The following is a 55,601-nucleotide window of genomic DNA, read 5'->3' as shown; positions in this document are numbered from 1 at the left end:
CTCGGGAGACAGTGCTGTGGACAAACTGTGAGGCGGCTACCGAGATTGCCCGCCAATTGAGGCTGCGCAACATTGCCGGTGTGATTGTGGTGGACTTCATCGATATGGATTCCCGCCGCGACCAGTTGCTGGTTTTGGAGCATTTTAACAAGGCCCTCTCCAGCGACAAAGCTCGCCCACAGGTGGTCCAACTGTCGGAATTGGGGCTGGTGGAGCTCACCCGCAAACGGCAGGGGCAAAGCCTTTACGAGATCTTCGGCTATTCTTGCCCCACCTGTGAGGGGCTGGGGATCCTAGCCCGCTTGCCGGGGGCCGAGCCAGGGCATCTGTTAACAATAGAAAGCGGCCTGACGGTAACGCTACCCACCGAGGCGGAAGGAGGGGATGAGGAAGAGGCCGGCCCGATCCTGCCCCGCGATGGCAACCCCCAACGGGCACGCCTGCGAGTGGGGAGCGATGGGCTGTCTCGAGGCGATAGCCGTGCGCTGCTGCGGCGGTCGCGATCTGCCCCCGGACAACGACGCCCCAGCCCGGATCCCTTTTCGCCCTTTGCCACCCCGGTCGATCTGGAAGAGGAGCCACGGGTTGAAACAGGACGCAAGCGTCCCCGCGAAGACTGGGGGGATCCCCGCACCGGCCAGCGCCTCGTTGCCCGGAGCCTGGATACTCCTGTAGAAGAGGAAGCCCCAGAGCCGATGCAACTGCCAGGGGGCGGAGCAGACCTAAAGCGTCAAGAACCCCGCCGTTCTGGCCGTGGGGAAGAGGCAGAATCCACCGCACGCAAAGACCACGCTCCCCCAGCCCGCACCGTTCGCGCCAGCGGGACGGAGTCCTCAGAAGGCCGTCCGGCCCCGGTACGGCAAACGGTCACCGTGGAGATGACCCCGCTGCAACAACGGGTCTACTCGGAGCTGGGGCTGTCGCCGCTGTTGCTCCTTGACCAGCCGCCGCCTTGGGGCCGAGACACGGCGGTTAGGGTGGTTCTGCCGGGAACTCTAGAGGCGGAAAGTCCGCCCAGGATGGAGACTGAGGCAACTTCTCAGACAGAGGAGTTTGCACCCGAACCGGATGCCTTGCAGGAGAAGGAGCCGCTGGATACCGTTTCTCCACCCGAACCCTCGGAACCCGAAATCTCCTCTGCTGAATCGTTCCCGTCAGCCGTGCAGAGCAGCTTGGCCGAGCCAGCGGCGGAACTGGGGATTAGCCCTGCCCAGCAATCTCCGGCAGCCTCTAGGCGACGGCGCTCCCGCAGCAGTTAGCCGCCGCTCCCAAGCCCAGGGGCAGGCATGGGAGTATGGTGGAGCGGGCAAGGCCGAGTTTGATCTGGGAGGGATCCCTTTGGCAGCAAGGGATCCTGCGAGTGGCGGGGGTGGATGAGGTGGGGCGGGGGGCCCTGGCCGGGCCGGTAGTGGCAGCGGCGGTGATTTTGCCCGCCCAGATGGATCCCAAAGCACTGGAGGGAGTGAGGGATTCCAAACAACTGCGTCCGCAGCAACGGGCTCAATGGGCGGAACGGATTCGGCAGGTGGCCCTGGCCGTGGGTATTGGCAGTGCCTCTGCTGCTGAGATCGACCGGCTCAACATTCGACGGGCCACGGTGCTGGCCATGCAGCGGGCTTTGGCCGAGTTAGATCCCATCGACCACATTTTGGTGGATGGATTGCCGCTGGCCGAGCTGGGATCCCGGCAAACGGCCCTGGTCAAGGGGGATCAAATCAGCCTCTCCATTGCCGCCGCTTCAGTTGTGGCCAAAGTCTGGCGAGATGCCTTGATGCAGAGCTGGGATCGGCAGTACCCCGGCTACGGCTGGCGCACCAACGCTGGCTATGGCACGCGGGAGCACCGACTGGCGTTGCAGAACTTGGGGCCCACCCCGCAGCACCGCCGCAGCTTTGCCCCCTTGGCAGAGCTGAAGATCAGCAGATATGATGGTTAATGCAGTTGCATTGCCCACGTAGCTCAGTGGACTAGAGCACTGGGTTCCGGTCCCAGGTGTCGGAGGTTCGAATCCTTTCGTGGGCGTCTTCAGGCATATAAGTTCAGCCATATAAGTGGGCAACATACTCTCCGTACCCGTTGTAGGGCAAGGTGGGAACGATTTGCCACTGGGAACGGGATCCGAAACCGATCAAGACTTCCTGCTCCTGTGACCAGCGGGGGTGGGGCACCCTAGGATCCACATTGGCCTCAAATCCATACTCCTCAGGGGCGAGGGTATTCCAAAACGTAGAGGGTTGATGATCCAAAAGCTCGATTTTGACGATGGATTTTCCCCCCTTAAAGCCATACTTCCAGGGAACTACCATGCGAATTGGCGCTCCGTGCTGTTTGGGCAACGGCTTGCCATAAACGCCGAGGGCAAAAAAGGCCAACTCGTTGGCCATTTCCTCGATCCGCAACCCTTCCGTGTAGGGCCAAGGCAAGTTGGGGGGCCAGATTGGGCCAGGCATAATTTCCGGATCGTAAAAGGAAGTGAAGCGGACAAATCGAGCCGTCGGCAAGGGATCCACCCGTTCCAGCAGCAGCCGCATCGGAAAGCCCAACCACGGCACCACCATCGCCCAGGCTTCCACACAGCGAAAGCGATAGATGCGCTCTTCGAGGGGGAAGTTAAACAGATCTTCCAGGCCCAACCGCTGAGGATGCCGCACCAGTCCGGTAATCTCGACAGTCCAGGGATCCGTGGGCAAAGCCTGTGCAGCCCGCCAGACGCGCTTTCCGGAGCCAAACTCGTAAAAGTTGTTGTAACGGGCAGCTACAATCTCCTCGGTGACGGGCCTGCCCACATCCGAAAAGTGGGGGTTGAGTGGGATCCCCCTCAGCTCTCGTTCTACCGAGGGAGCAGCTCCCCTGCTGCCAAACCCAAAAATAGAAAAACTGGCTCCCACCCCAACGGATCCCAGTTGCGCTAGAAATTGCCGCCGGCTGAAAAACATCTCTTCTGGAGTGACCTGTGCCTCTCGTTGCCAGGGGTGAGGAACTCGGATCCCGAACATCCATCAGCCATCCTTTGATTCAGAGTCAGGGAAAAAGTCTGCCGCCCGAACTACTACATCCTAAATGAATTACTACATCCTAAACAGATCTAAGCCGACATTCCCCGAGCTCGTTTCCAGCGCTGCCCCATGTGTAGTCATTTCAAATGTAGTCATTTCAAACAGCAATGAAACGATTTGTTATGTCTGTCCCTGGCTCCCCTCTCCTTTTGAGAGAGGGGTTGGGGGTGAGGGAAACCCTGCAGGCTGGGATGATCGGTGACGAAATCACGGTATAGTCGTGTTGGCTGAGTCCGTGCTGCTGGAAAAAAGTGTGGGGATCAGCTAAGGACTTGAGCTGGGCTCCGGCAAAACGTAGATGGACTCCACTTGCCGCCCTGCCGATGGCACTGCCTGGATGGTGCCCTTGTCGATGTGGTAAATGACTTTCTCCGCTTGCAACTGATTCTCCCCTTGGTTGATGATGACCTGGCCCTCCAGCTCAATGCGTTGCTCCTGGCTGTAATACACAGCTCTTTGGGCGCGGGCCGTAAGCCGCTCGGCAGGAAAACTGAGGGTGACATTGCCAATGGCCGTAAAAACCCCTGTGTTGGCGTTGGCCTCCTGCACATCGGCGCTGATGCTGATGGCACGGGGATTCTGACCCCAAGCCGGGATCCCAAGGGCCAGCACCACACCCACAGCCCAGCCCAGCGTCCCTAGCCGCTGCCAACCCTTCCGGTCAAACGCCAGCTCCAAAGCCATGCCCCATCACCCCGTCAAACCACCACAGCAGCCAGTCTAGCCCGTCAATCCAGGTCACAATGGCGGGGGGCAGCCTATGGGTCCGTTCCCTTTCCCCCCTGGGGCAGAGCTTGGGCAAGCTGTCTTTCCAATTCGGCAACGCGCTGCATGAGCTGTCGGTTGGCTTCCAGCAGCTCCCGCGCCTGGCTGTTGAGGTAAGGATCCGACTCCCACCAATTGATGCCGATCTCCTTGGCCTTATCCACCGAAGAAATCAGCAGGCGAATGCGCACATTCAGCAACTCCACATTGCCCACCGAAACGGTGATGTCTCCGGCGATCACAATGCCCTTGTCCAGCACCCGCTCCAGCACATCGGCCAGCGAGGAGCCGTGAGTAGCCGTGGTCAAGGGTTGAGAGCTAATCGGCACAGGGTTAATCGACCTCCAAAGTGTACCAACAGGCAAAAGACTCAGCCAGGCAGTTGGTCTAGCAGATAATTCAGCAGCTGGGATCCCTCTTCATAGCGCTTGCCAGCCCGGGGCAACAGCACATCCGCACACAAAGCGCGAAAATCGGCATTCTCTTTGCTAACTGCCAGCTCATGTTCCTTGACAATGCGCCCGATCATCAAACAACTGCGCAGGCTGGGGTGGCGCGTCAGATCCAACTTGCGGCGAAAAGCCCGCACAATGTGGACGATCTTGAGGGCGTCGGGGCCGGATAAGCCTATTCGCGAGGTGAGAATCTCCTTTTCGGTCTCGATGTCCGGCTCCCCCATATCGATGGTGATCATCCGATCCAGCAGCGCATCTTGGGCCCTGTGAACCCCGGTATATTCCTCCGGGTTAGAGGTAAAAATGGCCCGGAACTGGGGATGCACCCGCAGATATTCCGAGCGGTTGCTGTCCGGCGGCAACACCAGCAGCCTCTCCTCCAAGGCACTCAGGAGAGCATTGTTGGCCTCAGGGCGGGAGCGATTGAACTCGTCGTAGATGAGGGTAAACCCCTCTCGGCAAGCCAAGGTGAGGCGGGCATCCACCCAGCGCTGCTGCACATCCTCCTCCGTCTTCACCACCGAGTGAATGAAGTTGTCCACCACCCGCCGATGGGTAAAACCGGTGCGCCCCCCAATGAGGTCGGAAGAATCGAAGCGGTCATCCCCATAGATCAGCATGATGGGGCGGCCCAGCAGGCTGGCCAGATGCATCGCCAAAGTGGTTTTGCCCGTACCCGAAGGCCCCCGCAAATGCACCGCAAAGCCCGATTGCAAATAGCGCAAAGCGCGGCGGGTAATCCGCTCAATGTAGGGGGTGTTCACGAACTGGCGGGGACGCGCCTGCAGAACCGTGGCCATGGAGATACTCAACCTCTTTGCTGCCCTAGACTCCTTTGCCTTGACTATAGCCCGGATGTTCTTCCTGCGCTCGGCACAACTAAACTGCGACCGTCCCCGACACCATGCGCCGCAGCGTAGCCAAGATTTCCGAGGGATCCAACCCCAGATCCACCGCGCCGCGGGCCAACAAATCCCGCACCCGTTCCCGATCCCCAATTACCTGCAGCAGGGTCAGGTTGGGATCCTGTGCTTGTAGGGCACTCACATAGTTGTTGACGTAAGCGAGGATGGGATCCGCTTGTTCCTCAGCCCTAGGCGGAACTTCAGGGGGTTCAGGCGTTATTAAACCCTCCGAGGGCTGGGGCTGGGGAACAGAGACGGGAGCAGGCGGCTCCACCGGAGCTTGGTCTTCGGCTATGGGCGTTGAGTCAGAGGCAGATATTGGCGCCTCACCGGCAATCTCAACGGAACTGCCAGAACCTTCACCGGAAATGGAGACCTCAGGTTCTGGGGCGAGGACAGGGATCCCATTGCCCCACACCTGCTTATGCAACTCCGCCCGGAAAGTGGCCAGGGATCCCCGCAGGGCCTGGGCCTGGGCTTGCTGTTCCTGAGCCATCTGAGCCAGCTCCTGTCGAGCCATTTGCCGGAGAGCCTGCACCCACTGCCGCAAATCGGCGCAAAAAGACTGCCGCGCTTGCTGAGTTTCGCCGGCCATCGCCTGCCGAGCCTGCGTATAGGTGCTCAGCAAATGCTCCACAGCCGCAGTCAAGTTAGCCCGGAAAGCCTGCAATTGCTGCCGGCTGACTTCCAATTGAGCAGCTCGTTCCTGCTCCAGGCGAGCCAGACTCTCTGCCACCGACTTGGCCCGCTGAGCCGCCGCTTCCGAACGGGAGCATTCGTCCAGGGATCGCCTCACAGCCCGCTCCTGCCTCAGTTTCTGCAATTGGCTGCGGGTTTGCTCCGTCTGGTGCCGTATTGCTTCTTGTCGTTGCTGGCGGCGCTGCCCCAGCTCAACCATCAGGGCTTGGTGCTGCTCTAGGCGCTGCTGCCGGGATCGGCTTAACAAACTTCGATTCTGAGCCACCCGCTGGCTGCGAGCTATGGCCCATTGTTCCTGCAAACTCATGGTGTTCAATCCCTTACGTCGTGTTCAATGCTTGGGTGGATACAGCTTCTCTGCCCCTTCAAACTCGATATCCAGCTATCATGCCAGTCTGCAGCCCAACACGTCTGCAAGACTCGATCCCTGAACGAAACCCATGAGAGCAAGGCAGAGACCGGCGGTGGATCCCTGCCTCGCTTTCCGACGGCTAGCTTCCTACGCCTCCGCCCAGAGAGCATAACTCATCCAACCATTGCGATGCTCAAGGCGAGAGGGTTGTGGGCACTTTCCTTGGTTGAGTGATTTTGGTTAGGCAGATTTAGACGGCAGGAGCAGCAGCAGTAGCCGTCAGACCCACAGCCTCAGCGTACTTCAGGTAGGTTTCCACAGAAGCCACAACGACGCGGGCTTCAATGGCCAACAGCTCGATCCCAACCAAAGAAACCCGCACCCAGGCATCGACAACGATACCTTTGTCCAAGATGCGATCGATCACTTCGGCCAAGCTGGACGAGGAGTTCACTTTCTCAACTGCCATAACGATCTCTCCTGCACTGATACTGCTGATACTGATGAGGGTTGAAAAGGACAGACAACTCGGCGGCAAAATGGCATGTAGAAGGGATCCCAGCTGAGGATTCACCTTCCCTAGGGCGACAGCCGCACCCTCTATCACCCTAGCCCTATTGTGCTGGCTTTTTTCGGGGAGAACACCCGTAGATTCGCTTAAAAAAGACGGCGAACTCGAAAGGTTTACCGCTTTTCTAAGCGCCATCCCCCCTACATAGTACTCGCCAGCAGAAAAAATGGGCAAAGATGAGGGCGAGTTTTGAGCCCAAGTTGTGGAAGTGTGGTGGAGGGGCAGTGGGAAGCGGCAGGGATCCCCTATACTGGGGGCAGTGGGCTTGCTGACATACCGTTTCTCGCTGGCTGATAGGGCTGTCGTGACCGATTTCAACACCGGGATCCCGAGCGTGCGTCGCCTGCAGAAGGTCATCAAGGATCGGGAAACCCTCGAGGTCAAACTCAATACCGGAGATGTCTTCGTCGGCCAGTTGCGCTGGCAGGATCCCGATTGCCTCTGTTTAGCCGATGCCGAGGGGCGGGAGTCGCTGCTGTGGCGGTCTGCCATTGCTTTTGTCAAGGTCAGGCCCCGATCTCAGTAGTGCTCCAGATCCCTCTACGGCTCTTCTTCCCCATTCTTGAACAAATCTTTACAACTCTTTTCTTTATAACAACTCAAGACTTTTCTGCCTCGCTTTGAGGGTGGTCGTCTCTAGGTCTCTAGGTAAACATGCCAGTTAAGAAGGGTATGATAAGGAGTGTTAAAAAACGTGCTCTCTCCTCACCCAACCATGACGACCTCCCCCATTGAGATACCGCTTCAGCCCGCCGCCCAACGGCACAATCACTACAGCCGCGAAGACTTTTTCCGCTTTAATCTCTCCCAGGGATCCCTTGTGGACTGGACGGGTGCCCGCAATGTCTTGGTGAGCGAAGACTTTATTCTGGGCTTGCAGCAGGGCCTGGAAGAAGAAGTGGGAGATGCCTCAGCTTCTCTGATGTACACCATCGGTCAAGAGTGGGGACGCAACGATGCTGTCCATTTTTCCCGCTGGTTTGAGGAGGAATATCGGCGCCACCCCAAGCAGAGTAATCTCATGTTTCTCTTGGAAACCTGGTGGTGGCCTCTGACCTCCCAAGGATGGGGGCGCTGGGAGGTGGAGACCGAGAGTCGGCGGCAAGGGTTTATTTTCATCAACCTCTTTGACTCCGCCGTGGCCCGCACCCTGGGGGATGTGGGCAAACCTGTCTGTCATCTTTACGCCGGATTATTTGCCGGCTTTTTTAGCACCATGGTGGAACGGCAGCTCAACTGCATCGAGATCCAGTGCTATTCTATGGGGGAAAGCTACTGCAAGTTTTTGCTAGGCAGCAAAGATCGCATTGATGCGGCTGCCTTCTGGCTAAACGAAGGGGCCAGTGCCAGCGAAATTGCCCAAAAATTGCGTTCAGGCCAGGGAGTAGCCAAGGCATGACCTGGAAGATTACTTTAGAGGATTCGGTGCAGAGCTTTTTTGCCCGTCTAAATTGGGATAACCGCCCCCTACAGATGCGCTCTCTGCCGATGCCTTTTCTGCAAGTGCGGGAGCATTTTGGTTCCATCCCCTGGGCGGGGGATCCCCTGAGTTTGGCTACGCATTCTCTGGGATCCCTGTCGGCAGCACCAGAACCCGAGCCGGCAGAAGAACAGATCACCTTGGCAGATCTGTTCAGCTTGTTTTGAGTCTCCTAGCACCCACTGACATCCGGAAGAAGCGAGATGGTAAGCCCCTTGGAGCAGATGCTGATCGAGTCGGAAGCCCGCTACCTCAAGCCAGAGGAGCTGGAGCATCTGAAGGCCTATGTTCTCGGCTGGCCAAAACGACAACATGTGTACCGAGTTTTGCGGGAACGGGAGAGCCAGGTGGTGAGCCAAACCCTGAATGCCCTGCAAAAAGAGATGCCCGACCTTTCCCCCCAAGTGTTGGATCTGTGTCGGCGGCACCTGTTGTTGTTGCTGCGTCACAGCGCTATGGCCATGCTGCTGCAGGACGAAAACCTCCTGAAAGAGCGGCTGCTCGAGTGGATGGAGGAAGAGGTGCGCCTGTACGGGCTGCAGAGGGTTTATGAGGTTGCCTATCGGATTTTCCAGCAAGAGCTGAGAGACCATTTGGCTCCTGGAGAGTTGGAGTTTATCCGCCCTTTGATCACCCAGGTACAGGTGGCCTTGCTGTTTTAGAGCTAGATACTTTTTTGCTTTTTGCATTTTTCGGTGCTAGAGCGCTCTATCTCAACTAGCCGGAGACTTCAGTGTCGTTGGAGTTAATGTTAGCGTTGTAGTAAATCTGCCCAAGGGGTATTCAATTGCTGGAGGGATCGCCATAAGATTTGGAGCGTAAACAACCGTTCTCCCAGCTCAACAACCAACGAACTGTCAACTGCACCCTGCTCCTATTTGGATGCTTAAAGCTCAATAACGACTTGGATTGGATAACCAGGGGATCCCTTATGACCGGCACTAGCTCTATCTCCAATGGCTCAGTCACCTTTGATCCCTACACGCCCGTTTTGGCCAACTACTACACACCCAGCGCTTATCTGCGAAGCGATTTGGAATCGGGCTTACTGGAAAGTCGCCACGGTGAACGTCTCTTGGCCCTTCCAGAGGCATTGCTGCGGGGCATCTACACGGGCCTGGAATACGAGACTGGCCAGGCTGCTCGTTTGGTATTGCGCAACTGTGGTCGGATGTGGGGCAAGGAGTTTTTCCGCCGTTTTGCCCAAGAACTCTCCGACTACTACCAGAAGCCTTTGGCCGAGCTAGAGATGGGCCTTTTCCTGCAAAGTCTGAGACAAGCTTGGAAAACTCATGGCTGGGGATTGATCGAGATCGACTGGACTTACAAAGATCAAGGAGTGCTGGTGGTGTCGATTCGCAATTCCCCCTTCGCTGCTGTCACCCCTCCCCATTTCAAGCGGCCGATGGGCTTTCTGGAGGCAGGGCTGTTGGCCACCTGGTTTAGCCAGCTAACCGGCCAGGATTTGCTCTGCGTGCAAACTGCCAGCGAGGCTTTGGGAGCAGAGAGCAATTTGTTTGTCGTGACCGCTGCCGCCCGCCTCAAAGAAGGAGAAGCCTGGGTGGACTCCGGCCTCAGCCACGAGCAGATCCTGGAAAAGCTCCTGCAACCCAGATAGGTGACAGGAGCCGGTTTCCTCCAGAGGGATGGGATCCCAACAGGGATGAGTCTGTATAATTTTCTGGAAGCAAGGCGAGCTCAAGCGCGCGAGGGTGTGGCCATTGGGGTGGCGAGTCAGAGCAATTCGGGGAGCCATCACCGTACCTACAAACAGTGCCGAGGCCATTGGCGCGGCGGTGGCTGAGCTGCTGGATACGCTAGAGCACCGCAACGCCCTCGATCCGGCTGAACTAGTCAGCGTTATTTTTTCCGTTACCCCTGATTTAAATGCAGCTTTTCCCGCCCAGTTTGCTCGTCGTCGCCCCGGTTGGGAGTCGGTGCCTCTGTTGGATGTGCAACAGATGGAGGTGAGCGGCGACTTACCCCGTTGCATTCGGGTTTTGATCCAGTTGAATACTCCACTTGCTCAAGCGGACATGCAGCATGTTTATCTGCGAGGTGCCCGCGAGTTAAGGCCAGATCTCAGCACTGTTTGATCGATCCATACAGCACCAGCACAGGGTTGACACTCTCACCGACTAAAGTCGGGGGATTTCTACACTGGAGGTGGGACAGTCTGTTGCCATGGGCAACATGGGGCATGATGGATCCCGGATTTGCCCCGCTTATTCTGGGGGAAAAGAATGGCTTAACTCAAGTTGATCCGGGTCGTATCACTACTGATTTGGGAAGGCGCAGAACATCCAGATTCACTCATAGACTTACTTGGACTTACAGTCATTATTAAACAGGTATGAAACATTTCCATCCAGCTCCCCTTTCTTTTTGGGAGATGGGGTGATGGCAGCGGCACAGAGCACTTGGGGGGCTTCTCAATTAGCTTAAAATGACTCTACTTAAGATAAGAGTAGATCTGAGAGCTCAAGGAGACAGCTTTTCTCGCAGACGGTTTTCCCACTGTTGCAGTTGCTCTTGGCGAGCGGCCACCTCTGCTTCGCGACGGCTCAGCTCTTGGCTTTGCCGAGTCAAGGATTGCCGCCAGCTTTCAATCTCCGACAGATCCACCAGACTGTGGGTTCGGGATAGGTTGTGCAACATCTCCACCAGCTTCATGGCTGCCTCTTCCACCCGCCGTACCTGCCGCTCTTCCGAAAGCTCAACCAGCAGCAACACCCCAATGTTGTAAGGGCCAACCTCTTTGCAGGTGACCCCTTCTGGCTTGCGCAGCGGCATCCAAACCCCGTCCTCGGCCTGCCGGGCCAAGAGCTGCAGCTCCCCCTGGCCGAAGAGACTTTTTTTGTGTACCCGTGCCAGATACAGCATGGAACATGCAGGAAGATGCTGCCGATTTTAGCACCGATCCCTTTTATTGAAGAGGGATCCCGTCCCTACACCCAAACCTGGGTTTTGTTGTCCGTGCCACCAGGAGGATCAATGCTAGGATCGGCTGTGGAATGGATAAGGCTCAACGCTCTCCCGTCTTCATCGTTTAGGGATCCCTGGCATGTTTCTCACCCAAAGCCCCTACTTTTTGATGGCAGCGCTGGTGGCGATTGCCAGTGGAGCCATCTTCGCGGTTCGGTTCATCAAGCGCGAGGCCTCCGCTGAGTACGACGTGATTTTTGCCACGATGGGCCTGATCTATTCCGTCTGTTTGCTCTTGGAAGGTCAGCGGCTCATCCCGTTGCTGTTCTTTGCGCAGGTGTTGTTGGCGGTGATGGCCGGCTGGTTTGCCATCGAAACCTTCCGTTTGCGGATTCTCTTAAGCGAAAAAGCACGGCAGGTGGGCGGGGCTCGTCCGACCGTTCGGCGGCAAGGCTTCAGCCGCACCTATCCCCCGGATGGCTATGCCCAAGGACGCACGGTTTCCACTCGAGCCGAGGGATCCCGTATTCGCGACACCTCCTCCACCCGCTCCATTCCAGAAGGCAGCGCAGAGCCGAGCCGTCGCCCGCGGCCCCAACTGACCAGCGATACCCGTGTGCGTCCCCGCCGCCGACCCGAAGGGGATGAGTATTACGAGGAGCCAGGGGTCCGCTCGCGTCAGGATACGGACTACGATGAACCAGCACCGCCGCCAGAGGCCCGCCGCCCCCGTCGTCCTGCCACCGAAGAGTATCCAGAGGATGTGGATGTGCAGGAAGAGCGCAGCACAGGTACAGCTACTCGTCGCCGTCCCCCACGGTTGCCCCAAGACCAAGGGGAAAGCTACGCAGATGAACCCCCTCGCCGTCCTTCCCGCCGCGTTGTCGAAGTAGAGCCAGTAGAGGTGGAGCCAGAAGAGTATGATGACGATCTGTTCTGATAGGCTCTCAATGCCGATCTGAACTTGATAGAAGCAGCGCCAGGGTCAATTAGTCGGATCCCTCAGCCCGTGTTGCGCATCCCGGCGGCAATGCCGTTAATGGTAAGTAAAGCTCCACGCAGAAGTTCAGCTCGGTCGTAGCGTGTTCGTCCGGTGCGGGATCCCTGACGCTCCCGCAGGCGCTTGAGGAGAGAGACTTGAATAAAGCCCAAGGGCACAATAGAGCGGTTGCGCAACTGCACCGAGCGCTTCAAATAAGGGTCGTTCTCCAACAGTTCCCTGTGACCCGTAATCTGCAACACTATTGTGCGAGTACGGTGCATTTCTTGGGCAATACACTCAAACAGCTCCATCGCCCGCTCTAGACGCTCTGGAGAGCTCATCTCCCGCACGTAGTGACGCGCTATTTGCAAATCCACCTTGGCCAAGGTCATCTCCACTTTGGAGATCACCATGCGGAAGAAAGGCCATTCGCGATAGAGGTGCTGCAGGTGGTTGAGGTTGTGCTCGCCCCTGGCCACGTATTCTTGTAGGGCGGTGCCAACCCCATACCAGGCCGGCAAGAGAAAGCGGCTTTGCGTCCAACTGAATACCCAGGGAATGGCCCGCAGGGATCCGATGTCTTTTTGGCTACCGCTGCGGCGGGCGGGACGGGAGCTGATCTGCAGTTGGCTGATCTCTTCAATGGGGGTGACCTCGTGGAAAAACTCCACAAAGCCCTCCTGCTCGTAGACCAGGTTACGGTACACCTGCCGGGAGCGCTCCGCCAAGGATTCCATCAGGCGCGACCACTCGTGCAGATCGTTGGGGTAGGTGCGCAGTAGGCTGGCCTGGATCACGGCGCTGGTGACGGTTTCCAGGTTAAAAATGGCCAGATCCTGGAGGGAATACTTGGAGGCCAACACCTCTCCCTGTTCGGTAATTTTGATGCGGCCCCCCACACTGCGCCCTGGCTGAGCCAAGATGGCCTCGTAAGCCGGGCCCCCTCCACGGCCCACCGAACCGCCCCGGCCATGGAAGATCTGCAGCTTCACCCCGTAGGATTCGGCCACCGTCTGCAGGCGTTGTTGAGCCTTGTAAATCTCCCAGTTGCTGCTCAAAAAGCCGGAATCTTTGTTGCTATCGGAGTAGCCCAGCATCACCTCCTGTAGATTCCCCTGCTGAGCCAAGTACTGGCGATAGAAAGGGATCTCCAGCAACTGCCGCAAAACTTCCGGGGCCCGCTTCAGGTCTTCGACGGTCTCAAACAGCGGCACCACCGCCAGGGATCCGCGACCGCTAATGGGATCGTAGAGCCCCACCTCCTTGGCCATCAGCAGCACCTCCAACAGGTCGCTCAACTGGCGGCTCATGCTGATCACATAGGTTTGGCAAATGGCCAAGCCGAATTCCTGCTGCATGCGGCGCAGGGTGCGAAAGGTGGCGATCAGCTCTGCTGTCTTATCGGAAAAGGCAATCTCCAAAGGTATCAGAGGCCGACGGGTTTGCAGCTCCTGCAGGAGAAAGGCGGTTTTTTCCTCTTCCGTCATCTCGCTGTAGGGGCGCGGCAAAATGCGCAGGTACTCGAAAATCTCCGTGAGAGCGGCTTCGTGGTAGCTGCTGTCTTGGCGGATATCCAGATGGGCCAGGTGAAAGCCAAACACCTGTACCTGTTGAATGAGATGATCCAACTGACGGCAGGAAAGGCCGCTGTTTTTCAAGCTTTTCTGGATAAGCTGCAAGTCGGCCAGAAATTCTTCTGCGTTGGCATAGGCGTTGTCCACGGGGGGAGGGGTGGGCAAACAAGCGGAGTCGGCCAAGTTGCGATTGCGCTCCCGCGTTAACTCCAGCCGCCGCTGAATGTAGCTGAGCTTGAGGCGGTAGGGCTCTTGGCGGTATTGCAGCGAAAACGATTCGTAAACCTCAGGCATGAGGCGGTGATCCTGCTCAAGGGCATCCAGCAGTTGGCTGTCCACATCCCCCCAGTGCAGGGAAATGCTCAGGGTTTTGGTGAGAGCCTTCACCGATTCGATGTACTTGCCCAGGATGAGGTTGCGCTGATAGCGAGCCGTTTGCCAGGTAACATCGGCGGTGACGGAAGGGTTGCCATCCCGATCCCCGCCTACCCACGAGCCGAAGTTGCAAAATCCTGCCGGCGGTGGCTCGACGCTGGGAAAAGCTTTTTTCAGGCTGCGGCTGAGGTACTCGTGCAGCAGGGGGATGGCCTGAAACAACACCTCTTCAAAATAGTGCAAAGTGTAATCGACTTCGTTCAAAACAGTCGGCTTGGACTGATGCAACTCGTCGGTGCGCCACCAAAGCAAAACTTCTTCCGCCATCTGTTCTTTTATCATCTGGGCCTGCAAAGGCTGGGTTTGTTCTGCCCAATCCAGTTGGCCGAGCAGGCGAGAGAAAGCTCGTTGCTTCTCGCGGATGGTGTGGCGGACGATCTCGGTGGGGTGGGCGGTAAAGACCATGCGAATGTGCAACTGCTCCAGCAATCTGCGCAGTAGGCCCGGCGGCACCCCTTGGGCCCGCAGGTAAGGGAACAGGCGTTCAAATTTTTCGTTTTCTCGCACGGTACGTTGTTGGCTATCCACCATGCGCATGTCGGAGTCTTCTGCCCGTTCGTAGTGCTGTTCAACAATGTTGATCAACTGGAAGAAGAGGGCAAAGGCCCGTGCCGTTTGGATGGTGGCGTCGAGGCTGAGGTACTCGATAATTTGTAGTACCTCTGGGATCGGGTACTCCAGGGCTTGTCCTTCTGGGGAACACATGGAACGCAGTCGCTGCAACAGATCCACCAGAGACTGACCGCACTCCTGCAGGATCACCGATTCCCAGAGTTCTTCCACCAATTGCAGGCGACGGTTCAACAGGTTGTTCCTGCGGTTGAAGGCTTCGTTGACTTGAAGGGAATGGGCCAAGGGATCCCGTTCCCCAAACAGGGATGCCTCCTTCAGCCCGTTGGCAGAACCCGCTGCCCCCTCTGCAGCGGTCAGGTGGGGGGAAGAGGTCATGAAGGCAGCTCCTAGAATAACCATCCCAATATTAGAGCCTGTTTGTCGAAACGGCAGATGTAGCAGGTATCACGCTCAGATTGCGGTCTTCTCCGCGTCGGATTTTGTAGTTGAGCCTACAAATTGCAAGAAAAAAGTGTTTTACCTTGCCGCAATACCGGTCTAACGCCTTGTTGACAGGAGTTCTGGTGGCTGCCACCCTGTTTATCAACGCACATCTGCTGGATCCCGACCAGGGATTGGACAAAATCGGGCAACTGGGTTTTCACGTCGGTGGGGGATTTTTGTTTGCCTGCGGATGAGGCGGGGATCCGCTCAGGGGTGACCACGGTGGTGGAGGCGGGGATCACCTTCCCGGCGTTTTGTGCAACGGTGGTGTCAACTGCCCAGACGCGGGCTTATGCTTTCATCGATCCCTCTCTCCTCTACATCGCCACTGCGGATTTCATCGCCCACCGCCTCAGGCTGGCTGTGGATTGGAAAAATCAAGATCTGGATCGGGCCAGAGCAGTGATCGAGACCCATCGCCAGGTGGTGGTTGGCCGCAAGGCTCGTCCCACCCTCAAGCTGGGAGAGAGGGAATCACCCACGCTCACTTCCGCTCTGATTCTTGGCGAAGAATATGCCTGCCGATCATGATTCATCTGGGCCGCTTCCCGATGGATGAGGTGTTGGATCCCTTCGATTTGTTGGATCGCCTGCGTTCGGGAGAGATTGTCAGCAACGAACAAAAGGCCCGCGCCCGCGACTACGCATTGCAGGTGGCAGAGCTAGAATCCAAGGCAATTGCAGCTTTCAACCGCAAGTTGGCAGCCTTGTCACCGGCTTGAGCCGCTCTGGAGCGGATGCCCATTTTATGATTTCGGATCAGCAGTGGATGGAACGGTGTCTATCCCTGGCCCGTTCCACACCTCAGCGTCCCTCTCCCAATCCACGGGTGGGCTGCGTGATCGTGCAGGAGGATCGGGTGGTGGGAGAAGGCATTCATCCGGGGGCAGGGCAGCCTCATGCCGAGGTGTTGGCTCTGCAACAGGCGGGATCCCTGGCCAGAGGGGCAACGCTCTACGTCAACCTGGAGCCCTGCAACCACTATGGCCGTACCCCTCCCTGTACCGAGGCCATCCTAGCTGCCGGGATCCGGCGGGTGGTGGTGGGGATGCAGGATCCCAATCCCTTGGTGGCTGGCAAAGGGATCCGCCGCCTGCAGGAGGCAGGGATCGACGTGACGGTGGGAGTGCTGGAGCGGGAGTGCCAGGAGCTGAACGAGGGGTTTGCCTTCGCCATTGTGCGGCAACAGTGTTTCGGCCTGCTGAAATACGCCATGACCCTGGATGGCAAGAGCGCCGCCGCCACCGGCCACAGCCGCTGGATCAGCAACTCTCCGGCGCGGCAGTGGGTACACCAACAGCGGGCCTGGCATGATGCCGTCATCGTTGGATCCCGAACCGTTTGGCAGGATAACCCGCGCCTCACCTGTCGCCTGGCGGAGTTGCAGGGATCCCAGCCGTTGCGGGTTGTTCTCAGCCGTTCTCTGAACCTGCCCCCTTCTGCCCATCTGTGGCAGGTGGAAGAAGCGCCGACATTGGTGATCACGGAAGCCCCAAAGATCCATCCCCTCTGGGGATCCCTGGCCAAGCAGGGGGTGGAGCTGCTGCATCTGCCCCAAGTAACCCCCTCGCGGGCGGCACAGGTGCTCTTTCAGCGGGGGTGTCTGAGTGCCCTCTGGGAATGCGGGGGCACGCTGGCCTGGGCAGCCCTCAAAGATGGGGCGATCCAGAAAGTAGCTGCCTTCATCGCTCCCAAGATCCTAGGCGGAGCCGCTGCGCCAACCCCGGTAGCAGGGGAGGGGATCCCTGATATCAACCAAAGCTGGCAACTGGTGGAGCCGCGGCTGGAGACCTTGGGGGATAACTGGCTAATTACCGGAAAGATCTCCTCTTCAGTTGGCCGCAGTGACTTACTACAGTAACCAGCTTTCAATTGCCATGAGGTTTCTGAACGAACAGGCTGATATCTGTTCAATGTAAATGGATATACTCATCAGAAAAACACGGCATTTCTGCAAAGTGGGGTTCAGAATTGAGCTCAATTGTGCTAGGCTGGTCAATGTTTTGGGGGGGTCAATTGACGTTTTGGTAAGGTCAGCAAAATCAAGCTGTAGGGATCTATCGAGATTTTCCTGAGGTGAGCCTTGTAAACGGCAACGACGAAGACTCTAGCCTCTTTGTCCAGCCCTTCTTTGCTTGCCCAGTGAGCGGCTTGAAAGTCGTCCTATCTCATTTTCAAGTACAAATCCCAGGATAAGGAAGGGCATTGTGTTGAATCTTTTTGCCAGCCTGCTGTTTGCATCCGCTTTCATCAGCCCCTCGGGAAACGTCGTCATCGAGGGGGATCCAGGGGAGTGGGTTTTCGCCGATCATCAAGTCCTAGAAGGGGTTACTCTAACCCTTCTCACACGGCCCGGAGAGAGCTTGGCCTCTTGGAGAGAGATGCTCTCCGTCATGGACGTTCATGTCGAGGGATCGCCGCGCTTTCTCGCCAACCACATGCGGGACAACCTCCTGGCCAACTGTCCCCAAACGACTTGGGAGTTCCATCGGGAGAGCGAAGAAGATGTGCTCTACGAGTTTCGCAGTGCTGGCTGTCGTGGAACGGTGAGTGGAGTTGAGGAACATGAGATTGGCCGGATCACCCGAGGCCCAAGCGGCAGTGTGCGCATTGCCTATGCCGCAAAGCCAGAGATGACGTCCGAAGTGCGAAGCCGCTGGCTGAACTTACTGGGCAGCGAGGTGGGGACAGCTCAGGGTTTTCCCATTCGCAACCTCAGCGGGGCGATTGCACAGCCTTCTTCCCCGGTTTCGGAAGCCCCAACCGCAGAGCGGCAGATCGCCCGGTGGCTGCAGGAAGCAACCGATGCCCTGAAGCAGCAGGAAGATTTGCTGGCCGAGCTGGATCGCCTAGGTCAGGAAGCGCAGGCGGATGCCCGTGCCTACAGCCAAGGAACCCCCAAAGAGGCGGGGCTAAGGACAATCGGCCTGTACCGAGGTCGGGGGGACGGCAGCCCTGGCGAGGCCACAACCGAGTTCAAGACCACTGACACCTTGATCTGGGCCATCTTGCCGGTGGGCAACCTTCCTGCCAACGCCAAGGTGGAGATGCTCTGGTACTACGAGGGCGGAGAAGCTGGGGGCGAGCAACTGATCCGCAGGCTAGATGTTCCCTGGGATCCCGGCGACACGGTGCAAGGCTATTTGAGCTTCAGCCAGCCCTACACCGGCCGCTACCGCGTCGAGATTCATGTCAACGGCGAGAAGGTGGGAGTTGGCCGCTTCACAATCCAATAGTCTCCTGCAAGAAGTACCCCTCCTACGGGGTTACACAGGCTTGGGGGTGGACAATCTCCATCACCAACTCCGACGGGGTGAAGACTGTTGTGCTGGGATCCAGAGGGGGGCTTGCTATCCTCGACGAGTTCTGCATATGGGCCTGGCTTTGAGGTTGTAGATAAGGCTGGTGCGGTATTGCAACAGCAAATTGCGCAGATAAAGGGGCAAGTTGCGTCGGTAGAGGGAGCGGGTTTTGCGGTAGATAGACTTGCTGCGCCGGTTAATTGCTTGGCTGCGCCGCTGCAAAGAGGTTTGGAGTGGACGTTGGAGTGCCAGGGATCCGGGCACACGCATCAACCTTGGCCGTACCATATCCCCCCTCGAGAGCGGCGTTGAAAGTTGGATCCAGTGTAGGGGATCCTCAGGGGAGCAGCCGCCAGCGGGTCAGCCTATTGCGCAGGCGGTCTGCCCAGCTTGCCGAGATCCCGGCAAAAGCTTCATCCCTCTCCAGATCTTGCAGCAACTGCCGACCCAGAGGTGCCAGACGATACCGGTCGGTGATCCCCTGCCCATCCACTTCCCGTCGCAACAGCCCCACCTGAATCAGCCACATCAGCTCCTGATCCGCCCGCATTTCCGATAACGGGCGTCGGCTGTAGCCCGCTTGAACGCCGGCCCAACCTGCAATCTTCGCTGGTGGGATCCCTTTTGTGCTCATGGCCTGCAGCAAGGGCAACCGAAAAGGGCTGCAAATCCAGGCACGCCAAGCCCTTCTGTACACTGACTCAGAGTCATGGAGCATGAGGGACAAGGGGAGTCCTTATGTTCTTATTCAATTCTGTCAATGGCCGTTGAGCAGCAGACTTGTTACAATAAATTACGATATGTTGATCATCCTTGCTATTGTTGTCCTACTGGGATTCTGGGCACTGCGCCTGATGGAGCAGGCTTTTCAGAGTCAGGAGTTCTCGCGCATGTTGGCAGGGACACTGGTGGCTGTGGCTGCCGGCGGCGTTTTGACCTGTTACTTTCTGATGAGCGATACCCTTCAGATGTTGTTTCATCTGCAAGCGCAGTCCCCCTCTTCCTACTCTCAAGATCTGCTCTCCGATTTGAGCTGGCTTGATCAGTAAATGGGCGGTCATGAGCTACACCTGAGCTACACCAATGCAGTAGCTCCGCTAGCGAGGTTGTGACGCAGCTTTTCTAGTCGTTTTAAGCCGGAATGAAACATTTCCATCTAGCTCCCCTCTCTTGCTGGGGGTAGGGCGGCAGCGGAGAACGCTTAGGGAGTGTTTCAATCTAGTTTGAAATGGAAGGCCAAAGTATCTGGGGTTATGGCATCCTCCTGCATCCGCAAGGATGGAGTAGCAAGACCTGCCGCCCGCTTGCCAACAGTGAGCGGGAGAAATCCTGCAAGCTGTGAAAAAATCCGTTGACTTGAGCCGTGGGAAGAATGTCAATGGGCCAATTGGGTTGTCAGCCAGGCTCGGATGCTTCGGATCATTTGGTGGTTGGGGGCCAGTAGGTTCTGGTAGATCAACTGTCCAAAAGCATCGATGGGGCTGAACTCCTCCCCGACTTGGAAAGGATAGCTAAAACCCAGTGGAGTGAGGTGATCCCCCTCGAGATGCTGCCACTCGGTATAGCCTTGATACTTGCGGCAAAGCTGCTGGTAGAGCAGAGGAATGTCGTCAATATCATCCTGTCGAAATTCTACGAGCAGGTTGTTTCTAACCGGATACTGCTCCTCAATTAAGCGGTTGGTTTCTGCTGGGGAAGGCTCGAACTCTAACCACAGATTCACAGGTGGCGAGGAGGATCCCATCCACATCCGCCACAGATCGGCGAGCTGTTGTTGAGGCCAAGCTTGGGCCAACAGCCGCAGCAATGGCAAAGCCCGATCCAACCCAGCGTTGCTGTAGGCCAGAAAAATATTGCCTCGCCGACGGGATCCCAGAGAAGGAACGGCTAGACAAGAGAGGATCTGCAACTTACAGCCCAGGCTATGACCCAAACCAAACAGGGGCAACTCCAGCAAACCCTTGCTTTGCAGGCTTCTGTGCAAAGATTGGGCTGCGTTGAGCGCCAGTTGGGCGTGATCGATATCGGTGGTGTAGGGGGTGGCAACAACGGCCATGCCCATACGGGCCAGTTCTTCCAGCAGGCGGCTGTAGAACACTTGCGGGGCAGCTCCCACAAAAGCTCCACCCAGAAAGTGAACGACGGCGCGGGGTTGAGGGGGCAGAAGGAACCAAGTATGCCCATCGGTTTGCCAAGTTGGTGCCATGGTGTTGCAACCTCGCCTGCGAGTTTGTTGAAGCTTTCCCCATAACCCAGCGCTCGGCAGATCCCACTTTGCCCACTTTACGCCGGTTCCCCGCGCTGGCCAGCCCCTGGAACTCATCCTAATGGACATCTTGCCCAGACATGGGGATCCCCAGTTAACTTCTGATGCAGCAAGCAAAACTCTGCCCCGCCTCAGACTGAGGTTCTAGCACCGAAGGGTAGTGCGCTACACTCGCCGAGATTGGGTTTTGAGTGTAGGATCCCTGCTCAAAAGTTGCTGTGGCTGCTATGACTAGGGCAGTGGGTGGTGAGGGATCGTGATGAAGACTTCACAGCTTGCAAAAGGATGCCTGCTGATCGATTGTCGGGGCTTTGATGAAAAGACGATAAACCTGTTTTTGGCACCTGGGCCCGATCCCTATCGGGAAACAGAAGAATTTCTCCTGGACTGCGAGATGCGGGCAGATGAGCTGCCCCGTTATCTGCGGCGGGCCTTGCTGGAGTTTCAGTTGTATTCCAATTCGGAAGGGATCCTGCTGCTGCGGGGTTTGCCCGTGGATCCCGGACTAGACCATACCCGCACACCGGCTCTGGCGCAGCGCTCCGAGGAGAAAACCACTTTTGTCAGCGAACGCTGCTTGGCGATGATCGGCAGCCGCTTGGGGCATTTGGTCTCCTACATTCAAGAAAAGAACGGGGATTTGTTTCAAAACTTGGTGCCTACTCCCGACAGCGAAGAGGTGCAATCTTCCGAGGGATCCCGCACTCGGCTACAGTTTCACCGCGAGACGGTTTTTCATCCCCACTCACCGGAGTTTTTGCTGCTGTTTTGCCTGCGCCCCGACCATGATCGTGTGGCGGAAACCACCTACGCCAGCATCCGTCATGTCCTGCCTCTGCTAGGAGAGCGAGAGCGGGAGCTGCTGTTTGAACCCCTGTATCGCACTGGCATCGACTACTCCTTCGGCAACCGGCAAGCCCTGATCAATGGACCCATTTTGCCGGTGCTGTATGGCCGTCGAGAGGATCCCTTCTGGAACTACGACGAAGACCTGATGGTGGGGCTCACCCCCGAAGCCAGTCTGGCTCTAGAAGCCCTGAGGAAGGGAATCCACGCTGTCTACCGAGGCATCAAGCTGGAAACAGGGGATCTGCTCTGTATTGACAATCGCCGCACCGTTCACGGACGGACTGCCTTCTCTCCCCGCTACGATGGCTTCGACCGCTGGATCCAGCGCTCATTTGTGGTGCGGGATCTCGGCCTTTCGGCAGGGGATCGCCATCCCGGTGAGCGCATCATTCGCACCGCCTTCGCAACAGATGATGAGGCCCAAGCTGCCCTCAATGGGGAGCAGGTCTGTCTCAGAAGATCCTGAGAAGTTCGCAGACTTCAGCGCCATCCATAGCTCAAGTCCGTAAAAGTACTATTGGCGATTTCCCCGAAAGGGTTTGGATGAGTCGCCCCAGATTCTGATGTCAAAATACGTGATCCTCACGATGGCTATCGCAGAGCGTTTCCAGCATTCTAGGCTTATGAGCCAAAGCCATCAATTCTTCTCACGATTGCGAGGTTAAGATGAGCATTCGCCAGATCATCGATGAGGTTTTACAATCTTCGGTTTTAACTCTGCAGCAGGAGTCCAGCATTAACCAAATCCTCTGGGAAAAAAACTATGATCTATCTGATCTAGAGGCTTTGGATAAGCTGGTGGAAGCCATTTTGCGCCAAGAGGTAAGGGCTGCTTCCGATCCCTGCTAGAAACCTAGCCTTGCTTGCAAACGACGGCAGATCTTGCTCAAAACTTACACACTTACACAACGCACAACTGAGAGCAATTGTGCATGCTCCTAGCATGAGTCGGGATGAGATTCCAATCTCTCGACAATTTCCCGGATTAAATGCTCATCAGAGCGATTGATCTCGGGGTGGAAAGGCGCCTGTTTTAAGTAGCGCTTGAGATCCTGGCAGGCTTGCTGCCAACGGCCCAACTGATAATACAACAGCCCGCGATCCCTTAGGTGGGGCAAGGATTCAGGGATCAACAACAAGATCCGTTCCGCTGCTGCCAAAGCGGGTTCCAGTTCGGCGCGGCTCAGATAAATTTGCTTGAGGTTGTTGAGCCAGCGTACCAAGATCAGGCGGGGAGGGGTGGGGCGTAGGTGGTGTTCTTGGAAAGGGATCCCAGGCCCGTAGATTTGCGACAAAAGCTCTTGACAATCTTCTGGAAATAAAATCTCCCCCTGCTGAAAAGGATCCACAAAAATCTCGGCGCCTGCAAACAGGGGCCGGATTAAAAAGTGGCCGGGCATGCCCACTCCTGCCATGGGAAAATCGATCCGCCGCGCCAGCTCTAGATAGATCAGCGACAGCGTAATCGGGATCCCGGTGCGCCGATCGATCACTTCGTTCAAAAAGCTGTTGCGTGGGTCGTAATAATCTTCGCGATTGCCACGAAAGCCCAGATCCTCAAAGAGATAGTGATTCAAGATCTTGATGACCCGCAGGGGATAACGCTCCGGGGGAAGGCGCTCTTGCACCTCTGCGGCCATCTCATCCAGAGCGGCCACATACTCTTCCACCTCCAGATCGGGATAGGCTTCTTGGGCAATCCAGAGGGCCGCCCGACCCAGATCGATGGGCTCCGATTGGATTTCAAGGGCAAAGCGTTGACGGGCAGCAGGAATGCTCATGAAATGTTAAATATTAAATAATATTGAGGTTCTTTGCAAGGATCTCGGTTAGAACAGCAGCGTGCAAAAGCTGGTCAACAGCAAGGTCACCGCCGTCAGGAGCAGGCTAAAGCTCCAAAGCCGCAAAGCGGCAAGCAGCAGGATCCCGATCACCCAAATCAGCAGAGCATTCCAATAGGGTCGGTTGGGGGCTTTGGACACATTAATTTTCTGGAAGAAGGGCAGCAGGATGAACGATACATCCAACAACAGGCGCGGCAGCCGCAAATTGTCCGGCAGCGGCAGATCTCGCACCGCCAAATAAAGCAGCCCCCAGCTCACCAAAAGCGGGATTAGGAGCAGATAGTTGGATTCGGCCAGCAGGGGTCGATCCACCACCAGCGGAAACAGAGGGCTGATCCCCCAGAGCAGATAGAGGTAAAAGTTGAAGTTCAGCAGCGGCTGTAGCAGAGGGGGCACCTTGAAGCGTTGACCTTGGGATCCGATCCCGTTTACCTGAGCTGCGATTTTCTGGCCCAGGGATCCACCTTTTTGAGGGGTTTGCGCTGCCGGAGCCGCCCGCCAACCGCAGTGGTCGCAGTAGGGAGACTTGAACCGGTAGGCTGGGATCGGCTTGCCACAGGAAGGGCAACGTTGGATCGGACGAGGTTGAGAACTGGAAGCCATGACCACCCCGCGGTACTTCTGCTCTAACGTGCCCCAATGGCTCTTAGTTTACTCCCAGGGCAAATGACAGTGTGATACAGGCTGCCCCCAAAGCTGCGCCGGCCATGACCTGCACGGGAGTGTGGCCCAGCAATTCTTTCAGGTAGGGTTCTGGAAAACGGTCGGCGCCCTTTTCTTCAAACCATTCTTCCAGGAGGCGATTCAGCACCCGCGCCTGTTTTCCAGCGGCTTGGCGGATCCCCGCGGCATCGTACATCACCACCAATGCGAAAACCACCGTCGCGGCAAACAGCAGGCTGTCCCAGCCTTCCTGCATCCCCACCCCAACGGACAAAGCCGTCACCAACGCTGCGTGGGAGCTGGGCATTCCCCCGGTTTCCACCAAGACTCGCAGGTTAACCTTGCCTGACCGCACATAGGAAAGGATCAGCTTGATGGCTTGGGCCAACACACTGGCCAGCAAAGCAACCCAGAGGACATGATTGGCCATCAACTGTTGCAGCATACGGCTCTCCAGCACAGACATGCGAGCAGGGTCTCCAGGGATCCCATCTGATCTTGTCCTCTTGTCCTGCCCTAATGCTGACGGCGAGTGATGAAGTCCGCCAGGGCCAACAGCGGCTCTGCCCGCGATCCATAGGGGCGCAACGCTTCCTTGGCCGATTGAATCAGCTCCTCGGCTTTTTGCCGGGAGGCCTCTAGGCCCAACAAGCTGGGATAGGTGGCTTTGGCGGCAGCTTGATCCTTTCCTGCCGTTTTGCCTAGTTGCTCGCTGGTGGCGGTGATGTCCAAAATGTCGTCCACAATCTGAAAGGCCAAGCCAATATCGCGGGCGTAGCGGCTCAGGCGGTCCAGCAGCTCCTCATCTCCCCCCGCCAGGATCCCTCCCGAAACCACCGAGACTTCCAATAGAGCGCCGGTTTTGTGGCTGTGAATGTACTCCAAAGTTTCCAGGGAAATGGCTTTGCCCTCCGACTCCAGATCCACCACCTGTCCCCCCACCAAACCGGTTGCCGCCACAGCATGGCCAATGCGGGCGATCACCTGTAACACCAACTGCGGCGGTACCCCCTGAGTTTGGCTAGCAATGTGCTCAAAGGCAAAGGCCAGCAGGGCATCTCCCGCCAAGATGGCAATGTCTTCGCCGAACACCTTGTGGTTGGTGGGTTTGCCGCGGCGAAAGTCGTCATTGTCCATGGCCGGCAGATCGTCATGGATCAGCGACATGGTGTGGATCATTTCCAGGGCACAGGCGGTAGGCAGAGCCTGCTCCACAGTGCCGCCGGCCAACTCGCAGGCAGCCAGACAAAGGATCGGCCTGAGGCGCTTCCCCCCTGCCAATAGGCTGTAGCGCATGGCCTCGTAAATGCGCTCCGGATAGGCGGGAACCAAAGCTGCAGAGAGAGCTTCTTCCACCTGTTGCTGACGCTGGCTCAGGTAGGCTTTCAGGTTAAAGGTTTGGGCAACCAAGCGGGGTTTCCTCTCAACTCGGCAATGGGGGGATCCTTGTCGAGCCGTTCTTCAACAGACTTGTCAGGTGTCATTATCTCATGTCCACTTTAATTGGGGATCCCAGCCCAGAGGCCAAAAGGGTAAGAAGTAACAGCAAGTTGCAGCCGATGAAGAAACTGCAGGGATCCTGAGCCGCCAACTTGCGGTTGCTGTCGCCACAATGTCAGGATTCATAAGGATCTTTAGCCGGATTGCCCTCCTATGTCCCACTCGCCTGTTCAGCTCAGCGCCACCTCCTCCACCGCCAGCGGTGCGGAGCACTTGGGTGACCGTTTGCTGCGGGCGGCCCGAGGGGAAGTGCTGGATCGCCCTCCAGTTTGGATGATGCGCCAGGCGGGTCGCTACATGGCGGCCTACCGCGAGCTGCAAAGCAAGTACACCTTTAAGCAGCGTTGCGAGATCCCGGAGCTGGCCGTCGAGATCTCGTTGCAACCGTTTCGGGCCTTTGCCCCTGATGGGGTGATCCTGTTCAGCGATATCCTCACCCCCCTTGAGGGCATGGGCATCCCCTTTGAGCTGGTGGAGCATCAGGGGCCAATCATCGACCCGCCGATTCGTTCCCAAGCCCAAATTGAACGCATCCGCCTCCTGGAACCGGAAGAAAGTCTGCCCTTCATCAAGACCATTCTCAGCACCCTGCGCCGCGAGGTGGAAGGGAAAGCGACGCTGCTGGGGTTTGTCGGCTCCCCCTGGACTCTGGCCTGCTATGCCGTGGAAGGGCGCAGCTCCAAAGATTATGCCCACATCAAAAGCTTGGCCTTTACACAGCCGCAATTGCTGCATCAGTTGCTGAGCAAGCTGGCCGACAGCATTGCCCGCTACGTGATCTACCAGATCGAGGGCGGTGCCCAGGTGGTGCAGTTGTTCGATACTTGGGCCGGACAGCTCAGCCCAGCCGATTACGAGTGTTGGGCCTTGCCCTACCAAAAGCAAATTGTGGATCAGGTGAAAGCTCGCTATCCGCAGGTGCCACTGATCCTCTACATCAACGGCAGCGCCGCTTTGCTGGAGCGGGTGGGCAAAGCCGGCATCGACGTGTTCAGCCTCGATTGGATGAGCGATATGGCAGAGGCCAGGGCTCGCCTGGGATCCCTAGCGGTGCAGGGCAATCTGGATCCAATGGTGTTGCTGGGATCCCCGGAGTTCATCCGGCAGCGCACCCTAGAGGTGATTCGAAAAGCCGGATCCCGTGGGCATATCATGAACCTGGGCCACGGCATTCACCCAAGCACTCCAGAGGCCAATGTCCATTACTTTTTCGAGACGGTGCGCCAGTCGGCAGAGCTCCTAAAAGCCCTCTAGCCCAACAGGCAGTGGGAACCCCTCTTCCCTGAGGTGTTTTTGCTCAAGGGCTGTACAGCCATCCCTAGGGATCCCCGGTGTACATCAGCGTCATCATTCCCACCTACAACCGCCGTCCCATTTTGGAGCAGTGTCTGCGGGCCCTGGCGCAGCAGCAGCCCGGCCCCTACGAGGGCTACGAGGTGGTGGTGGTGGACGATGGCTCCACCGATGGCACAGTGGAATGGCTGCAGAACAACCCCGTTGGCTTGCCCCAGTGGAAACTGTTGCAGCAGGAGCACCGCGGCCCCGCCGCTGCCCGCAACCTGGGGTTTCGCCACGCCCAGGGATCCCTCATCGTCTTTATCGACAGCGACCTGGTGGTGGTGGATCACTTCTTGGCCAGCCACGCCCAGATGCTGCGGCGGCACGGCGTTACAGGGGATCCCCGCTCCCCCCACGAGGCCAAGGTCTTCACCTACGGGCGGGTGATCAACACGAGCAATTTTCAGGATCCCCGCTCCGAACCCTTCAAGCCCACCGATTTTTCGGCAGCCTTTTTCGCCACCGGCAACGTGGCCATTGCCCGCCATTGGTTGGAGCTGGCCTGCGAAACCCCCGCCGGCCCCTTTGACGAGCGGTTTCACCTCTACGGCTGGGAAGACCTGGAGCTGGGGGTGCGGCTAAAACGTTTGGGCCTGCGCCTGGTCAAGTGCCCCCAGGCCACCGGCTACCACTGGCATCCGCCCTTTGAGCTGCAGCAGATCCCAGGATTGATTGAGCGGGAACGGCAGCGGGGCCGCATGGGCATTCTCTTTTACCAAAAACACCCCACCTGGGCCGTGCGCCTGATGATCCAACTGACGCCCCTGCACCAATTCCTGTGGGGCCTTTTATCCCTGGGGGGCTGGCTGAACGAGAAGCGGGTGGAACCGCTGCTGCGCTGGTTGATCCGGCAGGGCCGCTCGCAGTTGGCTCTGGAGCTGTGCCGGATTTTTTTCCTCAACTGGTACAACGTGCAGGCCGTTTACGAAGGCTACAGAGCGATGAAGGCGCGAAATAAGGGGATCCACTCGGCTTGAGCTGCCACCAGGGCGGGGTAAGTGAGTCGGCCATAATCCTTGCCGGGAATGAGAGGCTGGCCGGGATCCGGATCGGTGCAGCTCAGGGGTTCCCAAACGGCGCCGGCCCCCTTGACAATGGCCCACACTGCCGCTACATCCCAGATCTTGGGCGAGCGTTCTACCGCCCCCAAAAGGCTGCCACCGGCCACCGCCAGCAGGTTGTAGGCAGCGCCCCCCAACATCCGCGCTTTGCAAGGGAATTGCGGGCTAATCCAATGGCTGCTGCGGGAACAGAAATTGAACAATTGGTTGGGGCCGGGTGAGGCGGTGCTAGGACGGATTGGCTGGGGACAGGCGGGATCCCGGTCGTGGCGGGTGAGAAAAGCTCCTGCTGCTGCATCCCCAGGAAACCGAGGCCAATAACCGTAAAAAGTCTGGCGGATGGGCGGCAGATGGACACAGCCAAACACCGGCATGCCCCAATGCAGCAAAGCCAAGGAGCTGCCCCAAATGGGGATCCCACGGGCAAAATTGGTGGTGCCATCCAAAGGATCCACTACCCAACACCACTCCTTCTCGGGAAAAATGTGGTTGGATTCCTCGCTCAGATAACCGTGATCGGGGTAGGCAGCGGCAATGGCCCCTTGAAAAGCGCGATCCGCCCACTGGTCAGAAGAGGTTACCAAGCTGCCGTCGGCTTTTAAGGACTCCGTCCCGCTGGCGCGAACCGTAGGGTGGGCCTGGCCAAAGTCTGCCAAGAGCTGGGATCCCACGCTAGCCGTGGCCTGCAGGGCAAACTCGGTAACCTCCAGCCAGAAAGGGGATAGAGCAGCAGTTGCAGAAGGAGCACTCATGCCCCAATCCTAGCGGGATCCCTGGCTTTTGGGGTGGAAAAGGGGTCGCAATGGCAGCGGATCCCTCACAAGCAGGTTCTAGGCCCATAAGCTGAATAGAATCAAATCATAGGTAAACTCCCCAGCTGGCCACCCTCCTCCATGAACCAGCGCCTGATTGGACAACTGATTGGCAACCGCTACCGGCTGACCCGCCACATCAGCGAGGGTGGCTACGGCAATGTGTTCGAGGCGGTGGATACCCAGCTCAATGACGAGCTGGTGGCCGTCAAGTTGTTGCGCCCGCCGCCCCCGGACATGGGCCCAGAGTACTACCAGCAACTGCAGCAACGCTTCATGGATGAGGCCAGGGTCAGCGCTCTGTTGGGCGAGCACCCCAACATCGTGCAGGTGCGCTCTTACGGCCTGTACCAAAACCAGCCCTATCTGGTGATGGAGTACCTGAATGCCAAACCCTACAGCGGCCAGGGGTTGGACTATGTGCTGGCTCGGGAAGGCCCCTTGCACCCAGAGCGAGTGGTGAACTTGGCTCTGCAAATTTGCTCTGCCCTGCACCACGCCCACAACTTTCAGATGGATCTGGGCAAGCACTCCATTCGCGGCGTCATCCACCGCGACATTAAACCCAGCAACATCTTTGTGCAGAAAGGGCCCGATGGGAAAGAGCGGGTCAAGATCCTGGACTTCGGCATTTCCAAGCTCATGGGGGAGACCTCTCGTGGCCTGACGCAGACGGGCTATTTTTTGGGCACGATGGTCTATGCCTCGCCCGAGCAAATGCGCGGAGAAAAGCTGGATGGCCGCTCCGACATCTACTCGCTGGGGGTGGTGCTGTACGAGCTGTTAACTGGTGCGCTGCCCTTCGAGCCGGATACCGACACCTTGCAGGGCTGGTACCACGTCCACAACTTTCAAAAGCCCCGCCCCTTCCAAGACCACAAGCTAGCCCACCCCATCCCTGCTGCTCTGGAGAGGGTCATCCTCCAGTGCCTAGAGAAAGACCCTGCCCTCCGCCCAGCCAACATGGAAGGGCTCAGCCAGCAGCTACAGGCTGTCTATGGAAACAAGGTTGCCCCTCCTGCCCCGTTCGTCCCCTCAAATTCCTCTCGTTCACCTCAAGGTGTTCGCCCCCCGCGGATCCCGACCGGATTTGGCCAGCCGACTTCCCAACGGCCGATGGGTCGAGCCGCCCCAGACGAGGAAGAAAAGCTACAACGGGCGGTAAGGCTGATCGAGGCAGGCGAGTACAAGATGGCCGTCCATTTGCTCAACGAGCTGATCCAGAGCGCCCCCAACGAAGCCCGCTACTATCTCTACCGCGGTCTGGCCCACCAACGACAGGGGCATTGGGGCCTTGCCCAGATGGACTATCAAGGGGTGCTGCGGCTGGAGCCGGGTAACCCTTCAGCGGAACAGGGGCTGCGCGAGGTGGAACAGAAGGTTGGGCAGGAACATGTCAACAGCAAGTCTGGTTCTCATCTGTTGTTGAATGTGTTGAATACGCCACGCCTGAGCAAAGGGTTGGCGTTGGGCTGGCTCTTGGCCAATTGGGGGGCGGCTGGGATCGGCTACCTGGGGTTGGGGGCATTGGCTCCTCTGCTGGCGGCTTTGGGATCATTACAAGGGGCGGTGGCTGGAGCCGGCCTTGGCTTGCTGATGGGGCTGCTGCAGTGGCTGGTGTTGCGGCGGCAGGTTTCGGTGGGATGGGTGGCTGCAACTTTGCTGGCCACGGCTTTGGGCTGGGCGGCGGCGGATTTCCTCGCTCCCCAGGTGGGGGTGGCAACCTCTGCTTTTAACCCGACGGATCCCTGGCTCCAAAATGCCTTGCGGGCGATGGGAGATGTGCTGCGCGGTTTGCTGGTGGGGGTTGGCGTCGGTGGGCTGCAATGGGCCTTGTGGTCTCAGCGCTGGAAAGGTAGCCGGGCTTGGATCTTGGCGGCAGTTGCCGAAGGGGCAGGATCGGCTCTGTTGATGGGTTGGCTGCTGGACAATACTACCTTGAACAGTTGGCTGCTGCTGATCGTGGGGCTACTGGCCAACACGCGCCCCCTTAGCGCAATGGTGCTTTTGAATTTGCGCCGGATCCCTCCTGTTCAAAGTCAACAACAAGCCCCTTAGCCCACAGGGATCCCATCTGAGTTCTCTCTCTCAAGAAGAGGGAAAGACAGGAATCAAAACCGCTCATTATTTTTCTCACGATTTTTCTCACGGTTACCGGGGATCGCCGTGAGATCCCCAGCTCAGAGCTACGCGACTGGTTGTAGGGAGTAGGGTCGTTTGAGCTACTGAGAAAAGCCCTATGGCCCTGTGCATGCAACGTTTTGGGTGTGGGCCACTGTCCTGGCCTAAATTTCAAGAGGGCAAGGATGCACGCTATAGAGGAACTTTCTAGCGGAGCTATTGCACCGGCTAGTGTCTCATTGCCATTTGAATTGACTATAAGTGCTGCTGCAAAACCAGGAACCAGAATCCTCGCCCGGCGAGTATGTTATGACTCTGAGCCCGAAGCCGTTTTTGAGTAGAACGCACGCATTTCTGTAAACCACTCCAATCGCGAGGGATCCCAGGTGTAGAACATGTGTCCGCCGCGATAATGACGTAGGGTGAGGTTGGCCTTCAACCGCGGATCCAACTTCATCAAATCCACCAGGTGATTCGAGGCAAAGTAGGGAGTGACCAGGTCGTAAAAACCATGATGAATGCTCACCCGCATGTGGGGGTTGAGGGCCATGCTGCTGCGCAGCTCGTCCATTGCCCCGATGAATCCTTGCTTCAACTCTCCTTTTGGGGTGAACCGCCAGGACTTGAACACCTCCAGGTTCAGTAGGTGATAGGTCAACTCCGTTTCCACCTGCAAGGTCTCTCGCAAGTGGCTGTTGATGGCTGCCGTGAACAGGCGATCGATCCCATCCAAGGTGGGATCGGATCCCTCAAAGGTAGGCCGATCCGGAAAGGGATCCACCGTGGTTACAGAAGCATCGTAAAGCCCCAGCACCAGTCGCTGCGACCGCAACAGCTCGCGGGCAAAACTGGCGATATCGATCCGCCCGCCTTTGTGGGCTACATACTCTGGAGATAAGCCGATCCCTGCTGCCATTTCCTGATACACCGCTTGCCGTTCTGCCTCTGGCATTGCCTCCCCCATGGCCAAGAGGGGCAGCAGACGTTGTCGGGCAAAGCGTTCTGCTTTGGGCAGCAGGATCTGCAAATCCTCCCCCCAGCCACACCGTCCATGATGAGCTGCTGTAGCTACGTAGGAAGGGAAAAGCGTTGCCCAAGTGCTGAGGTTGTAATCGTTGGTCTCCAGCAACCCAAACTCAAGTGCAGGCGAGATGAGAATGGCCCCCGACAGGCCCACGCCAAACTTGGATTGCAGCTCCTTGGCCAGCCGCGCCACCCGAAACCCACCGTAGCTTTCGCCGGCAATGAAAATGGGGGAGAGCCAGCGTTTGTATCGGGAAAGAAAGCCCTGAATGAACTCGCCCAAGGATTGCAAATCCCGTTCCACATCCCAGAAGGGCGATTCCTTAGGAGGCTCCTCCGCCTTAGCATCCGGCTGAGGGGGCTTGGATGCCGGATCGGATTTCTCCCGGGAATCTTTGGGGTCTTGAGAATCCTTGGGCAGGGCGCGGCTGAACCCCGTCCCCACCGGATCGACAAAGACCAGGTCGGAAAAGGGCAACCAACTTTCGGCATTGTCCACCAGCCGCACCGGGGAGGGAGGCAAACTGCCGTTGGGCCCGAAGCCAATCCGTTTGGGCCCCAGCGCTCCCATGTGCAGGTAGGCAGAAGCTGCCCCAGGCCCACCGTTGAACACAAAAGTGAGAGGGCGGTGCTGAGAGGCGGAGTCTTGCTTTAGATAGGCGACGTGAAAGATCTCGGCCACCGGTTTTTCCCGCTGGAAAAGGGTCTGCCAACCGGCCAGCGCTCTGTAGGTAAAGCTCTCCTCTCCAGCCGTAAACCTGTGCTCGGTGGAGGAGAGGGGGGAAGTGGGCTTAGATTCAGTAGCCATGAAATGAAAACAGGGATCGGCAACTTGATCCCCAGTGAATCACAAGTCGCCGACCATCAACACTCCCAGAGGAATCTCCAAACGGCACCTCACAAAGTCAGCGGAGCTTCCAAAGTTAGATTGAAAGATTGGCCGGGGCGCAGCACCACCACCTGGGGAGCGGTAACATTGCCCACCACCACTCCGGTCACGGCGCCTCCTAAGACATTGCCCACCGAGACTCCGCCCGTGATCGCCCCCAAAATGGCCCCTGCTGCTGCCCCAATGGCTGCATCTTGAGCAATGGCCTCAGCCGAATACTGACGGGGATCCTTTTCGTCGTGGAGGATGTTGGAGAAAGCCCGCAGGCTGTAGGTACGACCGCCGAGAACAATGGAAGTGCCGACAAAGCGGGATCCACCCGGTGCAGGTTCCATCTGTCCAAAAATGCGGCTACCCGCCGGGATCACCAAGCGCCCCTGGCTGTCAAAAATGTTCTGAGTAACGGCCACTTCCAGGGGATAGACGGTGTCGGGATAAAAGTATTGCGGCCCTTCGCTACTCAGGCTGCCGACCGGGATAATCGTCCCCTGCTCAAGGCGGTAGGCACCCAATTCAAAAAGCGGCTGAGCCGAACTGGGCAAGGGGGCCAACGCAGGGATCCCGGCCAGGCCAATAAGGGCTGCTGTTAAGATAGCTTTCATGAGTAGAGTCTCCAATGCTTCTCCAAGTTCTGCCGAGTTCTGAGCAGTTGCCTGAAGCTATTCCAAGTCAATTTGCTTCCTTGTCTCAGCTTCTCTCCACTTCTAGGTTATCGAATCCTTCCTAGGGCTTGTTTTCTCCCACAAGTCGATTTGTTTTCAACTGTTGGCAGTTTGGGTGGCCATCCTGCAGCACAACTTCTCTCAGAAATGCTGGAAGGCTTGTTGACGGCTGAGGGCCTGCCCGTCCTTCAGCCAGACGGTTCCCTGCGGATCCCAGCCTGTCACTTCTCCAATCCAAACGGCCCCCGGCAATCTTTCCAACAGATGCTTGGCCACCGACACCTCGGCACTGAGGAGCAGCTCAAAATCTTCGCCCCCATAAAGCGCCCACTCCCAGGCTTGGGCCGGAAAAGCCTGCCGCAAAGCTTCTGAAATCGGGATCCGCTCCACCTCGATCCTCGCCGCCACCCCGCTGGCCTGACACACCTGCACCAGGGCATCTGCCAAACCATCGCTGGTATCCATGCCGGCAATGCGCAAGGGATCCGGGATCCCTTCCAAGAGGGGCACCAGATCCAGGCGCGGGCGTGGGTATTGGTGAGCCCTGATCAACTGCTCGCGCTCGGCTGCCGTGGCTGAGGATCCCTGTTCAGGATGGAGAAGCAGTTCCAAGCCTGCCCGCGCATCTCCGTGCGGCCCTGTCACCACCAGCCAATCGCCGGGTTGAGCCCGTCTGCGCTGAATAGCCCGCCCCGGCTGCACCCTTCCCAAAGCCGTGATCGCCACGAACCGATGCGGCGACCGACACAGATCCCCTCCCACCAGGTGACATCCCCAGCGGGCGCAACAGGCTTGCATCCCTTGATAAAGCTCCTCCACCCAAGCGACCGGCGTGGATCCCGGCAAGCCCAAGCCCACCACCAACGCCTGCGGACGGGATCCCATCGCGGCCAGATCCGATAGATTGGCGGCCACCGCGCGCCAGCCCACCGCATGGGCCGGGGTCGTCAGATCGCTGAAGTGAACTCCCTCCACCAACACATCGGTTGTCACCACCAACTGCCCCTCCGGAGCAGCTAACACCGCCGCATCGTCTCCCACCACCTGGGCCGGACAGTAGCGCTGCACGATCTGCAGCAGCCCTGCCTCCCCAATTGCTGAGATGGGTAGGGGGGAAGGATCGCCGTTTTGTGGAGAAGCACTGTCAGGAAGACCGGAGAACAAGACAGACCTCTGAGGGTAGCGAGGATAACACAGCTGCAAGATCTGGTGGATGCTGGAGTCTTGTTGGATATTTCCAAGGATCCCGCCTGCACGCCACAGGCAAGCTGGAGAATTCTACCCCGCCGTCCGCTGTCCAATTAGGGCATAGAAGGGATCCCCGCCTCCGCCTGCCCAAAAGCCCAGCCAACCCATAGGGGCAGGCCGCTGGATCACCTTCACCACCGCAAACCCTGGCACCGACTCAAAATAGCGCCTGACCAACTCCACTCGCCCCGCCTCAGAGTTGTCCCGCCAAGCCTGGATCGCCTTCTGGAAAAACATGCGATTGGAGAAGCTGACGATGAAGAGGCCCTGGGGCTTTAGGATGCGATACACCTCGGCAAACACCTGCTCCGGCTGCTGCAGATATTGCACCGAAACCGTATTCAGCACCGCATCGAAGGAGTGATCGGGGAAGGGCAGACTTGGGTTTTGGTTCAAGTTCTGGATGAAGAAGTGATTGAGCCGGGGGTTGGCCGCCAGTTCCTCCGGGTTCATCCCATGCCCCTCCACATGGGCAAACTCCATCTCAGGTGGCAAATGGGAGACCCAACTGCTCATCAGATCGAGAATGCGGGTCTGGGGCCGCAAATGCTCGCGGTATAGATCGGTGAGCTGGCCGATGAAGCCAGAATCCACATGAGTCACGAAGCGAGGATAGCTGTAAAAGAGGGCATCGTCGCTGGGATCCAACTTGGAGCGCTGCCAATCCTTGAGCACCACCATGGCCAAACGGTTGCAAATCTTAATCAAAGCTAACATTTTGGAAACTTCGGAAAAGGGGTGGGCGTGATACCTTAGCAGAGCAACAGTGGCCATTTCGCGAAGGACTCTTTGCCGTGATGTCTGTGTCTCACCCCTCTTCAGCGGCTCCTTCTTCTTCTGGGTCTAACTTTGGCCTGCGGGAGTACGTAACCGAACTGCAGCTCCACATGGCTCTGCAGGCTCGCAGCCTTACTCCTTCTCTCAGCGTTTCCCCAGCCCAGGACAGCCCCCTGGCTCTGGTGCAGCGGGCACAGGCAGCTATGGAGAAGTCCGTTTCCCGCCAGTGGCTTTGAGCGGCACAGCCTGGGCAGAGAGGCTCAGGCCAAGCTTTTGCGCAACACCCCCTGCACCAGTAGAACCGACACCCCCACAAACCCCGTCAGAAGGCCCAGGGATCCCGCCAGGGTGAGATCGCCCCAGGGAGCCTGCAGCACCACATCGGCCCAGCTCCAATGGCTGCTGCGGTAAACATGGCGGATGGGCTCGATGGCAAAAGTGAGGGGGTTGAGGCTAGCCACCCAACGCAGCCAGGTGGGCATAAAGCTCAGGGGAGCCAAGGCCGTGCTGGAAAAGATCAGGGGCAAGTTGACCAAAAAGATGAAAGCCAGCAATTGCTGGTGCCCCGGCATGGCAAAGGCCAAGCCCAAGCTCAGGGCCGTGAAGCCCAAGACCAACAGGCCCACGATCAAGGCCACCACCGCCAAGCCTGGCCCGTCGGGGATCCCGGCCCCAAGGGCGTAATCTGCCCCCACAATGACTGCCGTCTGCAGCAACGCCAAGCTGACGATAAACAGGCTAGAAGCAAGAACAATGGAAAAACGAGAGGTGAGGGGAGCCACCAACAGCCGGTTCAAAAAGCCAAATTCTCGGTCGAAAATCACCGGCACTCCGGCATTCAAGGCTCCACCAAAAGCCGTAAACACGATGACTCCCGCCCCCAAAAACTGGGTGTAGTTTTGTCCGGCCCCGAAAATGCCGGCAGGAGCATTCTGAAACAAGGCTCCAAATAGAATCAGCCAGAGCAACGGCTGGATAATGCCGGCCAGCAAGGTTGTGGGGCGACGCTGCAGTTGGATAAACAAGCGGCGGGTGAGGGCAAAGGTCTCCTGCCAAAAATCAGCCGTCAGAAGGGGGATCGGGTTAGATTGAACTGGGGAAGAGGCAGAGTTCATACCCAAGCTCCTGTAGGGTTGCGATCAATCAATCCATTCCAAATCCATCTACCAAATACCTCGATGTGCCTTTGTATAGGGATCAATAGGGCTCGAGCATGAGGTGATGAAGTTACTTTTTCTTTTTGCCCAGATTGGCCTCGGCAGCGGCCAGCTCCGCGTCCATCAGGGTTTGCCCGGTTGCCGCCAAATACACATCATCCAAGCTGGGACGAGACTGGGTGCTGCTGAACACCTCTAGCCCATGAGCCTGCAAGTGGGCGCGAATCTGGCTGAGGGGATCCTCTCCATTCCGCTGCACCACCAGGTTCAGGGCGTTGCCCTGGGCGCTGTTGATCACCACCTTCTGGACAAAGGGCAGGGATCCCAGCAGTTGGGCACCCCGTTGGGCCAGTTCCGCCGGGGCAAATTCCTGCAGCTTGACGGTGATGCGCTCGCCGCCGACGCGGGTTTTCAGCTCCTCGGGGGTTCCCTCGGCAATCACCTTGCCCCGGTCGATGATGGCCACCCGATCCGCCAGCAGGTCGATCTCCTCCAGGTAGTGGCTGCTGAGCACCACTGTGATCCCTGTGTTCTTGAGTTGGCGCAAAAAATCCCAGATGGCCAGCCGACTGGGAATGTCCAGGCCCACCGTGGGCTCGTCCAAGACCAGCACCTGGGGTTGATGGAGCAGTCCTGCCGCCAGATCCAAGCGTTTGCGCAGCCCGCCGGAGTAGGTACCGATGCGCTGGTCGGCACGGTCGGTCAGCCCCAGCAGCTCCAGGACGGCAGCGATTCGCTCTTGAGCCAAGGGGCGAGGCAGGTGGTGGAGATCGGCCTGCAACTGCAACAATTCTCGCCCGGTCAGCACCTTATCCAAAGCCACCTCTTGGGCAACAAACCCCAGTTTTTCTCGTACCGCTTTGGGGTTTTCGCTGGCTGGGATCCCGTACACCTCTATCCGGCCCGCATCGGGACGAAGCAAGGTGCAAAGGCAATGCAAAGTGGTAGTCTTGCCGGCCCCATTGGGGCCGAGAATGCCGTAGATCTGGCCGGGTTCCACCTGAAACGAGACGTCCGCCACGGCCACTGTGGATCCGTAGCGCTTTTGAAGTTGCTCTACCAAGACCGCAGGAGTATCTGACATGGGTATCCACATCTCGCTTCCTCTAGGCTATCAAGCCTGTTCGGGAGATGAGGCCAGGGATCGCCACCATTTCTTGCTCGTTGCCGCCAGCCCCCTAGGGATGGTGGGAGCTGAACCGAGGCTCACGGTATAGTGGTTCAGGCGAATCCGGTGGGGGATCCCTGCCCATCCTTCAACCTAGTCCGGTTGGGTCGAACCCTCGCCAAGGTGTTTGTTGTGGATCTGTGGAGAGGAGATGAATGCTGAAGCCAAAGCGTGCCTCTTGTGGGGGCTCGGATTCCCCCACCGCAAAAGGTTGCCCTGCTGTAGCTTATATAACTTTGGCGCTCTTGGCGCTCAGCTTGGTCGGTTGCGGCGAGGGAACCACTCCCCTGGGCCCACTGGAAAATGTCTTTCTGCGGGCAGATGATTTTGAAATTACAGGGGGATCCCCGGCAGCGGGCGCAGTGGGGCCTTACCTACAGTTCAACATGCGGCGGCAACGGGATAACCAAATCCTAAATCGCCCCCTCAATGTCTATGTGGACAACGCCGGGCTGGCAGAGAGGCGGAATCCCCCTCTGGATAACCAAAACCGCCCCATCCTCTTACAGCGCTCGGTGGCCTTTTTGGGCAATGGCCTGGATTTGAACAGAGATGGCCAGCCGGATCTGCCCCCCAAAGAACCCCCCAACTTCACCAGTGGCCCGCTGCTGCCCTACACCCCGCCCAATCAGTGGCAAAGCCGGGCTGCCCTTGCCTATGTCCCCGGACAGGCCAATATCCCCGGACGGAGTCCCAGCGACCGCTTTGGCATCTACTTTTCTTCCATCCTGCCCTACACCGGGCAGCTTCGCTTTCGCGCCCGCGACGAGCTGGGCAATGCCTTTGCCCGCACCTTTGAGGTCACCTTCCCGCCGGCAGCGAGCCGCGCCACGGTCACGGTTACCTTCGCCAAGCTCACCGCCACTGCCCAAGAGCCGGTTCTCATTGCCATTTGTAACCAGTTGGGAGCTGCTGCCGTGGTGGGCCTGCGGAGTGGCACGTTCACCGAGCTGGTGGATCTCCTGCCGGCCCCAGGGCTGCCGGTGGATCCCACCTTGAGCGAGCCCATCCGCTATGTGGCCGAGGCTTATCAATTTAACCGCGATCGAGCCGTCATCCGCGTTTCCCAGAATCCCACGGATCCCAGCCGCATGAGCGTTCCTCTACTGGGATCCGAAGGGGCAACCGGTCGGGCAGATCTGACGCTGGTGAACTCCGCAGGGGATCGGCTGACTTGCTTCAACGATCGGCTTTCGGATCTGCGGGATACGTTTTCTGACTTTTTCAGATAGTCAATTCAAATAGCAATGAGACACTGGCCAGTAGAATAGTCCGACTTGCAAAAGCAGGCCTTGTCACTTCATCAACAGAAGTTCCTCCATCTGCATGCATCCTTGCCCTCTTGAAAGCACTGCGGTCGCTTCAAACTAGATTGAGACGCTCCCCAAGCGTTCCGCGCTGCTTTTACCGACTCCCATACCCTTCCCTTCCGCTGTATGACCGGCTTTGTACGTCTGTGGGTCTGCTCCCTTCCTGGACATGCCCTACGACTCTCTCTTAGGTCAAGGCTTCTTTCTGAGGTCTACTGGCATGCCATCCTACCTGTAACGTCATCTCATCCTCAACTGAATTGACCATAGATCTGGAATCGTTTTACTGGTGTGCGAAGCAACTATACTTGCAATGTCGTGAAAGCGGCTCAACCGACAAAACCTCAGGGCAGATGCTGCAAGGCCAGCGCCAACTGTTCGTACTCTGCCAAACGGTTGTAGACCTGGGCCGAGATGCGTACCCAAAGCTGCCCGGCGAAGGGGATGATCGGAACCTCAATGCGGTACTTGTACCAGAGGTAATCGTGAAGCCGACGGGCGCGCTCCTCAAGAGGAAGCTCAGGGATCCACTGCTGCCAAAATGGCGGCAAGGGTAGGGTGGCCATAAAGCCCAACATCTTTTCGGGGGCGGGCGGGATCCCCTCAAGAGCCTCCGAGAGCAACTGCCGCGCCTGCAGCAGCAGAGTGTGGTTGTGCTGACGGATGTTGTCCAGTCCCACCCCTTGGATAAACGCCAGGGCTGCTGAAATGGCCAACCAAGCGCTGGGATCCCGTGTGCCCACCCAGTCGAACTCCGCTGTGAACCCTTGCCCATAGCCGTGGGAGATCACCGTAGGATGAGTTTGGGCCTGTCGGTGGGGGGCCACCCACAAAAAGGCACAGCCTTTCGGGGCAAACAGCCACTTGTGGGCATTGCCGGTGTACCAATCGGCTCCTAGCTTTTCCAACTCCAAGGGGAGAACTCCGGGGGCATGGGCGCCATCCACCAAAACCGGGATCCCGCGCTCCCGACAGAGGCCGATCAGCTCAGGCAGGGGGTAGATCAGAGCCGTAGGCGAGGTGAGGTGATCCAACACCGCCAGGCGAGTTTGGGGAGTGAGGATGGCCTCGAAGGCCGCGATAACCTGCTCTGGCCCCGCAATGGGGAAAGGGATCTGCGCCTCAACTGGGATGGCTCCCCACTGGGCACAGATGTACTGCAATGCCTGACGAACGGCCCCGTAACCGTGATTGGTGCAGGCGATCTGATCCTCTGGCCGGAACCGCAGCGAGCGCAAAACGGCATTGACCCCGCTGGTGGCATTTTCCACAAACACCAAATTTTCGGGTTCGGCCCCGACGAAATGGGCCAGTTCTGCTGCCGCCGCCCGCAAGGCTCGAGGAAGTTCCTCTCCCATAAACTGCACCGGCTGAGCCTCAAGGCGTTCCCGCCATACACTCTGGGCCTGCAACACCTTTTTCGGGGTCGCGCCGTAGGAGCCGTGATTCAAAAAAACGGCTTGCGGATCCAGTCCCCACAAAGAGCGTTCGCAAAGTGGCGCACAAGCACTGAGGGCAGCGCCAAAGTGGGGAGAATCGGATCCCAGGTTGGAGAAGAAAGGCATGGTTCACTCCCTCTGTCCCTGGACGATGCAGGAAAAAGATGGGGGAATTGCTGCGATCTGTGTGAGGGGTTTGCTCAGAAATCCGAAGATATCAACACCTATCAACACCGCTGATGTGGAGACCAATGGCATCTCGACTGAATGTCAGAACCTAAGGCTCTTTGAGACGGATTCTCTTAGGTTGATCTATTGGCCGTCACCCAATTCTGGGCCGAGATCCGAGATAGGGGCAATTTTGCTGAGCTTGATTTTAGGGTTGCTGGCAGCAAATTGCTGTAAAGTCCACTCGTTCTTAAACAGAAGAACGGGCCTGTCTTGAATGTCTTTAACAACTAGGGTGTTAAACAAGCTGGGAATATTCTCCAGCGCCTTCCAGCCATTCTCGACCCAGCGAGCCAGTGTGTAGGGCAACATCTCCAGTCGGGTTTCGACGTTGTATTCACTTTCAAGGCGATACTGCAAAACCTCAAACTGCAACTGGCCCACCGCTGCCACAATCGGATCCCGTTTGGAATCGTCGATAGAGTACATGATTTGTACAGCCCCTTCTTCCCGCAGTTCCGCTACCCCTTTCTGGAACTGCTTAAACTTGGAAGGATTGGGATTCTTCAAGTAGGCAAACAGCTCAGGAGAAAAGCTAGGGATCCCGGCGTAGCGCAGCTTCGGGCCGGTGTAGATGGTATCCCCAATGGTGAAGATGCCGGGATTATTCAGGCCGATCACATCCCCAGGGTAAGCTTCGTCGATAGAGATGCGCTCTTGAGCAAACAATTTCTGGGGATAGGATAGACGGATCGAACGATTGAGTCGGGCATGGTTGACCACCATATCCTTCTCGAACTTGCCGGAGCAGATGCGTACAAAAGCGACGCGATCCCGATGGCGGGGATCCATGTTGGCCTGCAGCTTAAAGACAAAGCCCGTAAACTCAGGATGTTCGGGCGGGATTAGTCCGGCAGTGCTCTCGTGAGGCATTGGCGGTAAGGAATACTCCAAAAATGCATTGAGGAAAAGCTCCACCCCAAAATTGGTCATGGCGCTGCCGAAAAAGACCGGGGTTTGTTTGCCGGAATGCACTTGTTTTAGATCCAAGGTGGGCATGAGACCATCCAGCAGTTCCAGCTCTTCCTTGAATCGGTAATACAAGTCCTTGTCGATCAACTCCTCAATTTGCGGATCCCCAAGTTTAATGACGGTATCTTGAACTTTTAGCCGCCCCCCAGATACCCGCTCAAAGAAATGAAACTCCTGAGTCCGACGGTCAAATAGCGCAGTAAACCGCTCGCCTGAGCCAATTGGCCAGTTGACAGGATAGGGCTTGAGGCCCAGTTCTGTCTCAATTTCATCCATCAGCTCCAAGGGATCCCGACTTGGGCGATCCATCTTGTTGATAAAGGTAAAAATCGGCAGCCCCCGCATCTGACACACTTCAAACAGCTTGCGGGTCTGGGTTTCCAACCCTTTGCCGGCATCTTCCAGCATCACGGCATTGTCAGCCGCTGCCAGGGTGCGATAGGTGTCTTCGCTGAAGTCCTGGTGGCCGGGAGTATCCAGCAGATTGAGACGAATGTTGCGGTAATCAAATTGCAGGACGGTAGAGGTGATGGAAATACCCCGCTGCTTTTCCAGTTCCATCCAGTCGGAAGTGACCCGCTTTTGCGCCCGACGGGCCTTCACAGCTCCCGCTTCTTGAATGGCCCCCCCGTACAACAGCAGCTTTTCGGTGAGGGTGGTCTTCCCCGCATCGGGATGGGAAATAATGGCAAAGGTGCGCCGTTGCTCTACAGCTTTGGCCAAATCAAGTTCTTTCATCAACTGTTGCCGCTCCACTACAACCTGGTCGCCTTAAAGAAGATTCCGCCGCGATGTTGTCCCCTAAAGGATGGGAGAAATACGGAGAAGGAAAAAATAGAAAATCAGTGGGAAATACGCTTGAGAATAATGAGGTTGGGTTGCCGCCAGGTAGCGAGGGGGAGAGAGCACAGGCCGAAAAGCGCGAAAAGCCAACAGAACCATTTTGACCCTAGCACAGGAACAGGGATCCCTGTTGTCTGGCATACTGGCGGAGATCTTGAGGGGGAATTTCCCAGGCCAACCGGCCAGAACTCAAAGCAGATGCTGCTCGTTGTTGTTGCGCAACGCTGACGTGAAGAGCAGTTGCTCAATCGTGGCAATGGTGAAGTTTTGGCTGATCACCAGCCGCTCGACGCGAATGCGGTGGGCTTGCAGGAGGCAATCTTGCTGCAAGGGCTTGGGCAATTGTTCCCAATGATCCAGCAGGACTTCCAGCAAAATCTCGCCCGGTAGCCCGGTGGCGCTTTCCAGGGATCCCAGCTTTTCTACCCTCTCGGCAGACCATTTGAGGGTAAGCTTTTGCAGGCCCAGTTGTGCATCCAGAGCCTCGCGGGGATCCGACTGGGCACCCTGCCCATTGGGGGTGCCATTGCGGCGAACCCCATTGTCGGTGCAAGCAGTAGCAGGGGGCAAAAGCTCGGCTGGCTTTTCAGTTGGCAGCGAAGTATTGGCCCATTTGGCCAGACTGACCTGGGGTGGGGAGACAACCCTTTCCACCTCGACCGGAGCGGGCGACAAGTTGGACAAGGGATCCGCATCCCGAGAAGGAGCTTCAGGTGTGGAGAGCACACTGGCCAGGAGAGGCATCCGTCCTGCCTCTGGTGGGGTTGTGGCAACCTGGCACAGAGGGGACGAGGCGGCGGCAGATGGATCGGGCTCAACATCTAATGCCGCAGGGTGAGGCAGATCCAGGGAATCCGTCCCCCTGTTGTCCTCTGGACGGTGCGGAGCCTCAACGCCATCGGCAGCCGTAGGTGCAGGTTCCATCGGCTCTGGCTGCTTATTCACCCCCATGCGCGAGAGCAGATCCGCCTTGGTGGGGCCGGTGGGCAATTTTTTTTTGGGAGGCTTCTTGGCAGTAGCCATGTTAGCGGGCCTCCAGCACAGCCTTGAGGATCTCGCGATAAGGTTGGGCCAGGAGATCTTCCCCTGCCTCCGCCAAGGACCAGCCCATGCTGTTGGTTTGCTGCACCACTGTACTTTGCCGCACCGGCGTGAAAATGGGGATCCCTTGCATCATTTCCGCCAAGGCTTCCACTGCGGCCCGCGACATTTTGGTGCGGTTGTTGCCCACCCATTGTTCCCGGGTGGGGAGCACCCCCAAAAACTTGGGCACATGAAAATCCAGCTCTTCCAATTCTTTCAACAGCACCAGGGTACTTAGGGCCCCCATCACCCCCTTTTGGGTACACTCCGTCGGCACCACCAACAGATCGGCGCTGAGAATGCTGTTGTAGGTGAGCAACCCTTTCGAGGGGGGGCTGTCGATGACCAAAAAGTCATACTCCGGCAAAATCGGTCGCAAAGCCCGCTTCAAAAACAGCTCCCGCCCCGGCTCCATCACAATCGCATCCATAGCCCGCGAGAGACTGTAATCGCTGGGGGCCAACCACAGCCGCTCCTGGCGATCCTCATTCAACGGCGGACGGATAATCTCCCGAATGTGAACCCGATCCGCCCCCGGCAAAATCGTCTCGGCAATGGTGGCCGACTCCGACAGATCCGTCCAGCCCATCCACTGGCTCAGGTTGCCCTGTGGGTCAAAGTCAACAGCCAGCGTCTTGCCATGCTCGGCCAGCATGATGGCCAAGTTGAGGGCGGCTGTGGTCTTTCCGGATCCCCCACTCAAACAGGCAACGGTGATGACAAGCGCCGTTCTGCCAGACATGAGTTATCCCCTCGTAGCCCATCCCCTAACACTATAGCTAGGGTTAAGCAATGGTGTTCACACCTCTAATGGGGATTCCGCCACGGGGGATGGCCTGCGGGGATCCATCCGCTCTTTTCAATCCTCAGAGGGAAGACACAAACCGGTGCAGCCGCTGCAGCCCTTTTTCGAGGGTGGTGCGATCGGCAGCATAGGAAAGGCGAATGTAGGAATCTGCCCCAAAGGCTACCCCCGGCACAGCAGCCACGTGGTGTTCCTTGAGCAGCTGCCGGCAAAACTCCACCGAACTTAACCCGGTTTGGCCGATGTTGACAAACACATAAAATGCACCTTCTGGCTCCGGGCAAGTCACCCCCGGCAAGGTGCGGATCCCGTCCAGCATCAGATCTCGCCGCTGCCAGAATTCTTGGCGCATTTTTTCCACAGCTGCTGCCGATAGGGGGCTGGTCAGGGCTTCCAGAGCGCCGTACTGGGCGAAGGTGCAGACATTGGAGGTGCTGTGGCTTTGCAGGTTGATGGCTGCCTCGATGATGGGCTTGGGCCCGGCCAAGTAGCCCACCCGCCAGCCGGTCATGGCGTAGGCTTTGGCAAAGCCACTGCTGAGAATCAGGCGCGGCATCAAGTCAGGGCAAAGGGATCCCAGGCTGATGTGGCGGGCTTGTCCATAAACCAGCTTTTCGTAGATCTCGTCGCAGATCACGTACAGATGGGGGGCGGAGAGGATCACCTCTGCCAGAGCTGCCAGCTCGTGCCGGTGGTAAACGGCTCCGGTAGGGTTGGCCGGTGAGTTGAGAATCAGCAGCTTGCTGCGGGGGGTGAGGGCCTGGCGCAATTGCTCGGCGGTGAGCTTGAACCCCTGGGCCTCTTCCGTCTGCACCCGCACAACCTTTGCCCCTGCCAAAGCCGCAATTTCGGGGTAGCTGACCCAGTAGGGAACAGGCAGGATCACTTCATCGCCGGGATCCAGCAGCACCATGGCCAGGTTAAACAGGGTTTGCTTGCCGCCGTTGCTGATCAGGATTTGGTCGTGGCTGAACTCCAGGCCGTTTTCCTGCCGCAGCTTATCGGCCACTGCTTGGCGAAGGGCGGGGATCCCAGCGGTGGGGCCGTAGCGGGTTTTGCCCTCTTCCAGAGCACGGATGGCCGCGGCCCGAATGTGGTCAGGTGTATCGAAATCCGGCTCGCCTGCGCTCAAGCTACACACATCCAGCCCCTCTGCCTGCATGGCTTTAGCCAGAGCCGAAATGGATAGCGTGGGGGAAGGGGATAGATGGGCGACCCGTTGGGACAAGCCAGCAGACACCATCGGTCAGGGAGCTCTTTGTTTTATTTTAAGGTTCTCAAGCAGGGCCAATCTAGATAGCTAGGCTACTGCGGTCAACAGGCGGGTACCATCCACCAACAGCAGTTTGTTGCCCTCTCGCTCTGCCAACAGATCCCAAAACTCGCCCGCCACAGCTCCGGGCAAGAACCCTTCCAAGCGCAATTGCAGAGGAGCAAATTGCTTGGTTCCCTGGGGCTTGCGCCGCACGGTCACCTCAACAAAGCCATCGTGGGGCTCGACAATGCCGCGGATGTTAAAGCCTTCCTCTGTGTCCTCAGGGGCAGGCAAAAACGGTTCTTCTTCCCACTCTGGGTCTTGCTCCTCTTCCGGCAGGGCCAGGATGCGGATGATGCTCAAGCCCAAAGCCCCCCCTGAACGCGGCTGCGGCTGCACGTAGTACCAGTAGGTATGGCCGCTCTTGATGCAGTGCTCGAAGGGGCCGAGAAGCTCGGCGCGTCCGGGGGTAGCCGGATATTCTGCTCCGTCAGAGGCAACCAAAATTGCCTGTGCATAAGTCTTGGGGATCGATTTCAGGGATCCCTTAATCAGGCCCAAAGCGCGGAACTGGTAGGGGTGGGCGGGAGGAGGCAATGGGTTCATGGCGGCCAGATCTTGGAAAGCCAGGGAAGTAGAGTCCATCATCTTATCCTATGGCGATCCTCAGACTGGAATATCCAGGGCTTTCCTCAGCATCGCCTCCAGCTCAGCGCCCTGCCGATTTGCGCACTGCGATCAAGCTGCTGGTGGTGCCCAGAAAAACCCCCATCCCCAACAACATCGACGGCAAGAACCAAAACTCCAGTTGGCTGCGATCTGCCTGCATCACCTTGAGGAAGGGCAAGGCAATCAACTGCTCCAGCAGCTCCTGCAGCAACTGCTGGGATCCCAAGACCAATCCCCAAGCTCCCACTGCGCTGATCACCCCAAACAGGCACCCTTGCAAAATAAAGGGCAAGTAAATCCAGGCTGCCGTCGCCCCCACCAATTGCATCACCTCGATCTCCCGCCGCCGCGCCATGACGATGAGGCGAATGGTGGTGGTGATGACTGCCACTGCCGTCAGGGCCAACATGCCGGTGATGGTCAGGGATCCCAGCCGTAGCAGGTCCTGGAGCTGGGCCAGTTGCTCCACAATGCGGTCGCCGTAGTAGACCTCATCCACCCCTTCCAGTTGGCGAATCTGCTCCGCCACTTCCCCCAAGGCTTCGGTGGAATCCGCCTTAACCCGCAGAGCATCCACCAAGGGGTTCTCCCCCAACTGGGTTTCCATGGCCGCCTCGTCTTGGATCCCCATTTCCAGCAAAAGGTTGCGCCAAGCCTGGTCTTTGGTGATGACCTTCACCTCGGCCACATGAGGCAGTTGGGCGACCTGAGGTTGCAGCTCCACCCCCTGCCGTTCCGGCTCCAGGTAGACGGAGATCTCCAGTTGTCCTCCCAGCGACTGCACCGTGGCATCCACGCCCCAGGACAGCTCAACGCCGATCCCCACCAAGAACAGCAACACCAGCAGGGTGCTCACAGCGGCCCAGTTCAGCCAGCCCCCCCGCCGCAACCCCAAAAAAGTCTCCTGTAGGAGATAGCGGATTTTATTGAGAAATCGGGAGAGAGATTGCATGCTGTTCTCCATCCAACAATCAATGGGCTCAGACCCTTGCCCCCTGGAGCTCAACAGAGCCTGTGGAGAGCAAAATAGGGATCCCGGCAGCCCTCAGCGCAGATCATACAGGCGCCCTCCCTCCATGCGCACCACCCGGTGGCCGGCCCGCTCCACCAGATAGGGGTCATGGCTGGTCATGATGACGGTCACCCCAAAGGAATTGAGCCGCTCCAAAATCTGGAGAACCAAGAGGGAGTTTTCCGGATCTAGGTTTCCTGTTGGCTCGTCCGCCAGCAGCAGCACCGGCATGTTGACAATGGCACGGGCCAGGCTAAGGCGCTGCTGTTCCCCCCCCGAAAGCTCATGGGGAAAGTGATCTCGCTTTTCGGTCAGCCCCACCATCTTTAGGGTCGGCCCGATGCGACGGCGGATTTCTGCGGGGGACAGCCCTTGGGCGCGCAGCACGAAGGCCACATTTTCTGCCAGGGTGCGGTTGGCCAGAAGGCGATAATCTTGGAAAACCACCCCCAAGCGCCGCCGCAACATGGCCAGCGGACGCGGTGGGATGCGGTAGGGTCGCCGCCGCCCTTCAGAAGAAAAGAGACAGACTTGATCGACGATGACCGTGCCCTCGGTGGCCTGTTCCGCCCCGTAGAGTAGCCGCAGCAGGGTGGACTTGCCCGCCCCGGAGACCCCCGTTACGAACACAAACTCGCCGCGGCGCACCTCCAAGTTCACATCCTGAAAAATTAAGTTGCCGTTGGGAAAGACCTTGCTCACGCCCCGCAAGGACACCATGCTGGCCGGGGCTTGCAGGGATCCGGATTGGGTGCTGCTGTAAAAGCCCAGGGTGGCCTCTGGATGGGCTGGGGCAGGGGGATGAGGGGTCGGAGCCGTACCCGCCCAACGGTGTAAGCGAGGAGGATAGCCGATGTGCTGACCGATCACCATAGTAAGCGCCTAGACAGAGGAGGGAGAGAGCGCCGGCAGACTAGGGGCGCAAACGAGAAGAGGGATCCCACAGCACTCGCCAGACAAAGCTGGGCAGAGCTAACATGCGTCGCCAGCGCCAGGGTTCCTGATAGAGACGATACAACCATTCCAGGTGATGGTCACGCCACCAACGGGGCGCTCGCCGTTTTTGGCCGGCCCAAATGTCCAAGCTGCCCCCCACCCCCATCCAGATGGCTTGGGGCAAAAGGGGACGCCACTTTTGGATCCACAGCTCCTGCCGCGGGGATCCCAGCCCCACCCACACCAGTTGCGGTCGAAATTCCTGGAGAGCTTGCAGAAGCTCTTTTTCTTCCTCGCTAGAGAAGTAGCCGTGGTAGCCCCAGAGGGCCAAAGCAGGACACTGGGCTTGCCAATATCGAATTGCTGCCCGGTTGACTTCCGGCCTTCCCCCCACCAGGGCCAAGCGCCACCCCCGTTCTGCCGCCAACGGGATCAGGGTTTCTGCCAGCTCGATCCCCGGCACCCGCTGGACGCGGATCCCCTGCCGCCGCAGGGCCCACACCACCCCAATGCCATCGGGGATCACCAGCTCCGCCGCTTGCAGCACCTGGGCAAAGGCCAGATCCCGCTGCGCCTGCATGATCATTTCCGGGTTGCAGGTAACCACCTGAGCGCCCTGACCCTCCCGAATACGCGCCTCAATCCAGGTGGCGTAGCTCTGTAGGCTGGCCTCCGGCAGAGCAAGGTGCAGGTTCACGCCCAGAATCGCATGGATGGATAACGACACTACCGACCGAATGCTGGCCCCCACTGGAGCCGTTGGACACGCTTTTAAGATAGCCCGGACCTTCTCCCAGAGGGAGAGGGGAGTTCGAGGAGGCATTTCATGGCTATTTGACCACGAAAATCTCTTCCCTCAGGCATCCGCGGCGGCATCCACGGCGTATCTCCATCAGACCAGGCCAGAGGGAATTGCCCGACCCAGAGCAAGCCCCTGAAGGCTGGTTGCCATCTTTCGAGACAGGAGACTTGAGATGAAGACTGCAAAGACTCCCTTCGCTCTGCCTCAATTGGCCGCCGAATGGGATCCCAGCCCTGCAACTTCCCGCCGCAGCTTGTTGTTGGCTGGTTTGCTGGCGGGAGTGGGTGGAGCAATTGGGTTGCGCAGCCTGCCCGGTGCCGCTCAGTCCAACACTGCTGATATTGCCATTCTCAACGCGGCCATTGACTTGGAACAGCAGGCGATCTGGGCCTACAAAACCGCTGCCGGCAAGTTGAGCAATACTGAGGTGGGCAAGATCGTGTTGGAAGTGGCCACCAAGAACCTGAAGGATCACGAACAGCACCGGGATCTGCTGGCGGGCGCCGTGCGGCAACTGGGGGGGATCCCCTCTCGGGCCCGGGATAGCTACGACCTTTCCACCTACATCGACAACAAAGAAGGCAATCTCGACTCCGATGCCAACATTGCCAAGCTGGCCCTGGCTCTGGAGTTCGATGCAGCCTTGGCTTACAACGACGCGTTTACCCAGCTTTCCAACAAAGACCTGGTGGCTGCCGCCAGCACCATTGGCCCCAACGAAGTTGCCCATGCCACTGCAATCCGGGCCGTGTTCCACAGCCTTGATCCCAGCATTCTGGTGGTGCCTGCCCCCTTTGTCAGCGCCGAGACTCGGGAGCGCTGGATCCTGAAGGTGTAAAGCCCCTGCCGGCGATGACTTCCAGCTAAAGCCGCCAACCCCCGGCGACAGCAAGGTGTAGAACCCCCACCGGCTCTGATCTCCAAAGCCTTCCAACGTCCTCTGTAGGATCTTGGGGTTTGGAGATCTTTGGAGGTTCTTTGGAGGTCAAGGTGTTCCACACCGCTGTCGCAATCGCCTTCTTCTGAACGCCTCAGCTTTTTTTCGCTTCCTAACCTGTGTGGAGAAAGCCCTATGCCAATGACGCGGCGGTTGCTGTTGCTCAGTGGGCTGGGATCCCTGCTCAATGCGGGGGCCATCTTGGCCGTGGATCGGTGGCGACAAGCCAGCTCCGTTGCGGAGCGGGATCCTGTCGAAGCAACGGCGGCAGCAGAGGTAATCATTCGGGGGTTTCAATACCTGCCCTCGGAGGTTACCCTCAAGCGGGGGGGCAAGGTGACCTTCACCAACCTGGATTCCACCCCCCACACGGCTACTCCTGTGGAGGGAGCGCAGTTTCAAGGGACGGGACGGCTAAGTCGCAACGAGAGCAAAGCGGTGGTGTTCGAAGTAGCTGGGATCCAGGAATATTTCTGCGATATCCACCCCAGCATGGTGGGCCGCATTGTCGTCGTCGATTAGGTGAAGGCCATGCAAATGGAACCCCTGGGATCCCCTCTTCCCTTCTGGAACATTTGTCGGCGGGTGTACCTGGTTTGGGCCGTCCTTTTGGGGATTGGGTTTGCTGCCACCCAGTTTCACCAAGAGGCCAACATCAACTGGCTGTGGCTGGTGATTTCCCTGATTGGGTTGGGCTACATGGTGCGGCAGACTAGCTTGCCGGAGTTTCGAACAGCCGGACTGGCCCACCTCTACTTTGTGGGTTTGGTGTGGACGTTGGTGATCGCCCAGGGCATGATCCTCTCGGTGCTGCCCTTTGTCGGGCGTACCCCTTTGGCAGCTTTGAGCCCATACCTGGGGGTGTTTTGGCTGTGGCAAATGGGGCTGGGTCACTGGCTCAACGGCTTGGTGGATCCGCCGCGCCTCCCCTACTGGATCACCGGTGGGATCCAGATCCTGGCCGGAGTTGCCTGCCTGCTGTGGGGGCTGGAGTGGCAGTTTGCGGTGGCAGGGGGAATCGGGGCCTTGGCCATGCTTCTTTTGATCCGGTTGCACTGACCCGTTCACTGATCTGACTTTGGGGTCTTATCCAGGCGCACTCGCCAAACTCCACCTCCCACGGCCACTTCATCCCCAGGGTGCAGCTTTCGTCCCCGCCGGGTTTCCACCTCGCCATTCACCCGCACTTGCCCCGCTTGGATGAGCTGCTTGGCCTGCCCGCCGGTGGGAACAACCCCCGCCAGCTTGAGGAATTGATCCAGCTTGATTACAGGATCCGTCGCCGGCTGGGGATCCCTTTGAGGAGTCTCCGCCATCACTTCACCCAAATGGTTTTGACATTTACAAATTCCAGGATCCCTTCCCGGCTCAGTTCCCGTCCATACCCTGAGCGTTTGATGCCGCCGAAGGGAAGGCGCGGGTCGGACTTGACCATGCCATTGATGAACACGGATCCCGCCTCCAGCTCCTCCAGCAGGCGCTCTTGTTCCTCTGGATCGGTTGTCCAGGCGCTGGCACCCAGGCCAAAGGGCGTGTTGTTGGCCAGCTCAATGGCTGCCGACACATCCGGGACGGTGAACAGCAGCGCCACCGGCCCGAACACCTCCTGGTGGGCCACCGGATGATCCGGGGGGATGTCGCTCAGGATTGTGGGCGGGTAAAAATTCCCTCCCCAGGGGGAGCCACCGATGTGAACTTTGGCCCCCGCCTGCACCAAAGCCTGCACCTGTCCATCCACCTCTTGCAGAATGCTGGCAGTAGCCAGAGGCCCCACATCGGTTTGCGGATCCAAGGGATCCCCTACCTTGAGCTGGCGAAATCGCTCCGTCATGGCAGCCGTGAAAGGTTCGGCGATAGCCCTGTGTAGGATAAATCGTTTGGCGGCAATGCAGGATTGGCCGTTGTTGATCAGACGGGCCGTGACCGCTGTGGCGACTGCTGCCTCCAGATCGGCGCTGGGCAGCACAAGGAAAGGATCGCTCCCTCCCAGTTCCAGCACTGTTTTTTTCAGATGTTGACCGGCCAAACGGGCCAGGCTGGAGCCGGCGGCTTCGCTGCCGGTGAGGGCGGCCCCCCGCACCCGTTCATCCGCCACCACCTCTGCCACCTGGGCTGCTGTGATCAGCAGGGTTTGAAAGACCCCTGGCGGAAATCCCCCCTCCCGAAAGATCTGCTCTAGGGTCAAAGCCGATTGGGGCACGTTGGAAGCATGTTTCAGCAAGAGGGTGTTGCCCGCCATCAGGGCTGGGGCGGCACAGCGAAACACCTGCCAAAAGGGAAAGTTCCAGGGCATCACCGCCAAAATCACCCCCAGCGGCTGGTAGCGGATCCCGCTGCGGCTGGCATCGCTGGCGTTCGCGTAAGCGTTGCGTAGCAATATGGAGCGCTCGGCCAAGAATCCCTCTGCCTCCTCGGCATAGTAGCGACAAACCCAAGCGGATTTTTCCACTTCGGCAACGGCAGAGGCCAAGGTTTTGCCCATCTCCAAGCTGATCAGGCGGCCAAACTCCGCTTTGCGCCCCTCCAGGATCCCTGCCACCCGCTTCAGCCAGGCGGATCGTTGAGCAAACGGGATCCGACGATAGCTCTGAAACCGCTCGTGGGCTTGGGCGATACAGCTTTGGATCTGCCCAGCGTCGAAAACGGGGTAGCGAGCCAATTCCTCTCCGGTGGCGGGGTTGATGCTGACCAGGTGCCCCATCTTTTTCCCTCAACGCCTGTTTCTCCACTCTGGCATTTGTGCTCTGCCTGGAATAGTGCTCCGCACTGCTACTGCGTTCGCGTAAGCGTTGCGTAGCAATATGGAAAGATTTGCGGAGTGGGGGACTCAGGGTTGCGGGCTGCCGGTGGTGTCTGTTCGGGATGGCGGGGCGGATCCAGGAGCAGACCAGAACTCGTAGGCTGCTTGCGACAGGCTGGCGATCAGCCCTTCGGCTCTGGGGTCGTTGGGGGTTTCTCGCTTCACCCACACCGCCGCCACATAGCGCCGCCCGTTGGGTAAATCCAGGATCCCAGCATCCCCCACCACGGAGCTCAAGGTTCCCGTTTTGTGGGCAATGCGCACCTCTTGACCCAAGTTGGGCCGGAAATAGGAGGGCCGTTGGGTGCGCCAGAGAATGTCCAGAAAACGGTCGCGGCTGCGGCGGCTGAGCATGCGCCCCTGTTCCACCTGGCTGAGCAGCCAAACCATGTCGCGCGGGCTGCTGGTGTTGGTGCCCTCCAGATCCGGTAGCCACCAAGAAATTTGCGTGTGTCGTAGCCCCCACTGGCGAAATTTTTGGTTGAGAGCCTCCTGCCCACCCAGGCGATCGATGATCAGGTTGGTGGCGAAGTTGTCGCTGAGGGTGATCATCAGGGTGGCCGCTTCCAAAGCAGAAACCTGGGATCCGAGGGGTCGGGTTTGCAACACACCAGCTCCCCCTCCCTTGAGATCTTCCCGCAGAGTGAGCTGTTCATCCAGCCGCACCTGTCCGGTTTCCACAGCCTGGAAAAAAGCCAAGAGAATGGGGATCTTGATCACGCTGGCGGCAGGAAAAGCCTGATCCGGCCTAACCCCGGCAAAGGCGCCGGTTTCCACCTCCCAAAACAGGGCTCCTGCCGTCAAACCCGGTTGGTCGGCCAAAGCGGCCAAGCGCTCCTGCAAAGCCGGGATCGCTTCTCCCCGCAGAATGTCACTTGGCAATGCCGGCGGGGGAGGATCCCCAAGCTGCGTCGTGGCCTGTTCTATCCGGCCAGCGGTGGTCGATTGCAGCAGTTGCGAGAGGCCCGCCATCGTCAGGCCCAGGATGAGACTTAAGCTTAGTCCCCTGAGCAATACTTGGCCAAGAGAGGGAGAACGTCTCAAGCGGCGGGGCTGGGCAGCCCGTTGGCGCAGACGAGCAATGGCTTTTTGGCGGGCAAGACGCAGCGGTTGAGGACGGGAAACCAATAGGGATCCCCTAGGGGCAGGAAGCAGGCGACCAGAACCTGTTTGCGGCTTTGACCCCTCTGGAGGCGGGACGGCGTTCTTGGCAGGTTGTGGAGGGCGGCGGGGATCCCGAGACTTCTCTCGCAAAGGCCCACGGCCCGCTAGCGCGGATGGATCGGTGCCTTTCCTCTCCCTTGCTCTGGTCATAAGAACGATTGCCTTAACACCATACTTCTGACAGACACTGCTGGCAGTTTCACCGACTCCACTCCGGTGAGCTTGGCTTAATTAAACCCACATTAAACCCACAAATTGGCCAACCTGCCCTGACCTAGATTGCAAAACGCCCATCAAACCGTCCTCGCGACACGAAGCCTAGCAACAACCCCGCCAAAGGCAGGATGAGTCCCTGTTGCCAGAGCATCCACTCGGAGTCGTTTTAAAAACTTAGGTTGATCCGTGACCCCCCTTTCCCTCTGGAAGAGGGGCTGGGAATAGTCGCGGAAGCGGCGCGGAGCGCTTTTGCCAAGTCCAGGAAAACCGTCAGCTAGAAATCGCAGGAGCCCCGCACTGTACCCGTAGGGTCGGTGTCGGGAGGAATGCGCTTTGATGAAGTACAATGAACTCATGAGCCAAATCCTGACCGTCTCCTGCAAGCTCAAGGTGTCCCAGTCGCAAGCCGCAAAGTTGGATGCGACAATGGATGCCTTTGTGCAGGCGTTGAACTGGGTCAACCAAAACACACCAGAAAAAGTAGTCAACGCAGTCAAACTCCAATCCCTTTGCTATTACCAGATTCGCGCTCGGTTTGGCTTGTCCAGTAATCTGGCCCAGCAGGTCTGCAGACGGGTGGCAGGCGCTCGCAAAGTGGCGAGACAGCGCAACCGTCCAGTTAAAGAGTTCAAGCGTAGGTTCGTTACCTACGATGCACGTATCTTCTCGTTTCGCGAGAAAGACTGGACAGTGTCGCTTGCCACGGTTGATGGAAGAGAACGCTTTGAGCTAGCCATTGGCAACTACCAGAGGGGAATGCTGGCTGGCTCTAACCCCAAATCGGCCACCCTAGTCCAGCGGAAGGACGGCTCCTACTCCATCCAGATTTGTGTCGAGGCAGAGCCCCCCAAGCAACAGAACACCGACAAGGTGATTGGTGTTGACCTGGGACGGCGAGACATTGCACATACCTCCGAAGGAGACAACTGGAATGGACAGCAGCTGAACAAAGTCCGAGATCACTACTGTCGGTTAAGAGCGTCTCTTCAGCGCAAGGCCAGTAAGGGCACCCGCAGTTCGCGGCGCAGATGCAGAGAACTGTTGCAACGGCTGTCTGGCAAGGAGAGACGCTTTCAAACGTGGGTCAATCATCGCATCTCCAAAGCTATTGTCTCTAGGGCAAAGACCACAAACAGCGCTATTGCCCTGGAAGACCTGACAGGGATCCGGGAAAGGGTCAATCAACAGCCACGCA

The 55,601-nt window shown here is 58.1% G+C and carries 59 protein-coding genes and 1 tRNA gene (1 of these 60 only partly in view); 26 read left to right on the top strand and 34 right to left on the bottom strand.

The features are described from left to right. The 3 genes from NW805_RS02655 to NW805_RS02645 form a co-directional block, all read left to right on the top strand. A protein-coding gene (locus NW805_RS02655) for an Rne/Rng family ribonuclease (RefSeq protein ID WP_414421559.1) crosses the window boundary here: on the top strand, positions 1–1,259 show its 3' portion. Its footprint begins 922 nt before the window's first position; only the last 1,259 of its 2,181 coding nucleotides appear in the window; its start codon lies beyond the left edge, outside the window; its stop codon occupies positions 1,257–1,259. Between the two features lie 35 nt (positions 1,260–1,294). Beyond that, the gene (locus NW805_RS02650) at positions 1,295–1,936 is read left to right on the top strand and encodes a ribonuclease HII (protein WP_414421558.1); all 642 of its coding nucleotides are present in this window, start codon (positions 1,295–1,297) and stop codon (positions 1,934–1,936) included. Positions 1,937–1,948: 12 nt separating this feature from the next. Continuing rightward, positions 1,949–2,022, top strand: a tRNA-Arg gene (locus NW805_RS02645). A 17-nt stretch (positions 2,023–2,039) separates the two neighbouring features. Here the strand turns inward: NW805_RS02645 and msrP are convergent. From msrP to gvpA, 6 genes are all read right to left on the bottom strand, one after another. After that, positions 2,040–2,996: a protein-methionine-sulfoxide reductase catalytic subunit MsrP gene (gene msrP / locus NW805_RS02640; protein WP_414343713.1), complete on the bottom strand. Its 957-nt coding sequence runs from the start codon at positions 2,994–2,996 to the stop codon at positions 2,040–2,042. A gap of 324 nt (positions 2,997–3,320) precedes the next feature. Then, a complete protein-coding gene (locus NW805_RS02635) occupies positions 3,321–3,740 on the bottom strand; it encodes an LptA/OstA family protein (RefSeq protein WP_414421557.1) in 420 nt (139 codons plus the stop codon). A 74-nt stretch (positions 3,741–3,814) separates the two neighbouring features. Continuing rightward, positions 3,815–4,150, bottom strand: coding sequence for a gas vesicle protein (locus tag NW805_RS02630; protein WP_011433425.1), 336 nt, complete (start codon positions 4,148–4,150; stop codon positions 3,815–3,817). 41 nt (positions 4,151–4,191) lie between these two features. Then, positions 4,192–5,076 (bottom strand): gas vesicle protein GvpN, encoded by an 885-nt coding sequence (gene gvpN, locus NW805_RS02625; protein ID WP_011433426.1) that lies wholly within the window; start codon positions 5,074–5,076, stop codon positions 4,192–4,194. Between the two features lie 79 nt (positions 5,077–5,155). After that, the gene (gvpC, locus tag NW805_RS02620; RefSeq protein WP_414421556.1) at positions 5,156–6,187 is read right to left on the bottom strand and encodes a gas vesicle protein GvpC; all 1,032 of its coding nucleotides are present in this window, start codon (positions 6,185–6,187) and stop codon (positions 5,156–5,158) included. A gap of 295 nt (positions 6,188–6,482) precedes the next feature. Further along, positions 6,483–6,701: a gas vesicle structural protein GvpA gene (gene gvpA, locus NW805_RS02615; RefSeq protein WP_011429717.1), complete on the bottom strand. Its 219-nt coding sequence runs from the start codon at positions 6,699–6,701 to the stop codon at positions 6,483–6,485. A 406-nt stretch (positions 6,702–7,107) separates the two neighbouring features. On the opposite strand from gvpA, the gene NW805_RS02610 reads away from it, so the two are divergent. The 6 genes from NW805_RS02610 (at position 7,108) to aroH (ending at position 10,379) form a co-directional block, all read left to right on the top strand. After that, complete coding sequence (locus tag NW805_RS02610) at positions 7,108–7,329, top strand: Hfq-related RNA-binding protein (protein WP_414421555.1); 222 nt, start codon at positions 7,108–7,110, stop codon at positions 7,327–7,329. Between the two features lie 189 nt (positions 7,330–7,518). After that, positions 7,519–8,202, top strand: a complete 684-nt coding sequence (locus NW805_RS02605) for a V4R domain-containing protein (protein WP_414380835.1) — start codon at positions 7,519–7,521, stop codon at positions 8,200–8,202. Next, on the top strand, positions 8,199–8,450 hold the full coding sequence (locus NW805_RS02600) for a hypothetical protein (protein ID WP_414421554.1): 252 nt from the start codon (positions 8,199–8,201) through the stop codon (positions 8,448–8,450). The genes NW805_RS02605 and NW805_RS02600 overlap by 4 nt, the downstream gene beginning before the upstream one ends. Before the next feature lie 36 nt (positions 8,451–8,486). Then, positions 8,487–8,945 carry a hypothetical protein gene (locus NW805_RS02595; RefSeq protein ID WP_414417972.1) on the top strand — a complete coding sequence of 153 codons (459 nt, stop codon included), beginning with the start codon at positions 8,487–8,489 and terminating at the stop codon, positions 8,943–8,945. A gap of 269 nt (positions 8,946–9,214) precedes the next feature. Beyond that, the gene (locus NW805_RS02590) at positions 9,215–9,901 is read left to right on the top strand and encodes a V4R domain-containing protein (protein ID WP_414421553.1); all 687 of its coding nucleotides are present in this window, start codon (positions 9,215–9,217) and stop codon (positions 9,899–9,901) included. 103 nt (positions 9,902–10,004) lie between these two features. Next, on the top strand, positions 10,005–10,379 hold the full coding sequence (gene aroH / locus NW805_RS02585) for a chorismate mutase (RefSeq protein ID WP_011433434.1): 375 nt from the start codon (positions 10,005–10,007) through the stop codon (positions 10,377–10,379). A gap of 385 nt (positions 10,380–10,764) precedes the next feature. Here the strand turns inward: aroH and NW805_RS02580 are convergent, their stop codons facing one another. Then, the gene (locus NW805_RS02580) at positions 10,765–11,166 is read right to left on the bottom strand and encodes a hypothetical protein (protein WP_414330894.1); all 402 of its coding nucleotides are present in this window, start codon (positions 11,164–11,166) and stop codon (positions 10,765–10,767) included. 181 nt (positions 11,167–11,347) lie between these two features. Between NW805_RS02580 and NW805_RS02575 the strand changes: the two genes are divergently transcribed. Continuing rightward, positions 11,348–12,148: a Ycf66 family protein gene (locus NW805_RS02575; RefSeq protein WP_414421552.1), complete on the top strand. Its 801-nt coding sequence runs from the start codon at positions 11,348–11,350 to the stop codon at positions 12,146–12,148. 62 nt (positions 12,149–12,210) lie between these two features. On the opposite strand, the gene ppc is transcribed toward NW805_RS02575, so the two are convergent. Beyond that, positions 12,211–15,147, bottom strand: coding sequence for a phosphoenolpyruvate carboxylase (gene ppc / locus NW805_RS02570; protein WP_414380829.1), 2,937 nt, complete (start codon positions 15,145–15,147; stop codon positions 12,211–12,213). 288 nt (positions 15,148–15,435) lie between these two features. On the opposite strand from ppc, the gene NW805_RS02565 reads away from it, so the two are divergent. The 4 genes from NW805_RS02565 to NW805_RS02550 all read left to right on the top strand — a co-directional run bounded on the left by NW805_RS02565 (position 15,436) and on the right by NW805_RS02550 (position 18,491). Then, positions 15,436–15,786, top strand: a complete 351-nt coding sequence (locus tag NW805_RS02565; protein WP_414421551.1) for a hypothetical protein — start codon at positions 15,436–15,438, stop codon at positions 15,784–15,786. Beyond that, the gene (locus NW805_RS02560; protein WP_011433441.1) at positions 15,783–15,977 is read left to right on the top strand and encodes a hypothetical protein; all 195 of its coding nucleotides are present in this window, start codon (positions 15,783–15,785) and stop codon (positions 15,975–15,977) included. The genes NW805_RS02565 and NW805_RS02560 overlap by 4 nt, the downstream gene beginning before the upstream one ends. A 26-nt stretch (positions 15,978–16,003) precedes the next feature. After that, positions 16,004–17,116, top strand: a complete 1,113-nt coding sequence (gene ribD / locus NW805_RS02555) for a bifunctional diaminohydroxyphosphoribosylaminopyrimidine deaminase/5-amino-6-(5-phosphoribosylamino)uracil reductase RibD (RefSeq protein WP_414421550.1) — start codon at positions 16,004–16,006, stop codon at positions 17,114–17,116. Between the two features lie 346 nt (positions 17,117–17,462). Next, positions 17,463–18,491, top strand: a complete 1,029-nt coding sequence (locus NW805_RS02550; RefSeq protein WP_414421549.1) for a hypothetical protein — start codon at positions 17,463–17,465, stop codon at positions 18,489–18,491. 114 nt (positions 18,492–18,605) lie between these two features. Here the strand turns inward: NW805_RS02550 and NW805_RS02545 are convergent, their stop codons facing one another. Together NW805_RS02545 and NW805_RS02540 are read right to left on the bottom strand one after the other, a co-directional pair. Next, positions 18,606–18,827, bottom strand: a complete 222-nt coding sequence (locus NW805_RS02545) for a hypothetical protein (RefSeq protein WP_414421702.1) — start codon at positions 18,825–18,827, stop codon at positions 18,606–18,608. A 67-nt stretch (positions 18,828–18,894) separates the two neighbouring features. Next, a complete protein-coding gene (locus NW805_RS02540) occupies positions 18,895–19,275 on the bottom strand; it encodes an Npun_F0494 family protein (protein ID WP_414421701.1) in 381 nt (126 codons plus the stop codon). Positions 19,276–19,357: 82 nt separating this feature from the next. Between NW805_RS02540 and NW805_RS02535 the strand changes: the two genes are divergently transcribed. Next, positions 19,358–19,606 (top strand): hypothetical protein, encoded by a 249-nt coding sequence (locus NW805_RS02535; RefSeq protein WP_011433446.1) that lies wholly within the window; start codon positions 19,358–19,360, stop codon positions 19,604–19,606. 326 nt (positions 19,607–19,932) lie between these two features. On the opposite strand, the gene NW805_RS02530 is transcribed toward NW805_RS02535, so the two are convergent. Then, on the bottom strand, positions 19,933–20,763 hold the full coding sequence (locus tag NW805_RS02530; RefSeq protein ID WP_414421548.1) for a DUF1350 family protein: 831 nt from the start codon (positions 20,761–20,763) through the stop codon (positions 19,933–19,935). A 319-nt stretch (positions 20,764–21,082) separates the two neighbouring features. Here NW805_RS02530 and NW805_RS02525 point away from each other — a divergent pair, with 319 nt between their 5' ends. Together NW805_RS02525 and NW805_RS02520 are read left to right on the top strand one after the other, a co-directional pair. Continuing rightward, positions 21,083–22,138, top strand: a complete 1,056-nt coding sequence (locus tag NW805_RS02525) for a TauD/TfdA family dioxygenase (protein WP_414421547.1) — start codon at positions 21,083–21,085, stop codon at positions 22,136–22,138. A 200-nt stretch (positions 22,139–22,338) separates the two neighbouring features. Continuing rightward, positions 22,339–22,521 carry a hypothetical protein gene (locus tag NW805_RS02520; protein WP_414342619.1) on the top strand — a complete coding sequence of 61 codons (183 nt, stop codon included), beginning with the start codon at positions 22,339–22,341 and terminating at the stop codon, positions 22,519–22,521. Between the two features lie 89 nt (positions 22,522–22,610). On the opposite strand, the gene NW805_RS02515 is transcribed toward NW805_RS02520, so the two are convergent. Genes NW805_RS02515 through crtE form a run of 4 tightly spaced genes read right to left on the bottom strand, consistent with a single transcriptional unit; the run spans position 22,611 to position 25,589 of the window. Then, the gene (locus NW805_RS02515; protein WP_414421546.1) at positions 22,611–23,453 is read right to left on the bottom strand and encodes a SirB1 family protein; all 843 of its coding nucleotides are present in this window, start codon (positions 23,451–23,453) and stop codon (positions 22,611–22,613) included. A gap of 48 nt (positions 23,454–23,501) precedes the next feature. Beyond that, entirely contained in the window at positions 23,502–24,119 is a 618-nt protein-coding gene (locus NW805_RS02510; protein ID WP_414421545.1) for a hypothetical protein, read from the bottom strand. 43 nt (positions 24,120–24,162) lie between these two features. Next, on the bottom strand, positions 24,163–24,645 hold the full coding sequence (locus tag NW805_RS02505; protein WP_414421544.1) for a divergent PAP2 family protein: 483 nt from the start codon (positions 24,643–24,645) through the stop codon (positions 24,163–24,165). Between the two features lie 50 nt (positions 24,646–24,695). Beyond that, positions 24,696–25,589 carry a geranylgeranyl diphosphate synthase CrtE gene (gene crtE / locus NW805_RS02500; protein WP_414328882.1) on the bottom strand — a complete coding sequence of 298 codons (894 nt, stop codon included), beginning with the start codon at positions 25,587–25,589 and terminating at the stop codon, positions 24,696–24,698. Positions 25,590–25,832: 243 nt separating this feature from the next. On the opposite strand from crtE, the gene hemE reads away from it, so the two are divergent. Further along, on the top strand, positions 25,833–26,933 hold the full coding sequence (hemE, locus tag NW805_RS02495; protein WP_414421543.1) for a uroporphyrinogen decarboxylase: 1,101 nt from the start codon (positions 25,833–25,835) through the stop codon (positions 26,931–26,933). Positions 26,934–27,010: 77 nt separating this feature from the next. Then, a complete protein-coding gene (locus NW805_RS02490) occupies positions 27,011–27,994 on the top strand; it encodes a glycosyltransferase family 2 protein (RefSeq protein ID WP_414421542.1) in 984 nt (327 codons plus the stop codon). On the opposite strand, the gene NW805_RS02485 is transcribed toward NW805_RS02490, so the two are convergent. Further along, the gene (locus NW805_RS02485) at positions 27,949–28,830 is read right to left on the bottom strand and encodes an inositol monophosphatase family protein (protein ID WP_414421541.1); all 882 of its coding nucleotides are present in this window, start codon (positions 28,828–28,830) and stop codon (positions 27,949–27,951) included. The two genes, NW805_RS02490 and NW805_RS02485, sit on opposite strands and share 46 nt — an antisense overlap. 141 nt (positions 28,831–28,971) lie before the next feature. On the opposite strand from NW805_RS02485, the gene NW805_RS02480 reads away from it, so the two are divergent. Next, on the top strand, positions 28,972–30,948 hold the full coding sequence (locus NW805_RS02480; protein WP_414421540.1) for a protein kinase domain-containing protein: 1,977 nt from the start codon (positions 28,972–28,974) through the stop codon (positions 30,946–30,948). Positions 30,949–31,318: 370 nt separating this feature from the next. Here NW805_RS02480 and NW805_RS02475 read toward each other — a convergent pair whose 3' ends face one another. From NW805_RS02475 to NW805_RS02460, 4 genes are all read right to left on the bottom strand, one after another. Then, on the bottom strand, positions 31,319–32,842 hold the full coding sequence (locus tag NW805_RS02475) for a S10 family peptidase (RefSeq protein WP_414421539.1): 1,524 nt from the start codon (positions 32,840–32,842) through the stop codon (positions 31,319–31,321). A gap of 89 nt (positions 32,843–32,931) precedes the next feature. Then, a complete protein-coding gene (locus NW805_RS02470; RefSeq protein WP_414421538.1) occupies positions 32,932–33,525 on the bottom strand; it encodes a hypothetical protein in 594 nt (197 codons plus the stop codon). Between the two features lie 201 nt (positions 33,526–33,726). Further along, entirely contained in the window at positions 33,727–34,749 is a 1,023-nt protein-coding gene (gene thiL / locus NW805_RS02465) for a thiamine-phosphate kinase (RefSeq protein ID WP_414421537.1), read from the bottom strand. Between the two features lie 114 nt (positions 34,750–34,863). Next, positions 34,864–35,514 (bottom strand): class I SAM-dependent methyltransferase, encoded by a 651-nt coding sequence (locus NW805_RS02460; protein WP_414421700.1) that lies wholly within the window; start codon positions 35,512–35,514, stop codon positions 34,864–34,866. A gap of 116 nt (positions 35,515–35,630) precedes the next feature. Here NW805_RS02460 and NW805_RS02455 point away from each other — a divergent pair, with 116 nt between their 5' ends. Beyond that, complete coding sequence (locus NW805_RS02455) at positions 35,631–35,846, top strand: hypothetical protein (RefSeq protein ID WP_011433464.1); 216 nt, start codon at positions 35,631–35,633, stop codon at positions 35,844–35,846. A 24-nt stretch (positions 35,847–35,870) separates the two neighbouring features. On the opposite strand, the gene NW805_RS02450 is transcribed toward NW805_RS02455, so the two are convergent. Both NW805_RS02450 and NW805_RS02445 read right to left on the bottom strand, forming a co-directional pair. After that, a complete protein-coding gene (locus NW805_RS02450) occupies positions 35,871–36,725 on the bottom strand; it encodes an ABC transporter permease (RefSeq protein WP_414421536.1) in 855 nt (284 codons plus the stop codon). Between the two features lie 112 nt (positions 36,726–36,837). Continuing rightward, on the bottom strand, positions 36,838–37,851 hold the full coding sequence (locus tag NW805_RS02445) for an ATP-binding cassette domain-containing protein (protein WP_202943698.1): 1,014 nt from the start codon (positions 37,849–37,851) through the stop codon (positions 36,838–36,840). Positions 37,852–38,090: 239 nt separating this feature from the next. Between NW805_RS02445 and NW805_RS02440 the strand changes: the two genes are divergently transcribed. Next, the gene (locus NW805_RS02440; protein ID WP_414421535.1) at positions 38,091–39,167 is read left to right on the top strand and encodes a hypothetical protein; all 1,077 of its coding nucleotides are present in this window, start codon (positions 38,091–38,093) and stop codon (positions 39,165–39,167) included. Between the two features lie 422 nt (positions 39,168–39,589). On the opposite strand, the gene NW805_RS02435 is transcribed toward NW805_RS02440, so the two are convergent. The 9 genes from NW805_RS02435 to NW805_RS02395 all read right to left on the bottom strand — a co-directional run bounded on the left by NW805_RS02435 (position 39,590) and on the right by NW805_RS02395 (position 49,184). Further along, positions 39,590–40,810, bottom strand: coding sequence for an aminotransferase class V-fold PLP-dependent enzyme (locus tag NW805_RS02435; protein WP_414421534.1), 1,221 nt, complete (start codon positions 40,808–40,810; stop codon positions 39,590–39,592). 186 nt (positions 40,811–40,996) lie between these two features. Then, a complete protein-coding gene (locus NW805_RS02430) occupies positions 40,997–42,622 on the bottom strand; it encodes a peptide chain release factor 3 (RefSeq protein ID WP_414421533.1) in 1,626 nt (541 codons plus the stop codon). A gap of 294 nt (positions 42,623–42,916) precedes the next feature. Beyond that, positions 42,917–43,750 (bottom strand): hypothetical protein, encoded by an 834-nt coding sequence (locus NW805_RS02425; protein ID WP_414380809.1) that lies wholly within the window; start codon positions 43,748–43,750, stop codon positions 42,917–42,919. Between the two features lies 1 nt (position 43,751). Beyond that, entirely contained in the window at positions 43,752–44,552 is an 801-nt protein-coding gene (locus tag NW805_RS02420) for a ParA family protein (RefSeq protein WP_414351212.1), read from the bottom strand. Positions 44,553–44,676: 124 nt separating this feature from the next. Beyond that, positions 44,677–45,858 carry a pyridoxal phosphate-dependent aminotransferase gene (locus NW805_RS02415; protein ID WP_414421532.1) on the bottom strand — a complete coding sequence of 394 codons (1,182 nt, stop codon included), beginning with the start codon at positions 45,856–45,858 and terminating at the stop codon, positions 44,677–44,679. A gap of 57 nt (positions 45,859–45,915) precedes the next feature. Next, a complete protein-coding gene (locus NW805_RS02410; protein WP_414421531.1) occupies positions 45,916–46,518 on the bottom strand; it encodes a hypothetical protein in 603 nt (200 codons plus the stop codon). Positions 46,519–46,579: 61 nt separating this feature from the next. After that, positions 46,580–47,491 carry a cell division protein FtsX gene (locus NW805_RS02405; RefSeq protein WP_414421530.1) on the bottom strand — a complete coding sequence of 304 codons (912 nt, stop codon included), beginning with the start codon at positions 47,489–47,491 and terminating at the stop codon, positions 46,580–46,582. A 93-nt stretch (positions 47,492–47,584) separates the two neighbouring features. After that, positions 47,585–48,424, bottom strand: a complete 840-nt coding sequence (locus tag NW805_RS02400; protein WP_238376738.1) for a cell division ATP-binding protein FtsE — start codon at positions 48,422–48,424, stop codon at positions 47,585–47,587. A gap of 40 nt (positions 48,425–48,464) precedes the next feature. Next, positions 48,465–49,184, bottom strand: a complete 720-nt coding sequence (locus NW805_RS02395; protein WP_414343540.1) for a WecB/TagA/CpsF family glycosyltransferase — start codon at positions 49,182–49,184, stop codon at positions 48,465–48,467. Between the two features lie 277 nt (positions 49,185–49,461). On the opposite strand from NW805_RS02395, the gene NW805_RS02390 reads away from it, so the two are divergent. From NW805_RS02390 to NW805_RS02380, 3 genes are all read left to right on the top strand, one after another. Then, positions 49,462–50,127 carry a DUF4439 domain-containing protein gene (locus NW805_RS02390; protein WP_414421529.1) on the top strand — a complete coding sequence of 222 codons (666 nt, stop codon included), beginning with the start codon at positions 49,462–49,464 and terminating at the stop codon, positions 50,125–50,127. Positions 50,128–50,361: 234 nt separating this feature from the next. Continuing rightward, complete coding sequence (locus tag NW805_RS02385) at positions 50,362–50,748, top strand: cupredoxin domain-containing protein (RefSeq protein WP_414329581.1); 387 nt, start codon at positions 50,362–50,364, stop codon at positions 50,746–50,748. 9 nt (positions 50,749–50,757) lie between these two features. Next, positions 50,758–51,285, top strand: a complete 528-nt coding sequence (locus tag NW805_RS02380; protein ID WP_414399642.1) for a hypothetical protein — start codon at positions 50,758–50,760, stop codon at positions 51,283–51,285. Between the two features lie 5 nt (positions 51,286–51,290). Here the strand turns inward: NW805_RS02380 and NW805_RS02375 are convergent, their stop codons facing one another. The 3 genes from NW805_RS02375 to NW805_RS02365 form a co-directional block, all read right to left on the bottom strand. Next, positions 51,291–51,542, bottom strand: a complete 252-nt coding sequence (locus NW805_RS02375; protein WP_414421528.1) for an RNA-binding S4 domain-containing protein — start codon at positions 51,540–51,542, stop codon at positions 51,291–51,293. Continuing rightward, entirely contained in the window at positions 51,542–52,927 is a 1,386-nt protein-coding gene (locus NW805_RS02370; protein ID WP_414421527.1) for an NAD-dependent succinate-semialdehyde dehydrogenase, read from the bottom strand. The genes NW805_RS02375 and NW805_RS02370 overlap by 1 nt, the downstream gene beginning before the upstream one ends. A 126-nt stretch (positions 52,928–53,053) precedes the next feature. Further along, positions 53,054–54,154: a serine hydrolase gene (locus NW805_RS02365; RefSeq protein ID WP_414421526.1), complete on the bottom strand. Its 1,101-nt coding sequence runs from the start codon at positions 54,152–54,154 to the stop codon at positions 53,054–53,056. Between the two features lie 606 nt (positions 54,155–54,760). On the opposite strand from NW805_RS02365, the gene NW805_RS02360 reads away from it, so the two are divergent. Continuing rightward, the coding region (locus tag NW805_RS02360; protein WP_414421699.1) for an RNA-guided endonuclease InsQ/TnpB family protein at positions 54,761–55,601 on the top strand (841 nt) is incomplete at its 3' end.

The sequence above is a fragment of the Synechococcus sp. W60.1 genome, assembly GCF_047461575.1.
Classification (GTDB): domain Bacteria; phylum Cyanobacteriota; class Cyanobacteriia; order Thermostichales; family Thermostichaceae; genus Thermostichus.
Note: the sequence above shows the minus strand (reverse complement) of the source record. Positions and strands in the feature narration are given on the sequence as shown.

Bases quoted from the DNA above. Each gene is read 5' to 3' on its own strand.
- NW805_RS02380 (WP_414399642.1), top strand. From the start codon at position 50,758: ATGCAAATGGAACCCCTGGGATCCCCTCTTCCCTTCTGGAACATTTGT.
- NW805_RS02525 (WP_414421547.1), top strand. From the start codon at position 21,083: ATGAAGACTTCACAGCTTGCAAAAGGATGCCTGCTGATCGATTGTCGG.
- NW805_RS02575 (WP_414421552.1), top strand. From the start codon at position 11,348: ATGTTTCTCACCCAAAGCCCCTACTTTTTGATGGCAGCGCTGGTGGCG.
- gvpN (WP_011433426.1), bottom strand. From the start codon at position 5,076: ATGGCCACGGTTCTGCAGGCGCGTCCCCGCCAGTTCGTGAACACCCCC.
- NW805_RS02405 (WP_414421530.1), bottom strand. From the start codon at position 47,491: ATGCAATCTCTCTCCCGATTTCTCAATAAAATCCGCTATCTCCTACAG.
- NW805_RS02590 (WP_414421553.1), top strand. From the start codon at position 9,215: ATGACCGGCACTAGCTCTATCTCCAATGGCTCAGTCACCTTTGATCCC.
- NW805_RS02370 (WP_414421527.1), bottom strand. From the start codon at position 52,927: ATGGGGCACCTGGTCAGCATCAACCCCGCCACCGGAGAGGAATTGGCT.
- NW805_RS02600 (WP_414421554.1), top strand. From the start codon at position 8,199: ATGACCTGGAAGATTACTTTAGAGGATTCGGTGCAGAGCTTTTTTGCC.
- hemE (WP_414421543.1), top strand. From the start codon at position 25,833: ATGTCCCACTCGCCTGTTCAGCTCAGCGCCACCTCCTCCACCGCCAGC.
- gvpA (WP_011429717.1), bottom strand. From the start codon at position 6,701: ATGGCAGTTGAGAAAGTGAACTCCTCGTCCAGCTTGGCCGAAGTGATC.
- NW805_RS02435 (WP_414421534.1), bottom strand. From the start codon at position 40,810: ATGCCTTTCTTCTCCAACCTGGGATCCGATTCTCCCCACTTTGGCGCT.
- NW805_RS02580 (WP_414330894.1), bottom strand. From the start codon at position 11,166: ATGCTGTATCTGGCACGGGTACACAAAAAAAGTCTCTTCGGCCAGGGG.
- NW805_RS02425 (WP_414380809.1), bottom strand. From the start codon at position 43,750: ATGGCTACTGCCAAGAAGCCTCCCAAAAAAAAATTGCCCACCGGCCCC.
- NW805_RS02560 (WP_011433441.1), top strand. From the start codon at position 15,783: ATGATTCATCTGGGCCGCTTCCCGATGGATGAGGTGTTGGATCCCTTC.
- NW805_RS02535 (WP_011433446.1), top strand. From the start codon at position 19,358: ATGTTGATCATCCTTGCTATTGTTGTCCTACTGGGATTCTGGGCACTG.
- NW805_RS02605 (WP_414380835.1), top strand. From the start codon at position 7,519: ATGACGACCTCCCCCATTGAGATACCGCTTCAGCCCGCCGCCCAACGG.
- NW805_RS02515 (WP_414421546.1), bottom strand. From the start codon at position 23,453: ATGAGCATTCCTGCTGCCCGTCAACGCTTTGCCCTTGAAATCCAATCG.
- NW805_RS02650 (WP_414421558.1), top strand. From the start codon at position 1,295: ATGGTGGAGCGGGCAAGGCCGAGTTTGATCTGGGAGGGATCCCTTTGG.
- NW805_RS02530 (WP_414421548.1), bottom strand. From the start codon at position 20,763: ATGGCACCAACTTGGCAAACCGATGGGCATACTTGGTTCCTTCTGCCC.
- NW805_RS02545 (WP_414421702.1), bottom strand. From the start codon at position 18,827: ATGCGTGTGCCCGGATCCCTGGCACTCCAACGTCCACTCCAAACCTCT.
- msrP (WP_414343713.1), bottom strand. From the start codon at position 2,996: ATGTTCGGGATCCGAGTTCCTCACCCCTGGCAACGAGAGGCACAGGTC.
- NW805_RS02420 (WP_414351212.1), bottom strand. From the start codon at position 44,552: ATGTCTGGCAGAACGGCGCTTGTCATCACCGTTGCCTGTTTGAGTGGG.
- ppc (WP_414380829.1), bottom strand. From the start codon at position 15,147: ATGACCTCTTCCCCCCACCTGACCGCTGCAGAGGGGGCAGCGGGTTCT.
- NW805_RS02470 (WP_414421538.1), bottom strand. From the start codon at position 33,525: ATGAAAGCTATCTTAACAGCAGCCCTTATTGGCCTGGCCGGGATCCCT.
- ribD (WP_414421550.1), top strand. From the start codon at position 16,004: ATGATTTCGGATCAGCAGTGGATGGAACGGTGTCTATCCCTGGCCCGT.
- NW805_RS02415 (WP_414421532.1), bottom strand. From the start codon at position 45,858: ATGGTGTCTGCTGGCTTGTCCCAACGGGTCGCCCATCTATCCCCTTCC.
- NW805_RS02385 (WP_414329581.1), top strand. From the start codon at position 50,362: ATGCCAATGACGCGGCGGTTGCTGTTGCTCAGTGGGCTGGGATCCCTG.
- NW805_RS02410 (WP_414421531.1), bottom strand. From the start codon at position 46,518: ATGATGGACTCTACTTCCCTGGCTTTCCAAGATCTGGCCGCCATGAAC.
- NW805_RS02510 (WP_414421545.1), bottom strand. From the start codon at position 24,119: ATGGCTTCCAGTTCTCAACCTCGTCCGATCCAACGTTGCCCTTCCTGT.
- NW805_RS02635 (WP_414421557.1), bottom strand. From the start codon at position 3,740: ATGGCTTTGGAGCTGGCGTTTGACCGGAAGGGTTGGCAGCGGCTAGGG.
- NW805_RS02455 (WP_011433464.1), top strand. From the start codon at position 35,631: ATGTCTGTGTCTCACCCCTCTTCAGCGGCTCCTTCTTCTTCTGGGTCT.
- NW805_RS02390 (WP_414421529.1), top strand. From the start codon at position 49,462: ATGAAGACTGCAAAGACTCCCTTCGCTCTGCCTCAATTGGCCGCCGAA.
- NW805_RS02505 (WP_414421544.1), bottom strand. From the start codon at position 24,645: ATGTCTGTGCTGGAGAGCCGTATGCTGCAACAGTTGATGGCCAATCAT.
- NW805_RS02445 (WP_202943698.1), bottom strand. From the start codon at position 37,851: ATGTCAGATACTCCTGCGGTCTTGGTAGAGCAACTTCAAAAGCGCTAC.
- gvpC (WP_414421556.1), bottom strand. From the start codon at position 6,187: ATGAGTTTGCAGGAACAATGGGCCATAGCTCGCAGCCAGCGGGTGGCT.
- NW805_RS02480 (WP_414421540.1), top strand. From the start codon at position 28,972: ATGAACCAGCGCCTGATTGGACAACTGATTGGCAACCGCTACCGGCTG.
- NW805_RS02440 (WP_414421535.1), top strand. From the start codon at position 38,091: ATGCTGAAGCCAAAGCGTGCCTCTTGTGGGGGCTCGGATTCCCCCACC.
- NW805_RS02375 (WP_414421528.1), bottom strand. From the start codon at position 51,542: ATGGCGGAGACTCCTCAAAGGGATCCCCAGCCGGCGACGGATCCTGTA.
- NW805_RS02475 (WP_414421539.1), bottom strand. From the start codon at position 32,842: ATGGCTACTGAATCTAAGCCCACTTCCCCCCTCTCCTCCACCGAGCAC.
- NW805_RS02450 (WP_414421536.1), bottom strand. From the start codon at position 36,725: ATGAACTCTGCCTCTTCCCCAGTTCAATCTAACCCGATCCCCCTTCTG.
- NW805_RS02520 (WP_414342619.1), top strand. From the start codon at position 22,339: ATGAGCATTCGCCAGATCATCGATGAGGTTTTACAATCTTCGGTTTTA.
- NW805_RS02595 (WP_414417972.1), top strand. From the start codon at position 8,487: ATGGTAAGCCCCTTGGAGCAGATGCTGATCGAGTCGGAAGCCCGCTAC.
- NW805_RS02460 (WP_414421700.1), bottom strand. From the start codon at position 35,514: ATGGTGGTGCTCAAGGATTGGCAGCGCTCCAAGTTGGATCCCAGCGAC.
- NW805_RS02485 (WP_414421541.1), bottom strand. From the start codon at position 28,830: ATGAGTGCTCCTTCTGCAACTGCTGCTCTATCCCCTTTCTGGCTGGAG.
- NW805_RS02430 (WP_414421533.1), bottom strand. From the start codon at position 42,622: ATGAAAGAACTTGATTTGGCCAAAGCTGTAGAGCAACGGCGCACCTTT.
- NW805_RS02400 (WP_238376738.1), bottom strand. From the start codon at position 48,424: ATGGTGATCGGTCAGCACATCGGCTATCCTCCTCGCTTACACCGTTGG.
- NW805_RS02540 (WP_414421701.1), bottom strand. From the start codon at position 19,275: ATGCTCCATGACTCTGAGTCAGTGTACAGAAGGGCTTGGCGTGCCTGG.